The organism is Streptomyces formicae, from assembly GCF_002556545.1.
Classification (GTDB): Bacteria; Actinomycetota; Actinomycetes; order Streptomycetales; family Streptomycetaceae; genus Streptomyces; species Streptomyces formicae_A.
The window spans coordinates 4,900,474-4,958,144 of record NZ_CP022685.1 but is presented as its reverse complement, the minus strand read 5'-3'; the positions used below and the strand labels follow the sequence as shown (position 1 = coordinate 4,958,144).

At 72.0% G+C, this 57,671-nt stretch carries 46 protein-coding genes (2 of these 46 only partly in view); 26 read left to right on the top strand and 20 right to left on the bottom strand.

Annotation, left to right across the window (positions count from 1 at the left end; all coding sequences use genetic code 11):
- Positions 1 to 338 carry the end of an ANTAR domain-containing response regulator gene (locus tag KY5_RS21290; protein ID WP_098243751.1) on the top strand. Its footprint begins 403 nt before the window's first position, so the window shows 338 of its 741 coding nt (coding positions 404-741); its start codon lies beyond the left edge, outside the window; the stop codon is at positions 336 to 338.
- A 374-nt stretch (positions 339 to 712) separates the two neighbouring features.
- On the opposite strand, the gene KY5_RS21285 is transcribed toward KY5_RS21290, so the two are convergent.
- Positions 713 to 3,904, bottom strand: a complete 3,192-nt coding sequence (locus KY5_RS21285) for an AfsR/SARP family transcriptional regulator (protein ID WP_098243750.1) — start codon at positions 3,902 to 3,904, stop codon at positions 713 to 715.
- A gap of 232 nt (positions 3,905 to 4,136) precedes the next feature.
- On the opposite strand from KY5_RS21285, the gene KY5_RS21280 reads away from it, so the two are divergent.
- Complete coding sequence (locus tag KY5_RS21280; RefSeq protein WP_234362799.1) at positions 4,137 to 6,710, top strand: tetratricopeptide repeat protein; 2,574 nt, start codon at positions 4,137 to 4,139, stop codon at positions 6,708 to 6,710.
- Here KY5_RS21280 and KY5_RS21275 read toward each other — a convergent pair.
- The 3 genes from KY5_RS21275 to KY5_RS21265 all read right to left on the bottom strand — a co-directional run bounded on the left by KY5_RS21275 (position 6,661) and on the right by KY5_RS21265 (position 9,489).
- Complete coding sequence (locus tag KY5_RS21275) at positions 6,661 to 7,230, bottom strand: hypothetical protein (RefSeq protein WP_159072572.1); 570 nt, start codon at positions 7,228 to 7,230, stop codon at positions 6,661 to 6,663. The genes KY5_RS21280 and KY5_RS21275 overlap by 50 nt on opposite strands.
- On the bottom strand, positions 7,227 to 8,495 hold the full coding sequence (locus KY5_RS21270; RefSeq protein WP_234362798.1) for a hypothetical protein: 1,269 nt from the start codon (positions 8,493 to 8,495) through the stop codon (positions 7,227 to 7,229). The genes KY5_RS21275 and KY5_RS21270 overlap by 4 nt, the downstream gene beginning before the upstream one ends.
- 109 nt (positions 8,496 to 8,604) lie before the next feature.
- The gene (locus KY5_RS21265) at positions 8,605 to 9,489 is read right to left on the bottom strand and encodes a helix-turn-helix domain-containing protein (protein WP_098243747.1); all 885 of its coding nucleotides are present in this window, start codon (positions 9,487 to 9,489) and stop codon (positions 8,605 to 8,607) included.
- A 97-nt stretch (positions 9,490 to 9,586) separates the two neighbouring features.
- On the opposite strand from KY5_RS21265, the gene KY5_RS21260 reads away from it, so the two are divergent.
- On the top strand, positions 9,587 to 10,348 hold the full coding sequence (locus tag KY5_RS21260) for an NAD(P)H-dependent oxidoreductase (RefSeq protein ID WP_098243746.1): 762 nt from the start codon (positions 9,587 to 9,589) through the stop codon (positions 10,346 to 10,348).
- An 18-nt stretch (positions 10,349 to 10,366) separates the two neighbouring features.
- Here the strand turns inward: KY5_RS21260 and KY5_RS21255 are convergent, their stop codons facing one another.
- The 3 genes from KY5_RS21255 to KY5_RS21245 form a co-directional block, all read right to left on the bottom strand.
- Entirely contained in the window at positions 10,367 to 10,591 is a 225-nt protein-coding gene (locus tag KY5_RS21255; RefSeq protein WP_098243745.1) for a hypothetical protein, read from the bottom strand.
- A 91-nt stretch (positions 10,592 to 10,682) separates the two neighbouring features.
- On the bottom strand, positions 10,683 to 11,927 hold the full coding sequence (locus KY5_RS21250) for an MFS transporter (RefSeq protein ID WP_098243744.1): 1,245 nt from the start codon (positions 11,925 to 11,927) through the stop codon (positions 10,683 to 10,685).
- Between the two features lie 5 nt (positions 11,928 to 11,932).
- Positions 11,933 to 12,430 carry an SDR family NAD(P)-dependent oxidoreductase gene (locus KY5_RS21245; protein WP_098243743.1) on the bottom strand — a complete coding sequence of 166 codons (498 nt, stop codon included), beginning with the start codon at positions 12,428 to 12,430 and terminating at the stop codon, positions 11,933 to 11,935.
- 139 nt (positions 12,431 to 12,569) lie between these two features.
- Here KY5_RS21245 and KY5_RS21240 point away from each other — a divergent pair, with 139 nt between their 5' ends.
- The 6 genes from KY5_RS21240 (at position 12,570) to KY5_RS21215 (ending at position 20,093) form a co-directional block, all read left to right on the top strand.
- Complete coding sequence (locus tag KY5_RS21240) at positions 12,570 to 15,884, top strand: BTAD domain-containing putative transcriptional regulator (protein WP_199843183.1); 3,315 nt, start codon at positions 12,570 to 12,572, stop codon at positions 15,882 to 15,884.
- Between the two features lie 109 nt (positions 15,885 to 15,993).
- Entirely contained in the window at positions 15,994 to 16,359 is a 366-nt protein-coding gene (locus KY5_RS21235) for a PH domain-containing protein (RefSeq protein ID WP_098243742.1), read from the top strand.
- Positions 16,360 to 16,695: 336 nt separating this feature from the next.
- Positions 16,696 to 17,169, top strand: a complete 474-nt coding sequence (locus KY5_RS21230) for a hypothetical protein (RefSeq protein ID WP_199843182.1) — start codon at positions 16,696 to 16,698, stop codon at positions 17,167 to 17,169.
- Between the two features lie 141 nt (positions 17,170 to 17,310).
- A complete protein-coding gene (locus KY5_RS21225) occupies positions 17,311 to 18,507 on the top strand; it encodes an abortive phage infection protein (protein WP_098243741.1) in 1,197 nt (398 codons plus the stop codon).
- A 109-nt stretch (positions 18,508 to 18,616) separates the two neighbouring features.
- On the top strand, positions 18,617 to 19,567 hold the full coding sequence (locus KY5_RS21220; RefSeq protein WP_098243740.1) for an SGNH/GDSL hydrolase family protein: 951 nt from the start codon (positions 18,617 to 18,619) through the stop codon (positions 19,565 to 19,567).
- A 94-nt stretch (positions 19,568 to 19,661) separates the two neighbouring features.
- On the top strand, positions 19,662 to 20,093 hold the full coding sequence (locus tag KY5_RS21215; protein ID WP_098243739.1) for a DUF7144 family membrane protein: 432 nt from the start codon (positions 19,662 to 19,664) through the stop codon (positions 20,091 to 20,093).
- Positions 20,094 to 20,137: 44 nt separating this feature from the next.
- Here KY5_RS21215 and KY5_RS21210 read toward each other — a convergent pair whose 3' ends face one another.
- Positions 20,138 to 21,046: a LysR family transcriptional regulator gene (locus KY5_RS21210; RefSeq protein WP_199843180.1), complete on the bottom strand. Its 909-nt coding sequence runs from the start codon at positions 21,044 to 21,046 to the stop codon at positions 20,138 to 20,140.
- A gap of 165 nt (positions 21,047 to 21,211) precedes the next feature.
- On the opposite strand from KY5_RS21210, the gene KY5_RS21205 reads away from it, so the two are divergent.
- Together KY5_RS21205 and KY5_RS21200 are read left to right on the top strand one after the other, a co-directional pair.
- Entirely contained in the window at positions 21,212 to 22,501 is a 1,290-nt protein-coding gene (locus tag KY5_RS21205; protein ID WP_098243738.1) for an SGNH/GDSL hydrolase family protein, read from the top strand.
- Positions 22,501 to 23,952, top strand: a complete 1,452-nt coding sequence (locus KY5_RS21200; protein ID WP_098243737.1) for an MFS transporter — start codon at positions 22,501 to 22,503, stop codon at positions 23,950 to 23,952. Before KY5_RS21205 ends, KY5_RS21200 begins: the two co-directional genes overlap by 1 nt.
- Before the next feature lie 200 nt (positions 23,953 to 24,152).
- Here KY5_RS21200 and KY5_RS21195 read toward each other — a convergent pair whose 3' ends face one another.
- Both KY5_RS21195 and KY5_RS21190 read right to left on the bottom strand, forming a co-directional pair.
- Complete coding sequence (locus KY5_RS21195) at positions 24,153 to 24,530, bottom strand: hypothetical protein (protein ID WP_098243736.1); 378 nt, start codon at positions 24,528 to 24,530, stop codon at positions 24,153 to 24,155.
- Between the two features lie 11 nt (positions 24,531 to 24,541).
- Entirely contained in the window at positions 24,542 to 24,943 is a 402-nt protein-coding gene (locus tag KY5_RS21190; protein WP_098243735.1) for an SH3 domain-containing protein, read from the bottom strand.
- Positions 24,944 to 25,131: 188 nt separating this feature from the next.
- Here KY5_RS21190 and KY5_RS21185 point away from each other — a divergent pair, with 188 nt between their 5' ends.
- Genes KY5_RS21185 through KY5_RS21175 form a run of 3 tightly spaced genes read left to right on the top strand, consistent with a single transcriptional unit; the run spans position 25,132 to position 29,264 of the window.
- Positions 25,132 to 26,106: a hypothetical protein gene (locus KY5_RS21185; protein ID WP_199843178.1), complete on the top strand. Its 975-nt coding sequence runs from the start codon at positions 25,132 to 25,134 to the stop codon at positions 26,104 to 26,106.
- A gap of 45 nt (positions 26,107 to 26,151) precedes the next feature.
- Positions 26,152 to 27,219 (top strand): endonuclease/exonuclease/phosphatase family protein, encoded by a 1,068-nt coding sequence (locus tag KY5_RS21180; RefSeq protein WP_098243734.1) that lies wholly within the window; start codon positions 26,152 to 26,154, stop codon positions 27,217 to 27,219.
- A gap of 44 nt (positions 27,220 to 27,263) precedes the next feature.
- Positions 27,264 to 29,264, top strand: coding sequence for an FUSC family protein (locus KY5_RS21175; RefSeq protein ID WP_098243733.1), 2,001 nt, complete (start codon positions 27,264 to 27,266; stop codon positions 29,262 to 29,264).
- A gap of 166 nt (positions 29,265 to 29,430) precedes the next feature.
- Here the strand turns inward: KY5_RS21175 and snpA are convergent, their stop codons facing one another.
- Positions 29,431 to 30,087 carry a snapalysin gene (gene snpA / locus KY5_RS21170; protein ID WP_098243732.1) on the bottom strand — a complete coding sequence of 219 codons (657 nt, stop codon included), beginning with the start codon at positions 30,085 to 30,087 and terminating at the stop codon, positions 29,431 to 29,433.
- Positions 30,088 to 30,309: 222 nt separating this feature from the next.
- Between snpA and KY5_RS21165 the strand changes: the two genes are divergently transcribed.
- Together KY5_RS21165 and KY5_RS21160 are read left to right on the top strand one after the other, a co-directional pair.
- Entirely contained in the window at positions 30,310 to 31,305 is a 996-nt protein-coding gene (locus tag KY5_RS21165; protein ID WP_098243731.1) for a LysR family transcriptional regulator, read from the top strand.
- Between the two features lie 179 nt (positions 31,306 to 31,484).
- Positions 31,485 to 32,435: a hypothetical protein gene (locus tag KY5_RS21160; protein ID WP_098243730.1), complete on the top strand. Its 951-nt coding sequence runs from the start codon at positions 31,485 to 31,487 to the stop codon at positions 32,433 to 32,435.
- An 84-nt stretch (positions 32,436 to 32,519) separates the two neighbouring features.
- Here the strand turns inward: KY5_RS21160 and KY5_RS21155 are convergent, their stop codons facing one another.
- Positions 32,520 to 34,619, bottom strand: a complete 2,100-nt coding sequence (locus KY5_RS21155) for a PhoX family protein (protein WP_098243729.1) — start codon at positions 34,617 to 34,619, stop codon at positions 32,520 to 32,522.
- A 257-nt stretch (positions 34,620 to 34,876) separates the two neighbouring features.
- Here KY5_RS21155 and KY5_RS21150 point away from each other — a divergent pair, with 257 nt between their 5' ends.
- The gene (locus KY5_RS21150) at positions 34,877 to 36,706 is read left to right on the top strand and encodes a VWA domain-containing protein (protein ID WP_098243728.1); all 1,830 of its coding nucleotides are present in this window, start codon (positions 34,877 to 34,879) and stop codon (positions 36,704 to 36,706) included.
- Positions 36,707 to 36,820: 114 nt separating this feature from the next.
- Positions 36,821 to 38,443, top strand: a complete 1,623-nt coding sequence (metG, locus tag KY5_RS21145; protein ID WP_098243727.1) for a methionine--tRNA ligase — start codon at positions 36,821 to 36,823, stop codon at positions 38,441 to 38,443.
- Positions 38,444 to 38,517: 74 nt separating this feature from the next.
- Here the strand turns inward: metG and KY5_RS21140 are convergent, their stop codons facing one another.
- From KY5_RS21140 to KY5_RS21130, 3 genes are all read right to left on the bottom strand, one after another.
- The gene (locus KY5_RS21140) at positions 38,518 to 39,111 is read right to left on the bottom strand and encodes a Uma2 family endonuclease (RefSeq protein WP_234362797.1); all 594 of its coding nucleotides are present in this window, start codon (positions 39,109 to 39,111) and stop codon (positions 38,518 to 38,520) included.
- A 354-nt stretch (positions 39,112 to 39,465) separates the two neighbouring features.
- Entirely contained in the window at positions 39,466 to 40,203 is a 738-nt protein-coding gene (locus tag KY5_RS21135) for a hypothetical protein (protein ID WP_098243726.1), read from the bottom strand.
- Between the two features lie 184 nt (positions 40,204 to 40,387).
- Positions 40,388 to 40,792 (bottom strand): ATP-binding protein, encoded by a 405-nt coding sequence (locus tag KY5_RS21130; protein ID WP_098243725.1) that lies wholly within the window; start codon positions 40,790 to 40,792, stop codon positions 40,388 to 40,390.
- 245 nt (positions 40,793 to 41,037) lie between these two features.
- Between KY5_RS21130 and KY5_RS21125 the strand changes: the two genes are divergently transcribed.
- The 4 genes from KY5_RS21125 (at position 41,038) to KY5_RS21110 (ending at position 46,663) form a co-directional block, all read left to right on the top strand.
- Complete coding sequence (locus KY5_RS21125) at positions 41,038 to 41,889, top strand: helix-turn-helix domain-containing protein (RefSeq protein ID WP_098243724.1); 852 nt, start codon at positions 41,038 to 41,040, stop codon at positions 41,887 to 41,889.
- Between the two features lie 9 nt (positions 41,890 to 41,898).
- The gene (locus KY5_RS21120) at positions 41,899 to 42,087 is read left to right on the top strand and encodes a DUF397 domain-containing protein (RefSeq protein ID WP_098243723.1); all 189 of its coding nucleotides are present in this window, start codon (positions 41,899 to 41,901) and stop codon (positions 42,085 to 42,087) included.
- A 232-nt stretch (positions 42,088 to 42,319) separates the two neighbouring features.
- A complete protein-coding gene (locus KY5_RS21115; RefSeq protein WP_098243722.1) occupies positions 42,320 to 42,787 on the top strand; it encodes an ester cyclase in 468 nt (155 codons plus the stop codon).
- Positions 42,788 to 42,862: 75 nt separating this feature from the next.
- Positions 42,863 to 46,663 (top strand): hypothetical protein, encoded by a 3,801-nt coding sequence (locus KY5_RS21110; protein WP_098243721.1) that lies wholly within the window; start codon positions 42,863 to 42,865, stop codon positions 46,661 to 46,663.
- Positions 46,664 to 46,718: 55 nt separating this feature from the next.
- On the opposite strand, the gene KY5_RS21105 is transcribed toward KY5_RS21110, so the two are convergent.
- Positions 46,719 to 47,303 (bottom strand): TetR/AcrR family transcriptional regulator, encoded by a 585-nt coding sequence (locus KY5_RS21105; RefSeq protein WP_098243720.1) that lies wholly within the window; start codon positions 47,301 to 47,303, stop codon positions 46,719 to 46,721.
- A 107-nt stretch (positions 47,304 to 47,410) separates the two neighbouring features.
- Between KY5_RS21105 and KY5_RS21100 the strand changes: the two genes are divergently transcribed.
- Positions 47,411 to 48,286 carry an NAD(P)-dependent oxidoreductase gene (locus KY5_RS21100; RefSeq protein WP_098243719.1) on the top strand — a complete coding sequence of 292 codons (876 nt, stop codon included), beginning with the start codon at positions 47,411 to 47,413 and terminating at the stop codon, positions 48,284 to 48,286.
- On the opposite strand, the gene KY5_RS21095 is transcribed toward KY5_RS21100, so the two are convergent.
- A complete protein-coding gene (locus KY5_RS21095) occupies positions 48,273 to 49,715 on the bottom strand; it encodes a serine hydrolase domain-containing protein (protein WP_234362796.1) in 1,443 nt (480 codons plus the stop codon). The genes KY5_RS21100 and KY5_RS21095 overlap by 14 nt on opposite strands.
- 91 nt (positions 49,716 to 49,806) lie before the next feature.
- Between KY5_RS21095 and KY5_RS21090 the strand changes: the two genes are divergently transcribed.
- Together KY5_RS21090 and KY5_RS21085 are read left to right on the top strand one after the other, a co-directional pair.
- On the top strand, positions 49,807 to 50,517 hold the full coding sequence (locus KY5_RS21090) for a TetR/AcrR family transcriptional regulator (RefSeq protein WP_098243718.1): 711 nt from the start codon (positions 49,807 to 49,809) through the stop codon (positions 50,515 to 50,517).
- Positions 50,518 to 50,608: 91 nt separating this feature from the next.
- Positions 50,609 to 50,788 (top strand): hypothetical protein, encoded by a 180-nt coding sequence (locus tag KY5_RS21085; RefSeq protein ID WP_098243717.1) that lies wholly within the window; start codon positions 50,609 to 50,611, stop codon positions 50,786 to 50,788.
- Positions 50,789 to 50,958: 170 nt separating this feature from the next.
- Here KY5_RS21085 and aspS read toward each other — a convergent pair whose 3' ends face one another.
- Positions 50,959 to 52,737 carry an aspartate--tRNA ligase gene (aspS, locus tag KY5_RS21080; protein WP_098243716.1) on the bottom strand — a complete coding sequence of 593 codons (1,779 nt, stop codon included), beginning with the start codon at positions 52,735 to 52,737 and terminating at the stop codon, positions 50,959 to 50,961.
- Between the two features lie 165 nt (positions 52,738 to 52,902).
- Between aspS and KY5_RS21075 the strand changes: the two genes are divergently transcribed.
- The gene (locus KY5_RS21075; RefSeq protein WP_098243715.1) at positions 52,903 to 55,104 is read left to right on the top strand and encodes an ATP-binding SpoIIE family protein phosphatase; all 2,202 of its coding nucleotides are present in this window, start codon (positions 52,903 to 52,905) and stop codon (positions 55,102 to 55,104) included.
- A gap of 9 nt (positions 55,105 to 55,113) precedes the next feature.
- On the opposite strand, the gene KY5_RS21070 is transcribed toward KY5_RS21075, so the two are convergent.
- Together KY5_RS21070 and KY5_RS21065 are read right to left on the bottom strand one after the other, a co-directional pair.
- The gene (locus KY5_RS21070) at positions 55,114 to 56,145 is read right to left on the bottom strand and encodes an AI-2E family transporter (RefSeq protein ID WP_098243714.1); all 1,032 of its coding nucleotides are present in this window, start codon (positions 56,143 to 56,145) and stop codon (positions 55,114 to 55,116) included.
- 53 nt (positions 56,146 to 56,198) lie between these two features.
- A protein-coding gene (locus KY5_RS21065; protein WP_159072571.1) for a glycine-rich protein crosses the window boundary here: on the bottom strand, positions 56,199 to 57,671 show its 3' end. Its footprint extends 6,420 nt past the window's final position; only the last 1,473 of its 7,893 coding nucleotides appear in the window; the start codon falls outside the window, past its right edge — the gene reads right to left on this strand; it ends in the stop codon at positions 56,199 to 56,201.

Sequence of the window (57,671 nt, the reverse complement as noted above, 5' to 3'; positions counted from 1 at the left end):
TCGTCCTGCTGTCGTCCGACGCCGAGAGCCTCTTGGACCCCGGCATGCTGCAACTCTGCCAGTCCATGGCCGACTTCACGGCCATCACCCTGGAACGCGCGCGCGAGACCGAGCAGAGCCGGACGCTCGCCGCCCAGCTGGAGCGCGCCCTCTCCAGCCGCGTGATCATCGAACAGGCCAAGGGTGTGCTCGCCACCCGCAGGCGGCTGACCATGGATGAAGCCTTCGCCGTGCTGCGCGGGTACGCGCGCTCGCGGCGAAGGCAGTTGAACGAGGTGGCCCGGGAGGTGGTGGAGGGCCGTGCGGATCCTGAGTTGACCGGGGCGCCCGAGGGGTGAGGGTGGCCCGGGGGGGGCCGGGGGGCGTTTAGACGGGGGTCTTGTCACCCGACATCGGGCCGTGGTTCGTGACGATATAGGGCATACACACCAGGGTGATGATTGCTATCGCGATTCCAGCTCGCGATCGTGAGGCCCGGCGGCCTTTGTTGGGCTTCTTGTTGGACGACTTGTCAGCCCGGCCGTCGTCTTGCTTGCGCTTCACCTAAAATGGCTCCTAGCGGGAATAACACGTGCGAGGGTATGTGGGCATGACGGATTGGCGCCGCAAAACGGCGCCGTCTTAATCTCCCCACGAGCCCCGATGCTATCGACTTCCGCGATGACGACAAGCCGTGGCCAGAAATTGCGGAGCGCCCACGTCCAGTACGAGGTCAAGCACGTCGACGCAACCGCCCCAACTCCCGCGAAGCCCTCTCCTCCTCGGCCCGCGCCCCGAGCCTCCGGCTGATCGACAGGGACTCCTCCAGGTGCGCGACGGCCTGCGCTACACGCCCCGTGTCGAGTTCGACGCGCGCCAGGTCGTAGAGGACGTCCACCACTTCCCCCTCGGCATGGATCTCACGTAACACCGCGAGGGCGGCGACGTGTTGGGGAAGCGCCTGTTCGCCGCGGCCCGCGATCCGGTTGGCCCTGCCGATGCCGTTCAACGCGATGCCCTCGCCCTGGCGGTCTCCGACAGCGCGCAGCACCGGCAGGGCCCCGTCGAAGAGCACGAGGGCCTCGTCCGGTCTGTCGAGGGTGGTGAGGACGTTCGCCAGGTTCATCTGGAGGGTGGCGTGATCGCCCCTGCTGCCCATTCCCGCCGACAATTCGATGGCTTCTCGATACGACCTCTCCGCCGCCTCGGGGTCGCCATTCTTGCGGTAGAGCTCGGCCATGTTGTTAAGCGTGCGGTATTTCCCCCTGTCGTCACCTTCCGCCGTGAATCCGGCGAGGGCGGCGAGGAAACACTCGATCGCCTCCTTGTTCTGACCCAGGTGGAGATGGGCGATCCCCAGGAGATTGCGCGCCCTCGCCACATGCAGAGTCTTCTCCGTTTGCAGTAAGTAACTCAGGGAGTGCTGCTGGAGTGAGCGCACCAATGCGTAGCGGCCCGTCTGCCAGAGCCGGATCGACAGCTGGTGGATCGCCTCGCTCTCCAGTTCGCCGTCCTTGAGCGTCCGCGCGATGTCCAGGGCCTCGCGCGCCGCCGCGATCCCTTCCTCGTACGCCCCGCTGTGCGCGTGGACGGCCGACAGGTCGAGCAGGGCCCGCGCACGCGCCGCGCTGTCGCCCACGGACTGCCAGTGCGCGACGGCACGGCGCAGCAGCGGCTCGGCGGCGACGAGATGGCCCTCCATGTCCAGGAATCCGGCCAAGACGTGGACAACGCTCGCCAGTTGACTTTCCGTGCCGTTCTGTCGAATCCAGTCGAGCGTGTCCAGGAGATTGGCACCCTCGGTCATGAGCCAGCGCTCGGCGGCGTGCGCGTCGCTGATCTCCGGGAGCGGCAGGCGGCCGGTGGTCGTGGGCGCCGCCTCCGCGTCTCGCGGAATGCGCGAGCGGAAGGGATAGGCCAGCCGGTCGGCGTGATCGGCGACTTGGACGTAGTGATCCACCAATTGCCGTACGGCCTTGCGGAATTCGCCTTCCGGTTCGAGGGCGTCATGGTTGAACAGTGAACGCGCGTACTCCCGCAAAAGATCATGCATGGTAAATCGATGCGGGGACGGCTCGGAAATGAGGTGCTGGGAGAGGAGTTCTTCCAGAATTCGATCCGTCTCCTCGACGGGGAGTCCGGCGAGGGCCGCCACCGCGTGCGAGCCGAACTCCACCCCGAAGTGCAGGCCCATGCGGCGGAAGACCAGGCGCTGGTCCGGGGTCAGCGCGCGGCAGGACTGGTCGAAGACGTGGCGTAACGTCCGCTCTCCGTCGCGGAGTTCGGGAAGTTGGGCGCTGCCCGCCGAGAGCTGGTCGAGCAGGTCCGACGTACTCCACGAGGGCCGGGAGAGCAAACGGCTCGCGACGATCTCGATGGCGAGCGGCAGATGGCCGCACCGCAGGACGATCTCCTCGACCTCGGCCCGCCGGGTGACGCACCGCCCGTCCACGCGCCGCTCGAAGAGCAGGACCGCGTCGTCGCGCGGCAGCACGTCGAGGGAGACCGGTCGTACGCCCGGCAGTCCGGGCAGACGGCGGCGGCTGGTCACCACGACCGCCGTCGGCGAGTCACCCGGGAGCAGCGGGCTGACCTGCCCGGTGTCGGCGGCGTCGTCCAGGATCACGATCATGCGCCGGTCGCGGACCGTGGTGCGCCACAGGGAGACCAACTCGTCCAGGCCCTGCGGTAGTTCCTTGGGCGGTACGCCGATCAGCCGCAGGAGTTCGGCGAGGGCGCGGGCGGCGGGGAGCGGGTCGCGGTCGGATGCGTGGCCGCCCAGGTGCAGGAAGAGGCGGCCGTCGGGGAAGCGGTCCCTGAGCCGGTGGGCCAGGTGCACCGCCATGGCCGTCTTGCCCACGCCGCCCATGCCGTCGATGGCCTCGACGGTGACGACCGCCGCCGATGTGCCGCCGCCTTCGCAGAGGGCGGCGGTGAGGCGGCGCAGTTCGTCGTGGCGGCCGACCCAGGGGATGTCGCGGGGGACGTTGTCGGGGACGCGGGGGCCAGGGGGTGGCGGGCCGGTGGGTGGCGGGCCGGTGGGGCTGGTGCCGGGTTCCGGGCCGGGTCCTTTGCCGTGGTGCTGGTTCCGGTCGTGGCTCTGGGACTGGGACTGGGGCTGGGGCTGGTTCTGGTTCTGGTTCTGGTTCTGGTTCTGGTTGTCCAGGAGTGCCGCCGCCGGGGTTCCGGAGAGGATTCCCTGGTGGACCCCGCGCAGTCGGCGGCCCGCGTCGAGCCCGATGTCGCGGACGACGCGCTGCCGGGTGCGCTGGAGCAGCCGCGTCGCCTCCGCCGTACGGCTGCTGCCGTACAGCGCGATGGCCAGTTGCTCGGTGAGCGCCTCGTCGACGGGGTGCTCGTCGACGAGCGGCAGCAGTACGGGTACGGCGTCGGCGAACCTGCCCGCCCGCATGAGGATGTCGGCGCGGAGCATGGCGGCGGCGAGTCCGCTCTCGGCGACGGTGGCGCGCAGCCGGGCGGCCCAGGAGCCGGTGATCCCTGCCAGGGGTTCGCCGCGCCAGAGGCCCGCCGCGTCGTCGAGCAGGCGCAGGGCCCCGGCGTCGTCCCTGCTGTCCTTCAGGGAGCGGGCCTGGTCGACGCAGCTCGTGTAGCGGCGCAGGTCGACCCGGTCGGGGTCGACCCGCATCACGTACGCGTTGGTACTGCTGACGACGGCGGGCGCCGAACCGCCCGCGACGCGCAGGGCCTTGCGGATGCGGGAGACGTGGGCGTGCAGGGCCTCGCGCGCCTTGAACGGGGGGTCCTCGTCCCAGATCCGGTGGATCAGGGTGTCCATGCCGACGGTGCGGCTCGCGTCCCAGGCCAGGGCGGCGAAGGCGAGGCGGGTCTTGGTGGAACCGATGTCACCGCGCCGGCCTTCGGCCTCCACCTCGACCGGGCCCGAAAGTCGGATCTCGAATTCCACCAGCGTCCTCCCGCCGGGGTCCGGCCCTCTCCTGGCCGGGGGTCCGAGAGTGACATGGACCTGTCGTTCAGACCATATGCGTATCGCTTAAGTCTGAAAGTGAACGCTGCCGCAATGATTCTGTTCATTTCCCCGAGGGAGTGGGGAGTGAGTCCCCAGCGCACTGAAGAAGCGGCATTCCTCGTGCATATGCTGCCGACATGACCGGATAGTCGAGAAGGGGGCCACATTCGTGCCAGTCCCACAATCCGGCAGGGCGGAAGCGCTGTTGTCGGCCATGGTCGCGGGCCATTCCGACCGGGAGTCGCCCGCCTGGCGCGCATTGGACCGCATCGTGCGGGAGGCGGCGGGGGTGGACGCGGCGGTGGAAGCGGCGGTGGGGCGGTTGTGGCCGCCGCCTCCGTCGCCGGAGGGGGAGGCGGCATCGGCTCTGCCGGGGTTACCGGAACTCGCTGCGTTACTCGTCGAGTTGGGCGACCGTGACCGCCAGATCGGTGATGCCCTCTCGGACTGGCTGCGACGCGACGCGCCTGCCGCCGCCTCCTCCAACGTCATCGGTGGATCCGCCGTGCTCCACGGCCCGACCGTGCAGGCCCACCTCATCCACGGCGGGGTCCACATCCACCAGCAGTCCGCGCCACCCGGCCCTCAGCGGTTACCCGTCCCCCGTCAACTCCCGCCCTTTCGAGAGCAGTTCGTGGACCGCGAGAGCGACATCCGCGTCCTGGACCGCATGCGCGAACGGCGGCCCGCGCACGCGGCTCCGCTTCTGGTGGTCAGCGGGTTCGCCGGGGTCGGGAAGACCAGCCTCGTGTCGCGCTGGCTGCACCGGAACGCGAGCAGCTACCCGGACGGGCACCTCTACGCCGACCTCGGCGGTTCCTCGGGGGCAGACTCGGGTTCGGGTTCGGGTGCGGGTTCGGGTGCGGAGGGGAGCGGTCCGCTCACTCCCGCCACCGTCCTGGAGGGCTTCCTGTTCTCGCTCGGGGCGCAGTCGGTCCCTTCGAGCGTCGCGGGACGCGTCTCCCTGTGGCGCACGCTGACGTCGGGCCTGCGCCTCGCCGTGCTCCTGGACAACGCGTTCACGGCCGCGCAGGTACGTCCGCTGCGGCTCGGCACGCCGACCGGGCTCACCGTGGTGACCAGCAGGAGCGACCTCACGGGGCTGCGGGTCGACGGGGCGTCCGTGCACCGGCTCGACGCGCTGCCCGCCGATTCGGCGGTGGAGCTCCTGGCGCTCGGCGGGGGCGGCGGGCGCGTCGCGCGGGACCCGGTCGCCGCGCGCGAAGTGGTCACGCTGTGCGGCCGGTTGCCGCTCGCGGTCTGCCTGGCCTCCGCCCAACTCGCCGCCCGCCCGCACCACTCCGTGTCGGACCTCGCGGAGAGCCTGGCCCAGGGGCAGGGCTCCCTGGACATCCTGCGCGTCGACGGGGAGGCCGTGATGCGGACGGCGCTCGACATGTCGTACGACCTGCTGCCCCCGGAAGCGGCGACGCTCTACCGCCGGATGGGGCTGCTGCCGACGGACCGTTACGACAGGTACTTGCTGACGGCGATCGCCCACGCGCCGGGCGGGGGCGGGGGCGGGGCCGGGACCGGCGCGGATGCGGCGCCGGAAAGGCCCACACCCGACGCGGGTGAGCCGCACGACGACGCCGATACGGCGGGCGGGGCCGCCCCCACCTCAGTGGACCTCCCCATCAGCGCCCTCATCGAGGCGCACCTCCTCGAAGAGACCGGGCCCGGTACCTATCGATTCCACGACCTCGTGCGTCCGCACGCCCGGCGCGTCGGGGAGGCGGAGGAGAGTTCCGCGCAGCGTGCGGACACCGTGCGGCGGTACGTCGAGTGGTGTCTGGTCACCGCCGCCGCGGCCGAGCGCATCCTCACGCCCAGTCACCCGCTGCCGGGGCACGACGCGGACGTCACGGGCGTCATGCCGACCCCGCTCGGCGGGTCCGATGAGGCGCTCGCCTGGCTCGGTGCCCACCGCGACGGGCTGATGGGCGCCGTGCGCCACTGTTTCCGCGCCGGGATGTACACCTCCTGCTGGCGGCTCGTGGACCTCGCCTGGCCGCTCTTCCTGCGGCTCAGGCCCACCGCCCTGTGGATCGAGGCGCACCGCATGGGCCTCGACTCGGCGCGTCGGAGCGGCTCCCGGCAGGGCGAGGGGCGCATGTTGACTTCCGGTGCGATCGGGCTGCGCTACGCCGGGCAGTACGAAGAGGCCGCCGACTGGTACCGGCAGGCGCTGGAGAACGCCACGGCGGACGGCGACGTACGGCAGCAGGCGCAGGCCATCAACGGGCTCGGGCACCTCAGTCTGCTCACCCGGCGTCTCGGCGACGCCCGCGCGCACTTCGAACACGCCCTGCGGCTGCGGGAGTCCATCGGCTATGCGCGCGGCGCCGCGCTCACCCGCACGCGTCTCGGCGAAACCGCTCTAGCGGCAGGGCTCTTGGGGCCTGCCGCCGCCCATCTCCGTCGCGCGCACGCGGAGTTGACGGCTCTCGGCGAGGGATACGAGGCCGCTCGCGCGCTCGCCCTCCTCGGCCACGTGCTGGCCGAGGAGGGCGATCACGAGGGCGGCACCCGGCTGCTCGCCGAGGCCCTCTCCGACTTCCGCGCGGGCGGCGCACGCTCGGAGCACTGGGAGGGCCGCTGCCTGGAGTGGCTCGGCCAGGCAGCGGAGTCCCGGGGCGACACCGCCGAGGCCCGCCGCCACTACGCGTCCGCGCGGGACTTCTTCAGTCGCCTCAACCCGAGCGACGCGGAACGGCTCGACGCACGGCTGCGCCACCTGTGAGCCCGAGCGCGCCCGGCGAGCCTCCCCGGGCCAGCCACGCGTGCGCGAGCGAGGCCACGGCGTGCGGGGGCAGGGACTCGGGCGCGGACAGCAGGGCGGGCGACCCGCCGTCCCGTACGGCAACGGCACAGCCGGGGCCGGAACCGGAGCCGTACGAGACGGGGGCCACCGCCACCAGACAGCCCGCGTGGCGCGCGAGCAGCCCCGCCGCCCTGCGCCCCGCCGCCGTGCGCCGTAGCGGCTCCCGGGTCACCAGGACATCGGCGTACGCCGCCACGCGCGCACCGTCGCGGGTGTCCGGGTCCGCCCACAGGTGGACGTCCTCGCGGGCGCCCCTCGGCGGGTGACCGTCGCATCCGGGCGGCCGCGCGGACAGGCGTACGACCAACAGTCCGTTCCCCGCCCCGGAACACCAGCTCACCGAGGCGAGGAGGGCCGCCGCACCCGCGCGGGCGGACGGCGCCCCGAACCGCACCGTGGCCCACGCCGCGTCCGGCGCCCGCCCGTGGCACCCGTTCACCGGACCGCCCCCGTGTCCGCCCACGTGTCCGCCCACGCGCTCGCCCCCGTCTCCCACCGCTCCAGCGGCCCTGGCAGCGGCAGCGGCGGCACGACGGGCGGGCTCGCCGGTTCGCCGAGGCCGAGGAGCCGGTAGAGGACCGACCGCATCCGCCGGTGGAAATCACCCGGGGCCGAGGACAGCAGCGTGGCCACCTCGTCGTACTGGCCTGGGGTGAACTGGCTTACGGCGTAGTCCAGTTGCTCGGCCAGCGGGTGCGCGGGCAGGAGCGCGGGAGCCGTGGCCGCCAGGCGCGCGGCCGGGGAGTACGCCGAGATCTCCCTGCGCGGTCCCGGCGTGAGCAGCAGCGCGGCATCGGTGAGGGTGCCGTACGCCGTCAGCGAGCCGTGGTCGCCGATGATCACGTCGGAGGCGATCAGGACCGCCTGCCAGTCGGCCTCCGGCGGGACCAGCGCGATGCCGTGGCCCCGGCAGCCCGCGAGCCAGCCGCGCACCTGCCACGCGCCGTGCCCGGCGAAGACGTTCGGGTGGACGAGCAGCGCCACCCGGTCGGCGGCGCCGGGGAGTTGGTGCAGCAGGTGCGGCAGCAGGGCGTCGATCCTGCCGAACGTGGAGGTCGGCCCCCAGGTGGAGGCGACGGTCACCAGGCGCTCCCCCGGCGCGACGCCCAGCGCCCCTCGGTACTGCTCGCGCCGGGCCATGCCCGCCGTGATCCGGTCGACGCAGGGATCGCCCACCACGTGCGCCACGGGCAGCGCCTCGGGGCAGGAGCGGGCCAGTTCCGCGATGTCGCGTTCGTGCGCGTAGGTGATGGCGGCGGGGCCCACCCGGCCTTCGTGCAGCAGGTGTTGAGGGCTCAGCATCCCGGGCGACCTGGCCTCTCCGGGCGCCAGCAGGCTGGTGTCGGTGAGCAGCTTGATGTGGCCCGCGCCGTGCGAGACGCGCACCACGGGCGTGCGCAGTTCGTGCACGCCCCGGGATCCGGCGGCGAGCGCCAGGTCGAAGTCGGTGCGCAGCGCGTCCTCCCAGGGCATGGCGACGATGCCGAGCTCCTGGAGGTACTCCTTGACCCCGTTCCCGAAGACGTGCGGCGCGGTGGTGAAGACGACCTGGATACGGAGGTCGGCCGCCAGGAGACCGAAGACCTCGCGCAGGCGCTGGGCGAACGTGACGGTGTGGACGACCACCAGGACCCGCTTGCAGTCCTGTACGGTCAGCCACCTGCCCTGTTCGATCAGCGCTGTTCTCGTGGTGATGACAGACACAGCGTTCCCCCATCCTCTGTCGGCTGCGTGCGGCAGTCGGCAGGGGGGATGCCCGCCCCGAACGGCACTTTCCTTGCGAGCGCCTTGCAGGTGCCTTGCAGCTTCCTTGTCAGAGTGCGGACGCCGCGATCCTCGCAAGGCCCCGCGCCGCCTCCGTCCCCTCCCCCGCCCCGAACACGTGCACCACGAGCCCCGTCTCGCCCGGCGCCGCCGGTACGTGCAGGGTTTCGAAGTCCAGGGTCAGCGTCCCGGCCGCCGCGTGCCACAGGCGCTTGCGGCCCGCCGCGCACATCACCACCTCGCCGCTGTCCCAGATCTCGCGGAACTCGGCGCTGAGCGCGGTGAGTTCGGCGATGAGGTCCAGGAGCGGGGTGTCCCCGGGGTAGCGGCCCGCGGCGACGCGCAGCTGTCCCACCGATTCCGCCGCGCGGTCCCGCCAGTCGGGGTGGACGTCCTTGGCCGCGGGGTCGAGGAAGAGGAAACGGGCGTTGTTGCGGTCGCGGCGCGCCGGATCCGCGAGGCCGCCGAGGAGTTCGGCGCCGAGGCTGTTCCAGGCGACCACGTCGAGGCGGTGGTCCGTGGCGAAGGCGGGGAGACCTTCGGCGACGCCGTCCAGGATCCGCCGCAGCAGCGGGCTGACGCGGGCCGTCGGCACGGGCGTGTGCTCCGCCGCCGTCAGGGTCGCGAGGTGGCGGCGTTCCGCCGTGTCCAGGCCGAGGGCGCGGGCCAGGGCGTCGAGCACCTCGGGGGACGGCTGGGTGGCGCGGCCCTGCTCCAGGCGTACGTAGTAGTCGACGCTGATCCCGGCGAGCTGGGCCAGTTCCTCGCGGCGCAGGCCGCGCACCCTGCGGCGGGGGCCGCCCGGCAGCCCGACGCTCTCCGGCGCGACGCGGCCGCGCCGGGCGCGCAGGAAGTCACCGATGTCGTTCGCGCGCGGCGCGCGCCCCGTGCTCTGTGTGTGCCCCGTGCTCTGTGTGTGCTCCGCCCCGTCCATACGGTCAAGTATGGGTGGGACCGCCGGTACCAGGAACGGGGTTCCTCCGTCGGACAGGGGGCTGGCTGCCCCCTCGCGCCGGGGAGAACGTAGAGCCATGAAGATCCTCGTCGTCAGCGCCCACCCCGAGCCGCGCTCGCTCAACGCGTCCCTCGCCCGCTTCGCCGTCGGCCACCTGCGCGCGGCCGGTCACGAAGTGCGCGAGTCCGACCTCTACGCGATGAAGTGGAAGGCGACGGTCGACGCCGACGACTTCCCCGCCGACGGGGGCAGGCTGCACGTGATGGACGCCTCCGAGCGTGCCACCCTCGCCGCCGGGCTCACCCCCGACGTCGCCGCCGAGCAGGAGAAGGTGCTCTGGTCGGACGCGGTGATCCTGCAGTTCCCGGTGTGGTGGTTCGCGGCGCCCGCGATCCTGAAGGGCTGGATCGACCGGGTGTTCACGGCCGGGTTCGGCTACGGTCCCACGCTGCCCCCGCCCTACAGCGGGCAGCAGTTCGCCGGTCGGCGCGCGCTGGTGTCGGTGACGCTGGGGGCTCGCGAGACGTCCTTCTCGGACCGGGGCATCCACGGGGAGCTCACGGACGTGCTCTACCCGATCCAGCACGGCCTGTTCTGGTTCACCGGCATCGCGCCGCTCGAACCCTTCGCGGTGTACGGCGCGGACGCCCTGCCCGATGACCGCTTCGAGGAGGCCCGCCGGGCGTACGCGGCACGCCTCGACGGACTCTTCACGGACGAGCCCGTCCCGTTCCGCACGCTGGTCGGCGGCGACTACGACCACGACATGCGGCTCCTGCCCGGCGTGGAGGAACCCGGCACGAGCGGTCTCGGTCTGCACGTCCGCCCTGCCGGGTGACCTCCGCGTACGCGCGGTTCAGCCGCTCCCGCCGTCGCCGCTGACGTCCCCGCTCGACTCCCCGGACCGGTAACCGCCGCCACGGCGGCCCCTCTTGGAGGCCGCCGTGACCAGATCCGCCGTCGCGAGCGTCACTTTCGCGGCTCCCCTGACCCAGCGGGGTCCGCCCCGCGCGGCCCAGATCACCGCTCCCAGGCCGGCCGCCGCGACCAGCGCCGCCAGGTAGAGCAGCACGATCATCATCGGCCTCCCCCTTCTCCGTATCCAGATCCTTCTAGGTACCCGGACGCCGGCACCCCGCCGTCCCGGCATCTACGTGAGAGAGGCGATTTTCTCAGAGCCGGTTCCGGGCCGGGAAACCGTGTCCGCGGGCCGCGACGACCACGAGCAGCACCGGGACCAGGAGGAGCAGGATCGTCCAGGGGAAGGACGAGGAGCCGACCAGGCCGAGGAGTACGCCGCCGAAGACGCCGCCGCCCGCCATGGCCACGTTCCACAGGGTGACCAGCATGGCCTGGGCCGCGTCCGCCGCGCCGCCCTTGTCGCCCGCGTCGCCCGCCGCGGTCTGGAGCAGGGTGGGGGCGCCGCCCCAGCCGAGGCCCCACAGGATCACGGCGGCGTAGACGAGTGCGGGGCTCCCGGAGAAGACCGCGAGCAGGGCCGCCGCGGCGCCGACCAGGAGCACCGCGCCGAGGGTGAGCGCGCGCAGCCTGCGGTGGATCAGGGTGCCGACGATCCAGATGCTGGCCAGGGAGGCCGCGCCGAAGACGAGCAGGACGAGGTCGGTGGAGCCGCCCATGCCGAGGCCGTCGAGGAACGTCGCGATGTACGTGTAGAGGACGGTGTGCGCGAGGACGAAGACGAGCGTGACGAAGAGGACGGGCGTCACACCGGGCACGCGCAGGGTGCGCAGCATCGGTGCCGCCTCGCCGCGCGGCTGGCCCGGGTGGTCCGGGACGAGTGCGGCGATCCACGCGAGGAGGCCGACGGTGAGGCCCGTCATGGCCAGGAACGCGACCTGCCAGCTGAGCACCTTGCCGAGGAACGTTCCCGCGGGGACGCCGAGGGAGAGCGCGACGGGGATGCCCGCCATGGCGATGGCGATCGCCTTGCCCTGGAGGTGGGCGGGGGCCATGCGGCGCGCGTATCCGGCGAGCAGCGCCCAGGCGAGTCCGGCGGCGACACCGGCGACGAAGCGGGCGACCATGGTCAGGGTGTAGTCCCCGGAGAGCGCGGTGACGGTGTTGGCCGCGGCGAAGCCCGCCATCGCCGTCAGGAGCAGCCGCTTGCGCCGCCAGGCCGAGGTGGCCGCGGTCAGCGGTATCGCGGTGAGCGCGGTGCCGATGGCGTAGACGGTGACGGTCTGCCCGGTCGCGGACTCGCTGACGCCGAGGTCGGCGCTCATCGCGGGGAGCAGGCCCGCGGGAAGCGTCTCGGTCAGGCTGGTGATGAAGACGGCGGTGGCCAGGGCGAGCAGGGCCAGGAGGGGGAGCTTCTGGGGCGGGGTGGTGGAGGAGTTAGGGGTGGCGGGGGAGTTCGGGGTGGCGGGGGTGCCGGGATCGGCTGCTGCGGTACGCATCGGGGTCAGATCCTTTCCGTGCGCGTGAGGGACGTGAGGGAGTCGGGGTGGGTGCGTGAGGTCTCCGCCGCCAGGCGGAGCGCGGTGCGGGCCGCCTCGTCCGCCGAGCCGCGACAACGGACCAGCGGGGCGAGGGAGTTGACCGCCGGATCGGCGGAGGAGGCGGTGAGCACCACGGAGCCGCCCTCGCGAAGGAGCCGGAGCAGGCCGGGCGGTGCGGCCGGGGGAAGTCCGTTCTCCGCGTGTACGAAGAGGTGGTCGATGCCGCCGAGCCGTCCGGCGACGGCGGGGCCGAGGGCGGCGACGGCGGCCGGGTCGGCGGTCTCGCAGCCGATGACGTGGGCGGCGGGACCGACCTCGGCGGCGGCCTCCGCGAGGTCGGACGCGGGGCCGCCGGTCACAAGGACCTCGGCGCCGCCCTCGACGAGCCGCTTGGCGATGGCGAGCCCGAGCCCGTCCGCGCCGCCGACGACCACGGCCTTCCTGCCTGCGTACTTGGGCATGTGCGGCTCCTTTGTCGGTCGGTTCCTGCTGACGGGGACGACTCTGCTCGCGGGCGCTTCGGGAGCTCTGACGGTCCGCTGACAGTCGGCTGACGGTCGGCCGTCCGGGGGCGCGGACGCGGTGTGTACGGTGATCGCCATGCGGTTCGGGGTGCTGGGTCCACTGACGGTGTGGGACGGCGAGGGGGAGCCGGTGAGGGTTCCCGAGGCGAAGGTCAGGGCGCTGCTCGCCGATCTTCTGGTGCACGAGGGGCGGCCGGTCTCGGCGGACCGGCTCATCGACGACCTCTGGGGCGACGCGCCGCCCGGCAACCCGGCCAACGCCCTCCAGTCCAAGGTGTCCCAGCTGCGCAGGGCGATCGGCAGGGACCGGGTGGTGCGTCAGGCTCCGGGCTACCGGTTGCGGGTCGACGCGGGGGCGGGGACGGGGACGGAGGCAGGGGCGGAGTCAGGGTCCGGGCCCACGCCCGGGGCCGGGTCCGGGTCCCGGGACGAGGTGGACGTGTTCCGCTTCCGCGCCTTGGTGGCGCGGGCGCGGGACGAGGAGGACCCTCGGCGCCGTGCCGACCTGCTCACCGAGGCGCTCGACCTGTGGCGCGGCCCCGCGTACGCGGACCTGGCCGACGAGGAGTTCGTCCGCACGTCGGCGGACCGCCTCGCGGAACAGCGCCTCGCCGTCCTGGAGGAACAGGCGGAGGCACGCCTCGCCGCGGGCGACCACACGCTGCTCACCGGTGAACTCGCGTCCCTGGTGTCCCAGCACCCCTTGCGCGAACGCCTGCGAGCGGTGCAGATCCGCGCCCTGTACCTGGCGGGCCGCCAGAGCGAGGCGCTGGCGTCGTACGCGTCCCTGCGCGGCCAACTCGCCGAGGAGCTGGGCCTGGACCCGGGCCCGGAGCTGACGGCACTCCATGAGGCGATATTGCGGCAGGATCCGGGACTGGTCGGTCCGGTGGCGTCCGTCGGCCCGGTGGCGTCCGTCGCCCCGCCCACCCCCGGTACGGCGGGCAGGGGCGCAGAGCCCACCCCGGCTCCCACCCCGGCTCCCATCCCGGCCCCCACTCAGCCCCGCACCAACCTGCCCACCGCCCTGACCCCCCTCATCGGCCGCGACCGGCCCACCCACGAAGTGGCCCAACTCCTCACCACCGCACGCCTGGTGACGTTGACCGGACCCGGTGGCGTCGGCAAGACGCGGTTGGGGTGGGAGGCGGCAGGGCGGGTGGGCGGTGCGGAGGTGGCGGACGGGGTCTGGCTCGTGGAGTTCGCCGGGGTGCCCGGCGGGAGCGGGGTCGACGCGCTCGCGCAGGTCGTCGCCGGGGTGCTCGGGCTGCGGGACGACGTCCCCTCCGGGACGCCCGGGCCCGCCACCGGCTCCGTACCCCGCCTCGCCCACGCCCTGCGCGAGCGGCGCCTGTTGCTCGTCCTCGACAACTGTGAGCAGGTCGTCGAGGAGGCGTCCCGTCTCGTCGGCTCCCTGCTCCGCGCCGCGCCCGGCGTACGGATCCTCGCCACCAGTCAGGAACCCCTCGGCCTCACCGGCGAGTCCGTGTTCCTCGTCGAGCCCCTGCGGCCCGCCGACGCGGTCAGCCTGTTCACCGCCCGCGTCGCCGCCTCCGCCCCGGGCTTCATGCCCGCCGCCGACGACGCCGACGATGCCGCCGCCGTCGCGGAGATCTGCCGAAGGCTGGACGGCATCCCCCTCGCCCTCGAACTCGCCGCCACCCGCGTACGCGCCCTGGGCGTAAGGGAGTTGGCCGAGCGCCTCGGCGACCGGTTCCGGCTGCTCAGCTCCGGGCAGCGCGGCGCCCCGGCCCGTCAGCAGACCCTCCGGGCGATGATCGACTGGAGCTGGGAGCTGCTCAGCGCCCCGGAGCGGATCATCCTGCGCCGTCTCGCCGTGCACCACGACGGCTGCACGCTCGACGCGGCGGAGGCGGTGTGCGCGGGGGACGGCGTGGCCCGCGACGATGTCCTCGACCTGGTGACCCGGCTCGTCGACCGCTCCCTGGTCGTGATGGCCCCCGGCCGCTCGGGGGCCGCCCCGCGCTACCGGCTCCTGGAGTCCGTCGCCGCGTACGCCCGTGACCGGCTGCGGGAGATGGAGGACCTCGCCGGCGTACGGGAGCGGCACCTCCGCTACTACCTGGACCTCTCCGAGCGCGCCGAACCCCGGCTCCGCGACGGCGAACAGCGGGTCTGGCTCCGGCGCCTCGACGCCGAGGCCGCCAATCTCCGCGCGGCGCTCGCCTCCGGCCGGGGTGGCGAGGAAGGGGTACGGCTCGGAGTCGCGCTCACGTGGTGGTGGCTGCTGCGGGGGCGCCTCTCGGAGGCCCTCCGTGAGCTCACCGCCGTACTGGACCAGCACCCTGACCGCACCGAACTCCGTGCCCTGCGGGACGCGTTCGCGCTGCTCACCGGCGAACGGCCGGGCGAGGGCCCTGTCGTGGCCGCCGCGCACGAGGTCCCCCGCACCCCTGACGGGGCCCGGACCCTCTGGCTCTGCGCCTACGGGCTCTTCAGCGCCGGGGAACCCGCCGTCAGCGAGGACGTCAACGACCGCGCCCTCCGAATCGCCGAGGCCGTCAGCGACCGGTGGAGCACGGCGGCCGCCCTCTCCCTGCGCGCCATGCACGCGCTGATCCGCGGCGACCTGGACACCCTCGGGCGCGACGGGCTGCGCAGCGCGGAGATCTTCCGTGACCTCGGCGACAGGTGGGGCGAGTTGCAGACCGTCGCGCCGCTCGCCGCGCTCGCCGAGATCAAGGGCGATTACGAGGAGGCCGCGCGGCGTCAGGACGAGGGGCTGGGCATCGCCCGTGAACTGGGCCTCGCCGCCGAGGTGTCGGCGCGGCTCTCCGGGCTCGGGCGGCTCGCCCTGCTCACCCGCGAGTGGGACGAGGCACGCGAACTGCACGAGCGGGCGCGGGTGTTGGCGGTGGAGCAGGGTTATCGGTACGGGGAGATCCACGCGGAGATGGGACTCGCCCTGGGGGCCCGCCGCGCCGGTGACCTCACCGCCGCCGAGTCCCATCTGCTCCGCATCCGCGACCGGCACGCCGACGTGTCCTCACCGGCCGGTGATCATCTGCTCCACGCCGAACTGGGTTTCATCGCGGAGCTGCGGGCGGACGGCGCCCTGGCCGAGAGGGAACACCGCACCGCCCTGAAGATCGCCCACGCCCTCGCCGAACCGCGCGCCATCGCGCTCTCCCTGGAGGGCCTGGCGGGCGCGGCGTCGCTGGCCGGGGGCCCGGCGGGGGCCGAGCGTGCGGCGCGGCTGCTGGGCGCCGCCGATGCGGCCCGTCGCAGCGTGTGCGCGCCGCTGCCGCCTGCCGAGCGTGTCGACGTCGACCGGATCGCGGGGGCGGCGGGGGCCGTCCTGGGTGAGACGGCCTTCACGGAGGCGTTCGCGCGGGGCGCGCAGGACGCGCGGGCCGCGTCGGCTCCGTAGGGCTCCTGCGTCGCGCCCCTTACGGGGCGCGTGCCCCGGTTACGCTGGGGAGATCCCGTGACTCAGCCGGGACACGGGGCGTGGGAATTCATCTACTGGGGGACCTGACATGGCACTTTTCGGGAACGCGCACACCGTCGATCCGATGAAGGCGCAGAGCGAGTACGCACGGCTGCTCGGCCACGGTGAGCAGGTGCACGCCGCGTACACGCTCATACGCGACACGATGCTGTTCACCGACCGGCGCCTGATCATGATCGACAAGCAGGGCATCACCGGCAAGAAGGTCGAGTACCACTCGATCCCCTACCGCAGCATCACGCACTTCGCGGTGGAGACGGCCGGGCACTTCGACCTCGACGCCGAGTTGAAGATCTGGATATCCAGCAACCCGACGCCGATGCAGAAGACGTTCACCAAGGGTGTCGACATCTACGAGGTGCAGGCGATCCTGACGCAGTTCGTCGCGCGGTAGGCGCTGCGCTGGGGGGCGGTGTTCGTCTGCGGCCCCGCCGTGGCTGATCGCGCAGTTCCCCGCGCCCCTTACGGGGCCCCCACCCGCAGGACGGACCGGTGCGGGTCTCTGTTTTTAGGGGCGCGGGGAACTGCGCGACAAGCCACGACGCACTCGCACCCTCAGGACGGCACGAGCCCCGGGCTCTTTAGGGGCGCGGGGAACTGCGCGACAAGCCACGACGCACCCGCACCCGCACCCGCGGAAGAACGCGGAAGAACACCGCCCCAGCGTGCGCGCACCGGCCCGCTGGACTTCACTGGATGGGGACCACGTGGAGCGAGCAATGGAGGCGGCATGGCCGGGAACGGGAGCAGGGGCAGGACGCGCGGGATCACCGCCGCAGTGATCGCGGGCGCCCTCGCCCTGGGAGCGACAGCCTGCTCCGACGGGGAGAGCCCCTCCGACGCCGCCAGCAAGGCCGCCTCCGCCGTCGCCTCGGCCACCGCCCGCGCGGGCGAGAAGATCGGCGAGATCAAGGGCGGCATCGACGCCAGGGGCGACGTACGGCTCGGTGAGCCCTCCACCGACGGGGACGGCCGCAGCACCGTACGGGTCACCGCCGAGAACACCACCGACGCGTCGAAGACCTTCGCCGTCCAGGTCTCCTTCAAGAATCCGGACGGCAAGCTTCTGGACACGGTCGTGGTCACGCTCGCCGACGTCCCCGCGGGCGAGTCCGATGACGGCACGGCCCGCAGCACGCACAAGCTCGACGGCGCCGACAAGGGCGACGTGAAGGCGAACGTCACCACCGCCCTGCGCTACTGACCTAAGTCGCGCCGCGCAGAAGGCCGTTGCGACCTCCGTCGCCCCCGCATAGACCAAAGAACGACGTCCCCCGCACCCCCCTGCGGCAACGCTGGGACCCGTGCGGCGGCGAAGGGCCGCGGCCGGTTCACGGGAGGCGATGTGCGCACCGAGGGAATCAGCAGGGGACGTTTCCTGGCGGGGGCCGGTGCGGTCGGCGCCGTCGCGGTGACCGGCGGCCTGCTCGGCACGGACCGGGCAGTCGCCACCGGCCCCGCACCCGCCACCGGCCCCGCGCCCGTCGCCGCCCGCACCCGGGCCCCCGCCGCCCCGGGGGAGCGGCGGGGGCTCGCCCAGCGGGGCGTCTGCTACGAGGTCGGCGACGGCGAGTCGCACGCCACGCGCTGGACGGCCGCCCGCATGCGCCGCGACATGCGGGCCGTCCGCCGGGACCTGCGCGCGAACGCCGTGTCCGTCTTCGGCGACGGCGTGGAGCGCCTCGCGGCCACCGCCGACGAGGCCGCCGAACGCGGTCTGCGCGTCTGGCTCCAGCCCCGCCTCGGCGACGTCCCCGAGCGGGACATCCTCGATCATCTCGCGGAGACGGGACGGCACGCGGAGCGGCTGCGCGCCCACGGCGCGGACGTGCACCTCAGCGTGGGCTGCGAGTTCGTGCTGTTCGTGCCGGGCATCGTGCCCGGCGCCAACGCCGTGGAGCGGGTGGAGAACATCCTGAAGGGGAACTTCGACCCGGAGGAGATGGCGAGGAAGCTGCACGCCTTCATCGGCAAGGCGGCGAAGACAGGCCGCTCCGTCTTCCACGGCCCGCTCACCTACGGCGCCGCGCACGACGAGGACGTCGACTGGTCGCTCTTCGACATCGTCAGCGTCAACTACTACGGGTACCACAGGACCAAGGCCGCGTACGTCAAGGACCTGAGCCCGCACCTGCGTTGGGGCAAGCCGGTGGCGATCACCGAGTGCGGCTGCTGCACGTACGAGGGGGCGCCGCAGGACGGCGGCATGGGGTGGCACGACTCCGTCGACTACACCAAGGATCCCCCGGAGCTCGCCCCCGGGATCAAGCGGAGCGAGCGCACCCAGGCCGCGTACCTCCTCGACGTCTTCGACGTCTTCGAGTCGATGAACCTGTACGCGGCCCTCGTCTACAACTTCGTGGACCCCGCCTCCCCGCACCGCTCCGACGAGCCGCGCTACGACATCGACGCCTCCAGCTACAGCCTCGTCAAGACGGTCAGGGAGCGCCCCGAGGACCCGGAGTCACCCTGGCACTGGGAGCCGAAGGAGTCCTTCGACGCGCTGTCGCGGCACTTCGAGCGCGCGGCGCGGCGCGGCTGAGCCCTCGCCCCACCTGCGCCGCCGTACTTGGCACGCGGATGCCTTCCATCGCCGTCCCGCATGTGCTTGCCTGAGGGCCATTTCGGCTGTCTGGGGCGGGAGTTGCCGCATGCGGAAGCGGAATCTTTGGAGCGCGGGGGTCCTCGCCGGGCTGCTGTTGCTCGGCGCCTGCGGGGACCCCGGGTCCGGGGACGCGGCACCGGCCGACCTGCCCGACGCCACGGGCAGCGCGGCGCCTCCCGAACCGTCCGTGCCGCCCTCCGGCTCGACTCGGCCGCGTGCCGACAGGGGCGCACCGGACGCCCCGGACGCCCCGGACAAGCCCGCCCCCAAGGTCCTCTACCTCGGCGACTCCCTCGCCATGGAGAACCAGGACGTCCTCGGCGCGCAGCTGAAGGACCGCCTCGGCGCGCGGTACCGCAGCGCGCCGTACTCGGGGACGACCCTGTGCGACTACCTCGACGGTACGGGTGAGGACTCCCTGGTCCCCGACAAGGACAAGGCCGCCGCCCTGGTGCGGGCGCAGCGGCCCGACTACGTCGTCCTCCAGTTCTGGGGCAACGCGTGGGGCTACACGCCCTGCATGAAGGGGATCACGTACGACAAGCGGCGCGCGGAGTACTTCGCGCGGTACGCGGCCGACGCGCGGCGGCTGGCCGCGCAGATCCGGGGCGCGGGCGGTGAGCGGACCCGTGTCGTGTGGGTGCTCCAGGGCCCCGACGCGATCACCCCCGACCGCGTGCGGCGCGTGAACGCGATCTACGAGGCGCAGGCCCGTGCCTCGGGCGACCTCGTCGCCGACGCGGGCAAGGCGGTGGCCCCGGCGTCGGACCGCTACACGTGGGTGGAGAAGCTGCCGTGCACGGCGTACGAGCGTGAGCATTCCGCGTACTGCACGGAGCGGGGCACCGGTCGTACGGCTCTCCACCTCGACGACGACTTCCTGCACTTCTGTCTGGCGCCGACCACGGCCAGGTCCCGGCCCTGCCCGGTCCGCTCGCCGGGCATCCGGCGGATGGCCTCGGTGGTCACCGAGAGGGTCGCCACGGATCTCCGGTAGCCGTCACGTCACCCGTTCGGCGCACGCCCGCTCGCCCCGCCCCGGCGGCCGTTCGACGCTGTGGGTTCCCGAGCACACGGAAGGGGCGGCGCCCATGAGCAGCGCGACTGCACCCCACAGGCCCGAGCGCGACCACGAGAGGGACTCCGCTTCCTGGGCGTCCGGCGGCACGATGTTCGCCGGTGTCCTGATGATGGTGAACGGCATCCTCGGCGTCCTCGAAGGCATCGCGGGCATCGCCAAGGACGACGTCTACGAGCGCATCGGCGACTACGTCTACAAGTTCAACCTCACCACGTGGGGCTGGATCCACCTCGTGCTCGGCATCCTCGTGGCCGCCGTCGGCTGGGGCATCCTCAAGGGCGCGAGCTGGGCCAGGGCGAGCGGCGTCGCACTCGCGGCACTGGCCATCGTGGCGCAGTTCCTGTGGCTGCCGTACACGCCGGTCTGGGCGCTCATCTCGATCGCGATCGGCGTCTTCGTGATCTGGGCACTCTGCAACGACCGCTCCGACACCGTTCAGTGACCCGGCCGGTCCACCGGTACGCCCAGTGACGAGGTGGATGCCGACTAGAAGGCCGCGGGGCCGCCGTTCGCCTCGACCGCGTCGCCGACCGCCCGGACGAACGCCTCCGCGCGCGCGTTCGTCCCCGCCGTGCGGTGGATCAGCGCGACCTCGGCGCAGGGCACGTCGTCCAGGGGGACGAAGGTGACGCCGGGGCGCGCGTAGTACTTCTCCACGGAGGCGACGACCGGGGAGATGCCCTGGCCCGCCGCGACGAGGGTCATCAGCTCCTGGAAGGACGCGACGGCCTGCCCCCGGCGGATCTCGCGGCCGCTCGGCGTGCGCGGCGGGACGTGGAAGTCCCACCAGTACGCGGGTGCGCCGTTCACGACGCCGAAGAACGTCTCGCCCGCCAGCTCCTCCAGGGAGACGGAGACGCGACCGGCGAGCGGGTGGCCGAGCGGCATCGCGAGCAGGCGCGGCTCGTTGATCACCACGGGCCCCACCGCGAGGTCCGGCTCCTCCACCGGCAGGCACGTGAAGAGCAGGTCGACCTCGCCCGAGCGCAGCGCGCCCAGCGGATCCTGGAACTGCGTCTCCCGCATCCGCACCTCGACGCCGGGGCGGCGCTCCCGGAACAGCGCCAGGATCGGGCCGGTCAGCGTGCCCGCGCCCGCGCCGAGGAAGCCGACGTTCAGCTCGCCCCCGACGCCCCGCGCGGAGTCCTTGGCGCGGGCCACCGCCGCCTCCATCTCCTGGTGCAGCGGCGCCAGTTCCTCGTACAGCTGACGGCCGAGCGGCGACATCCGCACCACCCGGCTGGTGCGTTCGAAGAGCGGGGCGCCGATCTTGCGCTCCAGCTTCTTCACCGTCTGGCTGACGCGGGCCTGCGAGAGCAGGAGGCGCTCCGCGGTGCGGCCGAAATGCAGCTCCTCGGCCAGGGTCAAGAAGGTCTCCAGCTCTTGCCGCTCCACCACATACCCCCTGTGACCTGCATCGATAAGCCTGAGCGCGTCGATCGTTTCACGGATCGCCGTTGATGGGGGATCGCGATCGGCGGATCTTTGAGGAGTCAGGACGGCGCCCGCCGAACGGACACCCTCTCTCTTCACTCCCTCTTCAACCAGCAGGAGCTCACGATGATTTCGCGTGCCCGCACGTCCCTCGCCCTCACCGCCACCGCCACCGCCCTCGCCCTGACCGCGGGGCTCGCCGTGACCGGCGCCCGGGCAGCCTCCCCCGACCGCCACGAGACCGGCGAGGCGGCCGCCTGGACCGCCGCCTGGGCCGCGTCGCCGCAGCGCCCCAGCACCGGGTTCAAGGCCAACTGGTCGGAGGCGGGCTTCGACCGGCAGACCCTGCGCCAGGTCGTCCGCGTCACCGAGGGCGGGGAGAGAGCCCGCATCCGGCTCTCCAACGCGTACGGCACCTCGCCGCTGCGCGTCGCGTCCGCCACCGTCGCCCGTACGACGAAGGGGGCGTCGGTGGAGAAGGGCTCGGTCAGGCGGCTCACCTTCGACGGGAAGCGGGGGGTCTCGATACCGGCAGGGGGTCAACTCTCCAGCGACGAAGCCGACGTGAAGCTCAAGCCCTTCGAGTCCGTCACCGTCACCCTGCACCTCGCGGGCACGACAGGACCCGCCACCTTCCACGCGCAGTCCTTCGCCACCACCTACCGCGCCGAAGGCGACCACACCGCCGACACCGGGGCCCGCGCCTTCGACGAGTCCACCGAGTCCTGGTACTACCTCTCCGGCGTCGACGTCAGCGGCGGGTCCGACAGGGCCGCGCGGCGCGACGGGGTCGTCCTCTTCGGCGACTCCATCACCGACGGCTTCGCCTCCTCCACCGACCTCAACCGCCGCTGGTCCGACGCGCTCGCCGAACGCCTCGCCAAGGCGGGCACGCCGCGGCCCGTCCTCAACTCCGGCATCGGCGGCAACATGGTCCTCAACGACTCGGCCTGGTACGGCGAGAAGAGCGCCAACCGGTTCTCGCGCGACGCCCTCGACCTGCCGGGCACGGGCACCGTCGTCGTCCTCGAAGGACTCAACGACATCGGCTACAGCGAGACCGACAAGCCCACCTACAAGCCCGCGCCCGTCGTCTCCGCCCGCGAACTCATCGACGGCCACAAGAGGTTGATCCGCGAGGCCCGCGCCAAGGGCGTCAGGGTCGTCGGCGCCACGCTCCTGCCGCTCGGCGGCTCCGACCACTACGGTCCGCACGCGGCGGCCGTGAGCGACGAGTTCAACGAGTGGGTGCGGACTTCTGGCGCGTACGACGCGTACGTCGACTTCGACAAGGCCCTCGCCGACCCGGCGGACCCGGAGCGGATCGCCCCGGCGTACGACAGCGGCGACCACCTGCACCCGAACGACGCCGGCTACCGGGCCATGGCCCGCGCGGTGGACCTGGGGACGCTGTGATGACCAGCGCCGTCGAGAGCGCCGCGCGGCCCGCAAGGGCCACGGCGGGCATGACACCGCGCCAGAAGCTCGTCCTGACCCTCCTCCTCGGCTCCCAGTTCATGATCGCCGTGGACTTCTCCATCCTGAACGTCGCGCTCCCCGTCGTCGGCGAGGGGCTCGGCTTCCCCCTCGCCCGCCTCCAGTGGATCGCCACCGCCTTCGCACTCGCCGCGGCCGGTTTCACGCTCCTCTTCGGCCGCATCGCCGACCTGTTCGGGCGCAAGCGGCTCTTCATCGGCGGGATGGCCCTCCTCGGCCTCTCCTCGGCCCTCGGCGGACTCGCCACGACGCCCGAAGTCCTTCTCGTGGCACGGGTGTTGCAGGGTCTGGCCACCGCGGCCGTCACCCCGGCCGGGCTCGCCCTGCTCACCACGGCGTTCCGCGAAGGGCCGCTGCGGGAGCGGGCGCTCGGGCTCAACGGGGCGCTCATGTCCGCCGGTTTCACCACCGGCGCCGTCCTGGGCGGGCTCCTCACCGACCTGCTCTCCTGGCGGTGGGCGTTCTTCATCAACGTGCCGGTCGCCGCGGCGGTGGTCGCCCTCGCCCCCGCGCTCCTCACCGACTCGCGGATCGTGTGCAAGCACCGCCTCGACGTACCCGGCGCGATCACCGTCACCGGCGGCCTGCTCGCTCTCGTCCACGGCCTGACCAGGGCGGGCGAGAGCGGCGTGACCGACCCCCTCGCGTTCGGCCCGCTCCTCGCGGGTCTCGCCCTCCTCGTCGCCTTCTGGTTCGTGGAACAGCGCTCGGCCGCGCCGCTCGTGCCCGTCCGCATCATGCGGCGCCGCACGGTCGTCTGGGGCAACACGGCGGGCCTGATCGCCTTCGCCACCGAGACCTCGCTGGTCTTCCTCCTGACGCTCTACCTCCAGGAGGTGCTCGGCTACTCCCCGCTCGCCACCGGGCTCGCCTTCGGCGTCCTCGGCCTCGGTACGGTCGTGGGCGGCATGCTCGGCGGGCGCGCGATCGGCAGGTACGGCAGCAGGGCCGCGATCCTCACCGGCGGCGCGGTGCAGGCCGCCGCGACGCTCTCCCTGGTCGCGCTCGGCACGTCGGGCGGCTGGCTGTACCTGCTCCTCGCGGCCACGTTCGTCGGCGGCGTCGGCAACATGCTGCTCATCGTCGGCTTCATGGTCACGGCGACGTCGGGCCTCCCGGACTCCGAACAGGGCTTGGCGGCGGGGCTCGCGACGATGACCCAGCAGGTGGGCATCACGCTCGGGATCCCTGTCATGAGCGCGGTCGCTGCGGCGCGGGCGGGGTCGGGCACGACACCTGACGCGGTGCTGTCCGGCGTGACGGTCGCGGTGCTCGTCAACTCCTTGCTGGTCCTTGCGGGTTCGCTGCTTGCGGGCCGCGCGCTGGGAGCCCCGCAAGGGGCGCGGGGAACTGCGCGAGCAACCCGGTAAGAGCCGCACCCGCGAAGGGGCCTGACCCGGCAGACGCGACCGCGCGTCCGTGGGGGCGGGCCCCGTAAGGGGCGCGAGGAACTGCGCGAGCAACCCGATCAAAGCCGCACCCGCGAAGGGACCTGACCCCGGCAGACGCGACCGCGCGCCCGTGGGGGCTGGCCGCGCAGTTCCCCGCGCCCCTGACGGGGCTCTCCGGACTACTCGGTCGTGTAGTAGCGGTAGAACGTCACGACGAACACCGCCCCTGCCACCAAGAGCGACATGATCACCGACCGCAGAACGCTCGCGTCGGTGAGGCTGTACAGGAAACCGAACGCGATCCCCGCGAACGCCGTCCAGGACAGAGCGCGCACTTCGCGGGGAAGCGTGTGTGCCACCCGGTGCAGGCCGAAGAAGGCCGCGGCGAAGACGAGCCCCGCGACCACGCCGAACAGGACGTTGCCGGTGGTGATCGGGCCGGCGTCGCGTCGGATGCCGGCGGCCCAGACGCCGTAGACGATGCCCAGGAGCACGGGGCCCGCCCAGTGGGCGGACACGGCCCGGTGGCCGGTCGTAGCCGGTGAGGCGTGTGCCATGACGGTTCCTCTCAGTTGTGGTCGCTGCCACCGCACGCTTCGTGGCAGTCACGCCACTGCGGGCAGGGGTCGTGGGAGGAGCAGCTCGGCACGTGGCGGCCGCCCGTGTCCACGTAGGCCGCGCTCACCCAGCCGCGGACGCCGACCAGCCAGTACCAGGACGGATCGCCATTGACCCGCGTGCCCCACGTGGCGCACGCGACGCGGTCCTGGCTGCCGTACGGAAGCGTGGCGACGATCGACGCCGACGTGTTCGGCTGGTCCCTGACGTTCAGATCGGGCCCGGAGACGACCGTGCCCCAGATGACGTCCCCGCCGTCGTGCGCGGGGGCGACAGCCGTGGCCGCGGCGGCGTTTCCCAAGGTCAGCAGGGCCGCGGCGGCTGCCGCCGACAGACTCAGAGCGATGCGCATGATCCGCCTCCTCGCCCCCACATCCAGGAAACACCCGTTCGGGCGAGCGCTCCACCGGAGGCTTCTCCGGAGGCTCTCCGGAAGCTTTCCGGACCGGAGTGGCGGTCGCCGCCGTCGGCGGACGCCGTTGCCCCCATATGCAGTCGCCCCGGTCGCGCCCCGCGTGACCGGGGGCTTGCCTGGGAAGCGTGCCGAAAAGCGTCCGAAGCCCCCGGTCCGCCGTATCCGCCGTATCCGCCGCGTCCGCCCTGTCCACCGTCCTGCTCGTCATCGCCTGTCTCCTCGTCCCCCTCGGCACGCTCTCCACCTGGGCGAAGTACGAGATCGCGGACACGGACAACTACGTCGCCACGATGGCGCCGCTCGCCTCCGACACCGCCGTACGGGACGCCGTCACGGACGCGGTCACGGACGGCGTCACCGACTCGGTGATGCGGGAGGTCGACATCGGGCCGCTGCGGGGCACCGTCGAGTCCTTCGTCAAGGACGCCGTGTCGTCGTTCACCGGGACCGCCGCCTTCCAGACCGCGTGGAACGCCGCCAACCGTGCCGCCCACGACGCCGTGATGCGGGCCCTGAACGACGACACCGAGAGCGAGGTCACCATCGACCTCGCGCCCATCACCGAGCAGGTCAAGAAGCAACTGGAGGACGACGGCGTGCCGTTCGCGGGCCGGATCCCCGTGCGGCACACCGAGGTCACGATCATGCGGTCCCAGGACCTCGGCCGCCTGCGGACCGTCTTCCACACGCTTCAGGTCGCGGGGGTGTGGGTGCCGATCGCCGCCGCCGTCCTCGCCGTCGCCGGTGTCCTGCTCGCCCCGCGCCGTCGCCGCGCCCTCATCACCCTCGCGATCGGCGCGGCCCTCGCCGCCGCCGCACTCCTGATCGCCGTGGCCATCAGCCGCGCGCTCACCCTCGACGACCTGCCGCCCGACCTCTCCCACGACGCGGCGGAATCGGTGTACGACGCCCTGACGCGGACCCTCCGTACGACGTCATGGATCGTCGTGGGGGCGGGGGCTCTGCTGGCCCTGGGACTTTGGCTGCCCGGACGGCTCCGGGGAAGGCCCCGCAAGGGGCGCGGGGAACTGCGCGAGCAACCCGGTGAGAGCCGCACCCACACGACCGGGCAACCACCCTCGGCCGAACCCCGTCTCTGAGGGAGTATTCGGGAAGCACGCACCCGACGACGAGAGGCCGACCCCTTGGACACCACGACGGCCGTCCGCGACACCGAGGACGAGGCCGACAGGGAGGCCCCGCGCCGAGTGCACCGGACCGCCGCCTGGGCCGCAGGCCTGCTCCTCGCGGCGGTCAGCACCGTCATCGGATTCCGCGTCGCCGACTCGGACGGCTTCACCCCCGTCCCCCAGGTCCTCGCCTTCCTGCCCTGGCTCCTCGTGCCCGCGGGGGCCGGGCTCCTGATGGCCGTGCTCGCGCGGTGGCGCGTCGGCATGCTGTGGGGCGTCGCCGCGCTCGGGCTCGTCGCCTGGTACATGGAGCCGTACGGGAAGGCCGACGACGTGAAGGGCGACGCCGTCGCCGAGCTGCGCGTGCTGACGTCCAACGTGGAATTCGGGCAGGGGACCCCCGGGTTGATCCGCGCCGTGCGCGAGGAACGGCCCGATCTCCTCTTCGTCGAGGAGTGCGACCACGCCTGCGCCGCGCTGCTCCGCAAGGAGCTTCCGCACGCCGACTACCCCTACCGCGCGGCCGTCGACGCGAACGGCGCCGAGGGCTCCGTCATCCTCGCCAACGTGCCGCTGAAGAGCGCGGACGGCATCGACGCCACCCTCGGCATGCCCGGTGCCGTCGCCGACGTGAAGGGGCACCCGGTGCGGATCCAGCTCGCGCACCCCATGCCGCCGGTGCCCCGCGAGGTCGGCCTGTGGCGCTCCGAGCTCCGGAAGATCCAGGAGTACGCCGCCACGGGCGACGGCGCGTCCACCATCATCGCCGGGGACTTCAACGCCACCCAGGACCACGCCGCCTTCCGCGACGTCCTGGACGCGGGCCTGCGCGACGCCGCCCGCATCGCGGGTTCCTCGCGCGCGCCCAGCTGGCCCGCCGCCGCGCCCGCCCCGCTCGGCGCGCAGATCGACCACGTCCTCGCCACCCCGGACTTCGCCGCCCGCGACGCCCGCTTCCTGGAGATCGGCGACACGGACCACCGCGCCCTGGCCGTCACGCTCACCCTCCACAAGGAGAAGAAGCCCGGCCACGAAGAGAACAAGCCCGGCCACCAGCAGAACAAACCCGCAACAGAGCGTTGATCCCCCGGCCAGAGCAAGTTACATAAAGCGCCGATAATGGGCACATGCCCCGTCCGCCCCGCCCCGCACGTCCGGTCTCCCTGAGGCCCCTCACCCCACCGGACTGGCTGGTCAGGTCCCTCAAACCGCAGTCCGCCCCCATCCCCTGGGCCGCCGTGGCCCGCGCCTCCGTCGCGATGGCGCTGCCGCTCGCCATCGGCATCCTCGCCGGCAGACCGGCGTACGGCGCGCTCGCGTCGATGGGCGCCCTGTCCGGAGTCATCGGCGACACCGCCGACGCCTACCGCATGCGGATCTTCAACATCGCGGTGCCGCAGCTCTTCGGCGCCCTCGGCGTCACCGTCGGCTCGCTCGTCTTCGGGCACGGCTGGCTCGCGGTCGGCGTGGTCACCTTCGTCGCGCTCGTCTCCGGGATGATGTCGACGATCGGCGCGGTCGCCTCCGTCTCCGGACTGCTCCTGCTGCTCAACTGCGTGGTCGGCGCGGGACTCCCGATGCCGGGACAGTGGTGGCTCGCCCCGCTCCTGATGACCGGCGGCGGCCTCCTCGTCCTTGCCCTCGCCCTGCTCGCCTGGCCGCTGCGGGGCGGGGTGCCGGAGCGGGCCGCGGTCGCCGCCTCGTACCGCTCCGTGGCCGCGCTCCTCGACGCCGCGGGCACGGACGCGTACGACGACGCGCGCACCACCGTGACGGCCTCCCTCAACCAGAGCTACGACCTGGTCCTCGCCCGCCGGGCCCGCGACCACGGCCGCAACGCCGAACTGGTCCGCCTGGTCGCCCAGTTGAACGCCCTCACGCCGATCGTGGAGGCGGCCCCCGCCGCCGACCAGGCCGTCCGGCACGCCGGGGCGTGCCTGCCGCCCGAGGTGCCCGCGGCGGTCCGCGCCCTGGCGGCCACGGTGGAGCGGGGCGCAGCCGCGCACCCCCCGGGCGAAGGCCCCGCCGAGCAGACGGCCGACCGGCTCTCCGAACCGCCCGACCACGCGGCCCGCGCCCTCGACCACGCCGTGCGGCACGCCGCGGAGACCCTGAACGACCCCGACCCGCTCGGCGCCATCGAGACCGACGACCGCCTGGGCCGCCCCGCCGCACTCCGCGTCCGGGCCCGCCGCGCCGCCCGCAACGTCATCCTGTCCGGGGCGTCCTGGCGCTACGGCCTGCGGCTCGCGCTCTGCATCGGCATCGCCCAGTCCCTGGTGTCGCTGATCGACGTACCGAGGTCGTACTGGGTGGCGCTCACCATCACGTTCGTCCTCAAGCCCGACTTCGGCTCGGTCTTCTCCCGCGCCGTCCTGCGCGCGCTCGGCACGGCGGCCGGTCTCGTCGTCGCCGCGGCCGTCCTCGCGGAGGTGCCGCACGGCTGGTGGGACGTGCCCGTGATGATGCTGCTCGCGCCGCTCATCCCCGCGCTCACCACCCGCGGCTACGGCTACCAGACGGCAGCGATCACCCCGGTGATCCTGCTGCTCTCCGACATCCTCAACCACCAGGGGCTCGGCCTTGTCCTGCCCCGCCTGGTCGACAGCCTGATGGGCTGCGCGATCGCGCTGGTCGCGGGCTACCTGCTGTGGCCGGAGAGCTGGGGCACGCGGATCGGCGACCGGCTCGCCGACGCGGTGGCCGACACCGCGTCGTACGTGGAGTGCGCGTTCGGCACCGCGCGGGACCCGGCGGCCCGCGCCCGCATGCGCCGCGGCCTCTACCGCGACCTGTCCGTCATCCGCTCCGAGTTCCAGCGCGCCCTGACCGAGCCGCCGCCCACCGGAACACGGGCCGCCGCCTGGTGGCCCCTGGTCGTCGCGGTCGAACGCATCCTGGACACCACGACCGCGGCAAGGGTCCGCATCCGGCACGGAGCGGAGGCCCCCGACCCCGACGAGGTGGCCGAAGTCTCCCGCGAACTCACGGAGCTGGCCCAGGGCCTACGCGCGTCCGACACCCTGGAGGAAGTCCGCACATCCTTCACCGTGGGCCCCAAGGACAGCGTCCTGGAACCCCTGCGCCAGGAGGTAGCAGCGGCGAGGGCGATCGCGTCGACCCCATAACGGAGAGAGCGCCCCGTAAGGGGCGCGGGGAACTGCGCAGGGCCCCGCAAGGGGCCTTCAGGGGCGCGGGGAACTGCGCAAGGGCCCGCCAGGGCCCGTAAGGGGCGCGGGGAACTGCGCGACCAGCCAAAGCCGACCCGCAGCTCCCCACCACACCCGAGCCGACTCAGCCCTTATTGACCTTGTGCAGAGCCTTCGCAAGCCCATTGGCCCACAACTGATCCACCTGCGCCCGCTCCGTCGCATCCGGCTGCGGGTTGGTGCAGGAAGGCCCGGGCCCACCACCCGACATCAGCTGACTGCAAGGACCGTCATACGTGTCCGGCAGCCCCAGCACGTGCCCGGTCTCGTGCGTCGTCACCCGAGTCGAGTCGTACTGCTGGTTCTGCGCGTAGTCCAGGAAGATGTACCCGCCTCCGTGCCCGTCCGTGCTCGCGTACGAGCCGCGCGGGTCATCGCCCTCGCGGTACTCGAAGCTCGCGCCCGAACTGCCTTCCTGCAGCTTCACGTTGGAGACCGCGGCGTTCCAGATGGACGTCGAGTTGGCTATCTGCTGCGCGAAGGTGGGGGCTCCGGACGCGTCGTAGGTGACGGTCACGGACTTCGCGCCGGGGTTGGCCGCGCGCTTCTCGGCGACGGCCTTCACCACGGCCTCGAAGAACGCCTTGTTCGCCTTGGCCTCCGCGGGCGACCCCGCGTAGTCGGCGTACGAGGCCCGGGCCGATGCCGTGGAGGTCGTCGTCGCGGCGGTGGCCGAGGTCGCGCCGAGACCGGCGACGGTGAGGCCGAGGACGGCCGCGACAGACAGGTATCGCTTGCTCATGTGTGGGGGGCTCCCTAATTCGTTCGACGACCGGTTGGGGCGGTCGATGAAAGGTGAACGGTTCGGTGCCTGTGAGTGTCGGGGAGCATGAGGCCCCTGGGGATGATGGCAACTCGCGATAGCACGGAGCTATCACCCGGTCCCGGCCTGCCCAGAACGGCTGGTTCTCATGGGGTTTGGGCGTCTGGTGCGGCGGGCGCGGCGCCTCTACTCTCATCGACCATGGAGCTCGAGGTCAGGCACCTCCGCGTACTGTGCGCCATCGCCGACACCGGCAGCCTGCACAAGGCGGCGCGCCAACTCGGCATGAGCCAGCCGTCCCTCACCACCCAGCTGCGGCGCATCGAGCACGCGCTCGGCGGCCAGCTCTTCACCAGGGAGCGCACCGGATGCCGGCCGACGCAGCTCGGCCGCGTCGTCCTCAGCCGCGCCCGCCCCCTCGTCACCGAGATGCGCGCCCTGGTCAGCGAGACCAAGGCGGCCGCGGCCCGCGCCGTCGAGGGCCCCCAGCTGCGCATCGGCTCCACGGCGAGCCGTGCCATACCGGGCTGGCTGCGCAAGCTGCGCGGCCGACTGCCCGGCACCGAGATCTCGCTCCAGATGGACGTGTCGGCCAACGCCCTGCTGCGCATGGTGGCGGCGGGACAGCTCGACGTCGCCTTCGTGCACGAGGTGGAGGGCTGTCCGCTGCGGCTGCCGGAGACGCTACGAAGACGCGTGCTCCTGGACCGCGAACCCCAGTTCATCTCGCTCGCCGCGGACCATCCCGCGGCGGACAGACCCGTCGTACGACTCTCGGAACTCGCCGACGACCGCTGGATGGTCGACCCGACGGTGGACGGCGAATGGGACGGACTGCGCCGCGTCCTGACGGCGGCCGGGCTCAACCCCCCTGTCCTGCACGGCGATTACCACACGGCGGCGTCCCTCGTCGCCACCGGCGAGGTCGTCGCGCTCTGCCAGCCGACCTCGCGGGCCAGGCCCGACATGTCCGTACGCCCCCTGCACGGCGATCCCCTCGGCGTCCGCCTCCTGGTGGCCGCGCGCACCGAGGAGGAGCTGGACGCGGTGTACGGCGAACTGGACGCCGCGTACTGGGAGGCGGCGGGTCAGTCCCCCGCCTATACGGAGTGGCTGCTCCGGGCCGGAGAGACGCGGGGGATGCCCGGGGAGACCCGGGGAACGCCCGGCGGGACGTTGGTCCCGGCCAGCAGGTGACCTTCGCCGAAACCTCCCCTGACCTGCACTTTTAGCCGTTTTACGGTACTGGGTCACGGCTTGCGGACACTTGTTACATTCCCTACGGATGACGCACACACGGCGCCCGTAGCTTCATATCTGTCGCCACCGCAAAGGGGCACAACTCGGACAGATCATCAGCGAGGGAAGTCACCACCATGCGCGCCACCCGTCGTACCTTCCGCACCGCCGCCATCGCCACCGGCGCCATCGCCGCACTCGCCGTCCCGGCCACGGCGGCGTTCGCCTCGGACGCCACCCCGCCCAACCCGCAGGGCCAGGTCACGCCGGGCGACCAGACCGGCAAGGACCAGTCCGACAAGGACCGGACGGACCAGGACAAGACCAACCCGGACGAGAACACCAAGAAGGACGAGACGGGCAAGGACGAGACGGGCCAGGACAAGTCCAAGGACAAGGACACGTCCAAGGACAAGGACAACGAGACGCCCAAGCCCGGCAGCTGGGAGTCCAAGGGCACCACCGCCCTCGGCAAGGGCTGGACCGCCAAGGTCGACGTCAACGCCTCCGCCCGCACCGCCAAGGCCGCCCTCTCCCTGAACGGCACCCCCAAGGGCAGCCTCACGGCCTACGCCAAGTCCGCCACCACCACGATCGACGGCAACACCTTCACCCTCTCGCCCGAGGGCACCATCACCATGAAGGCCAAGCCCACCCCGCCGAAGCCGGTCGACAAGCGCGTCTTCGTCCGCGACGCCAAGCTGGCCGACGGCTCCCTCGCCAAGATCTACAAGCTCGGCCCGAACCACTACCAGGCCGACATCTACGCCCACGGCGCCAAGCTGGACACCCTCGACGCCAACGGCAGGTCCGCGTCCGGCCAGAACAACGGCCTGCACGTCACCCTGAACCCCGACGGCACCATCAAGTCCTGGGTCGAGGGCAGGACCCACCACAACGGCACCACGCCGCAGCCCAAGAAGGACTCGCACCAGGTCGTCCCCAAGGGCGGCGTGAAGGCGGGCGCCGAGGGCGTCGGGACGGGCTCGTCCGACGACGCCCCGCTGATCGCGGCGGGCAGCGGCATGGCGGCCGTCGGCGCGGCCGGTCTCGGCTTCGCGCTGTACCGCCGCAAGCAGAACGGCTGATCAGGGTCCGGCTCGACGGCGAAGGGGCACTCCGCGCGCTCGCGGAGTGCCCCTTCGCCGTATATGCATGTGCCGTACGTACGGTCAGACGCCGATGTCGCACCCGTCCTCGCGCCACACCGAGACGACGGAAGGACGCACGATCTTGCCGGGACCGTCCGGCCACGTGCTCGCGGGCTTCTCCACCGAGGCGCCGTCGACCTCGCCCGGGTGCTGCACGGCGACGAGCACGCGCCGGTCCTGGACGAGCGGACCGCAGGTCTCCGCGCCGGTCGGCATGGTCAGGAACTGCTTGAGCTCACCGCGCCGCTCACCGCGCGTGGCGACCCCGAACAGGCCGTCGTGCGAGCCGAGTTGGTTGCCGTCGGTGGAGAGCCACAGGTTGCCGTGCGGGTCGAAGGCGACGTTGTCGGGGCAGGAGATCGGGGAGACCCGGTCCTTGGGGAAGCCCGCGAAGTACGTCGAGGGGTCCTCCGGGTCACCGGCGACGAGGAACAGCGACCAGGCGAACGTGGTCGCCTCGGCGCGGCCCAGGCGCTCGGTCAGTTCGAGGACCTGCCCGTGCTTGTTGAGGTTGCGCGGGTTGGCCTCGTCCGCACCGGCCTTGCCCGCCTTGCCCCGGTCGGAGTTGTTGGTGAGCGCGACGTACACCTTGCCGGTGTGCGGCGAGGGCTCGATGTCCTCGGGCCGGTCCATCTTGGTCGCCCCGACCTTGTCACCGGCGAAGCGCGTGAAGACGTACACCTCTTCGGCGGTCATGCCCTCGACGTGCGAGACGGCCTTGCCGCCGGGGCCCGCGGTGGCCAGCGGAATCCACGTCCCGCTCCCGTCGAACTCGCCGTCGGCGGGCAGCTTGCCCGAGCCGTCGATGTCGGCGGCGGGGGAGTCACCGGTGAGCTTGGCGACGTACAGCGTGCCTTCGTCGAGCAGCGTCAGATTGTGCTCGTGCGCGGCCCGCGACGTCCCCTTGGCGACGCGCTTGCTGCTGACGAACTTGTAGAAGTAGTCGAACTTCTCGTCGTCGCCCATGTAGACCACCGGGCGGCCGTCGTGCGTCAGGCGCGGCTGCGCGGCCTCGTGCTTGAAGCGGCCGAGCGCGGTGCGCTTGCGCGGGGTGGATTCCGGGTCGTACGGGTCGAGCTCGACGACCCAGCCGAACCGGTTGGCCTCGTTGGGCTCCTTGGCGAGGTCGAAGCGATCGTCGAACCGCTCCCACTTCCGCTCGGACGCGGCGCCGACGACGCCGTACCGCTTGAGCCGCGCGGCCGCCTTCGGGTCCGTCACCTTCTCGGCGTTGGCGAAGTACTGGTTGAAGTTCTCCTCGCCGTGCAGCGTGGTGCCCCAAGGGGTGTTGCCGCCCGAGCAGTTGTTGAGGGTGCCGAGGACGGTGGTGCCGCGCGGGTCGGCCTTCGTACGGACGAGCTCGCTGCCGCGTACGGGCCCGGAGAGCCGGAAGGGGCTGGTGGCGGTGAGCCGCCGGTTGAGCTGGTGCCGGGAGACGGCGCGCAGCTTCCCGCTCCCGCGCTCCCCCTCCACGACCACGACCGAGAGGCCGTGCGCGGCCCACGCGATCTCGACCTGCTCGCGGGTCGGGTTCGCGGGGTCGTAGCCCTTGAACATCAGGATCTCGTCCGTGTACTCGTGATTGGCGACGAGGACCTGCCGCCCGTGCTCACGGCGCAGCGGAAGCAGGCTCAGGAAGTCGTTGTTGTACCCGAACTGTCCGGCCTGCGCCTTGGCGCTCTGCCGGTCCGCGTCGAAGGCGGGGGCGCCGCGCAGGATGGGCTCGCCCCAGCGGATGACGACGTTCTGCTCGTATCCGGCGGGGACGGTGACGGTGTCCGCGGTGTTGGGCGCGACGGGCGAGAAGCGGAGGCCGCGGGCGGCCTTGCCCTTGCCGTGCTTGCTCCCGCCCCGCCCGGTGGGCGCGGCGGCCGCTGCCTCGCTGACCCCGGGCCCGGCTATGACCGTGCCGCCCGCCGCGGCGGCGACCGTCACGACGGCGGCGGCGCGCATCATCGAACGACGGCTGAGCGCACCGGCGATGACGTCGCCGACGTACTCGTTCTCGCTGGTGTTCGGGACTTCCTGGAAGCAGGCGTCGCCGCAACGGAACCGGCAGGTCAGGGCGGAACGGCCGCCGCTCCCCTGGTGAGAGGTGATGATCGGCAGCAGTGTGCGCACGGGTCCTCCGTCGTGTGGCGTGGCCGGTTTTCGCCGTGACGGTATGGGCGGTATTCGGCAGGACGAGGACCGGAGGGTGAACGGAGGGTGAATCCGTGGCGCACGGCAGGGAGTTGCCGGGAGGCTGCGGGGGCGGGGTGGCTCGGGCGGGTGACGGTGGGCGACCCTGCCCAAGATCGCCCCGGGCGGCGGCTAACCTTACGTGTCCGCCCTGGCCAGGGATTTTCGGGAATCAACTCACGCGAAGGGTTGCGCACATGGGCATTCTGAACCGCCTGCGGAACGCGTTCGGACGGTCACGCAAGGAGAGCGTTCCGGAGGCACGGGAGCCCGAGGTTGCGGCGGCGCCTGAGCAGACGGTGGCGGTGAGCGTCCCGGCCCCCTCGGCCGAGCCGACGCCCGAGCCGCCCACCAGGGCGTCGGTCCCTTCCCCGTCCCCCGAGCCGTCGTCCTCCTCGATGGACGACTTGGTGGCGGCGGCCTTCGACAACATCACGGTCCCGCCCCCGTCCCCCGAGCCGACGCCGGAACCGTCCCCCAAGGCGACGACCCCCTCGATCCCGGCACCTGCCACGCCGGACCGGGACGCTGCGCCGGACGTTGCGCCTGCGCCGGACACTGCACCCGAGCCGGACGCCGCGACGCCCGCCGAGCCCGCAGCCGAGGAGGCGGAGCCCGCCACGGACACCAGTGCCGCGTCGGCCACGGCCCAGGAGCCGGATGCCGCCGCTGCGCCCTCCGAGCCGGACGTTGCGACGCCCACTGAGCCCGCAGCCGAGGAGGCGGAGCCCGCCACGGACACCAGTGCCGCGTCGGCCACGGCCCAGGAGCCGGATGCCGCCGCTGCGCCCTCCGAGCCGGACGTTGCGACGCCCACTGAGCCCGCAGCCGAGGAGGCGGAGCCCGCCACGGACGCCGCTGCGGCTGCACCCACCTCGCCGAGCGCCGAAGACGAGGCCGCCGCCCCCGCTGCGCCCACGTCGCCGACCGCCGAGGACGACGCCGCCCAGCCCTCCGCCCAAGCGGCGCCCGCCCCGGCCGAGCCGGACGCCGCCGCTGTGGGCAATCGTCCCGCTGGGCGGGACGGGTGGGCACAGCCCACGTCGCCGAGCTCCGAGAACGAGGGCACCCAGTCGTCCGACCAGGACACCGCCCCCGCGCCGCAGGCCGAAGCCCCCCAGACCGCACAGCCGGAACCGGGGGTTGTGCCCACCCGTCCCGCCGTGCGGGACGATTGCCCACAACAGGAACCGGCCCCCCAGCCGGAGGCTGACACCACCCCGCCGCAGGCGGAACCCAAGGCCACCGAACCCGAACCCGAACCCGAGCCTGAGGCAGACGCGGAGCCCAAGCCGGAGGCAAACGCCACCGAACCCGAGCTGGAGGCAAACGCCACCCAGCCCGAGCCGGAGGCAAACGCCACCCCCGCCACCCCCCTCACCAAGATCAAGTCCAAAGCCCCGGGGCTAGCCACCGCCTACAAGGCAGCCGCAGCCGCCCTCAAGAAGAACGACCTCACCGGCACCCGCGCCCCCGTCTACCTCGTCCTGGACCGCTCGGGCTCCATGCGCCCGTACTACAAGGACGGCTCCGCCCAGAGCCTCGCAGAGCAGGTGCTCGCCCTCGCCGCCCACACCGACCCCGACGCCACCGTCCACGTCGTCTTCTTCTCGACGGAGATCGACGGCACCGGCACCCTCACGCTCCCAGAGCACGAGGGCCGTATCGACGAGCTGCACGCCGCCGCGGGCCGCATGGGCCGCACCAGCTACCACCGGGCGATCGAAGAGATCGTGGCCCACTACGAGAAGTCGGAGCACAAGGAGAACGGCACCCCCGCCCTCGTCGTGTTCCAGACGGACGGCCCCCCGGACGCGAAGGGCGTGGCGACCCAGGCCCTGAAGGACGCGGCCGCCCACCCCCTCTTCTTCCAGTTCGTCGCGTTCGGCGAGCACGAGGCGAAGGGCTTCGACTACCTCCGCAAGCTGAAGGCGGACAACGCCGCCTTCTTCCACGCGGGCCCGACCCCGCGCGAGCTCACGGACAAGGAGCTGTACGAGGGCCTGCTGGCGGCCTGGCGCCCGTAACCCCGCCGTACGGCGACGCACGACACGACCCTCAGGGGGCGGCCCCGGAACCCCCGGGTCCGCCCCCTGATATCGATGTGAGTCGATCTCGATCGGGCCGTTAGGATTTCGACCATGGCGGCCACTGGATCCGAGAAGCAGGGAGCGGGCGAGAACGCGAAGGCGTTCTACGTCTCGACCCCCATCTACTACGTAAACGACGCTCCTCACCTGGGCCACGCCTACACGACCGTTGCAGGGGACGTGCTCACGCGCTGGCACCGTCAGCGCGGCGAGAAGGTGTGGTACCTCACCGGCACGGACGAGCACGGTCAGAAGATCATGCGCACGGCCGAGGCGAACGACGTCACCCCCCAGGAGTGGTGCGACAAGCTCGTCACCGAGGCCTGGAAGCCCCTCTGGGAGCACCTGAACATCGCGAACGACGACTTCATCCGTACGACGGAGAAGCGTCACACCGACCGCGTGCAGGAGTTCGTCCAGGATCTCTACGACAAGGGCGAGATCTACAAGGGCGGCTACGAGGGTCCGTACTGCGTGGGCTGCGAGGAGTACAAGCTCCCCGGCGACCTCATCGAGGCCGAGGACGGCACGAAGCTGTGCCCGATCCACAAGAAGCCGGTGGAGCTCCTCAAGGAGGAGAACTACTTCTTCAAGCTCAGTGAGTACGGCGACAAGCTCCTCGCCCTGTACGAGGAGAACCCGGGCTTCATCCAGCCGGAGTCGGCGCGCAACGAAGTGGTGAACTTCGTCCGCCAGGGCCTCCAGGACCTCTCGATCTCCCGCTCGACGTTCGACTGGGGCGTCCCCGTCCCCTGGGACGACAAGCACGTCATCTACGTCTGGGTCGACGCCCTCCTGAACTACGCGACGGCCGTCGGCTACGGCGCCAACCAGGAGAAGTTCGACGCGACCTTCCCCGCCGACGTCCACCTGGTCGGCAAGGACATCCTCCGCTTCCACGCCGTGATCTGGCCCGCGATGCTGCTCGCGCAGGGCCTGCCGGTGCCGGGTCGCGTCGCGGCGAACGGCTGGCTGATGGTCGGCGGCGAGAAGATGTCGAAGTCGAACCTGACGGGCATCAAGCCGCAGGACCTGACGTCCCACTTCGGCGTGGACGCGTACCGCTGGTACTTCCTGCGCGCGATCGCGTTCGGCAGCGACGGCTCGTTCTCGTGGGAGGACTTCTCCGCCCGCTACACCTCCGAGCTCGCGAACGACTACGGCAACCTCGCCTCGCGCGTGGCGGCGATGGTCGGCAAGTACTTCGGCGGGGCGCTGCCCGAAGCCACGGCCTCCGGCGACGCGGAGAAGGCGATCCAGGACGGCCTGACGAAGGCCGTCGCCGACGCCGACCGCGCGATCGGCGAGGACCTGGACTTCCAGTCCGGCATCCTCTCCATCTTCGCCTTCGTCAAGCAGGTCAACGGCTACATCACGGAGCAGGAGCCGTGGAAGGTGGCCAAGGACGAGTCCCCGGAGGGCAAGGCCCGCCTGGCGACGATCCTCTACACGGCGGCGGAGTCGCTCCGCGCGGTGGCGGTCCTGCTCAACCCGGTGATGCCGGAAACCTCCCAGAAACTCTGGGACTCCCTCGGCGCGGAACCCACCCTCGGCACCCTCGCCACCCAGCCGGTCCAGGACGCGGCGACGTGGGGCCAGCTCCCCGTGGGCGCGACGGTGACGAAGGGCGCGGTGCTCTTCCCCCGCTTGGAAGAGCCGAAGAAGGACGCGTAAGCGCTGACACGCACGTACGCCCGAGGGGCCGGGAACCACACAGGTTCTCGGCCCCTCGGGCGTACGCCCCGCCGTCACACCGAAGCGGCATCCCCTTGCCCGTACGGATGCCAGCCGGTCGTCTGCACCGTGAACCCCATCGGGTCCGGCAGGGTGATGGGCTGGCCGAAGATCCCCTTGCCCGTCTCGACGTAATGCCTGCCGTCGAGCTCCAGCAGGTGCCACGTGGCATCGTTCGGATCGACGATCAGGTACACCGGAATGCCGACGCCCGCATACCGCTCCCGTTTGTCGTCCCAGTCCCGCTTGATCGCCGTACGCGTCGTGGAGACGGTCTCGACCACGGCGAGCAGGATCTGCGCGGGCCAGTCGGACTCCGCGTCATCGCCCGGCCGGTCCTCGCTGCGGATGATCACGGCATCCGCACGCGGCCGGTAGTCGTCGGCCACCAGCAGCCCTCGCTCCGACCAGGCCTCGAAGGGGTCGGGGGTGTGCCGCACGAGGCTCCGTCCGGGCAGGTCGTGCAGGTGTCCGGGGTTGGCCTGCATGACGAGCTCACCGTCGAGCAGCTCGACGTGCAGACCATCAGGCACCTCAAGCTCGTGCCACATCTCGATGATCTGGTTCTTCTTCATCACGTCGGCCTCCGCCTGACTCAGGTACGCCATCCACACTACGAGATCCGAGCGTGGAGGCGGCAGCCGTCTCGCTGTCCGTCGTGCCCAGTTCAAGGGGCCTCCCGCGACGCTCGGACAGCGGTGGCCAGAAGGGTGTCTACTTCGCGACTGGAACGGCGCAGCAGGATCGTCGATCTGGCGCTGGTACACCGTGCTGCGGACATGGTCGGCGTGCCGCGACACATACTCGCCGAGCTTGGACAGCACCGCAGCGGCCAGGCTGTACACCGACGACAGCCTCGTACGGGCAGGCCCGGTTGACCGCCGACCGGGCCGGTACCTGGGCGGAGGTTCCCGGCGACCGCACCTGCGGGCCGGTTGTTCCCGATGGCTCCCGAGGTGTCTCTACTGAGGTCGCATCAGGTGGAGGTCCTCGCCCCACGCGTCCAGCACCGCGTCGTGTCCGGCCCGCCGGGCCGCTGCTTCGACCTGGGCGAAGAGGCGACGTTGTACGGGCACGTCGCCCGTTGCCGAGATGTGGTTCAAGGCGTCGAGGAGCAGCTCGGTGTCCCAACCGGGGAGCGGGAACCGCGCGAGTTCCCACTCCAGGTACTTGTTGTACGGGCGGGGACGCCGGTGCAGAGCGAAGAGCGACTCCAGCAAGAACCTGACGCTGTCGGCGGCGTCGAGTCGGGCCGCGAGGGCATGACCGTCGCGGTCGTTCTTCAGCGAGCGGTAGAGGGAGTTGGCGTAGGCATCGAGCCACGCGCCTGCCTCGTCGAAGGCTTCGTCGGCGGCAAGCCATGCCTTGTCGGCCACGATCTGGGCGATGACTCCGTCGAGCCGGTCGAGGACGACCCGAGCCCTGGCAAGGGCGTACCGCTCGAAGCCGGGCATCCCGGCGGCGCGGAACGCGTCGAGGGAGAGGACGACGAGGTCGAGTTCCGGGGTGCGGTGCCCCGTGAACCGGGTGAGTTCCGTCGTCGCCCCGTCAGCGAGCACGACGTACAGGTCGTGGTCGGAATGCTCCGTGGTCATGCCTTCGTGGGCCTGGGAGCCTTTGAGGACAAGGCCGACGACAGCCGGATCGGCCGCGGCGAGTTCGACGAACGCGTCGTAGGCGAGGTGTTCCTGAGCGGTCATTGCGTGATCTCCGGTGATTCGGCGACGGGTATGCCAGGCGGACGCCCCAGCTCGCGCGAGGCGCCCGCACCGTCTGCGGCGGCACTCGGTCACCGCCACCCGGAAGATCAACGCACGTGTGGACACTAGCGCTCGGACTGGGAGCGGCGCATGCCATTGACCTGAGACCGGCGTGATCAACGAGCTAGGCGACGCCCAGTTCGCACCAGACGTACTTCCCGGAGTCCGTGGCCACGGGCTCCCAGCCCCAGCCGTCCGCACAGGCCCGTACGAGGTCGAGGCCCCGGCCCTGCTCGGCCCCCACGGCGGCGAGGCGCGGGGGCGGGGCCGGTGGCGTCGGGTCGGCGTCCCACGCCCCGATGCGGAGGACTCCGTCGGCGTAGCGGACGCGGAGGGCGGCGGGGCCCTTGGTGTGGCGTACGGCGTTGGACACCAGCTCTGTCGCCAACAGCTCGGCGAGGTCGGTGAGTTGGGGCAGGCAGTGGAGGGTGAGCATGAGGCGGAGGGACCGGCGGCAGATCGTGACGGCGCGGAGGTCGTGGGGGATGTACAGGGTGTACTCCCAGGGTTCGCTTTCGCTTCCAGGCATGCGAGAACTCCTGTTGACAGGTGGGGAGTTACCGGACGCGGCGGGGTTTGGGCGGTGGCAGTGGCACCCTCGTCATGGCATGACGGGGTGGTGCGCTTCCGGGGTCCCGGGTCTCGCAGCGTGTGCGACGCGTCACTGACGGTAGGGTAGAAATTACTACCCCTGCAAGGTGGTCGCGTAATCTGACACCCGAAGGGGTGGCTCAACCACACCTGGCACCAAGGTCGTTGAGGAGATCAGGCCGGATGACGATGCGGAACGAGCCCACCGCCCGCCAGGTTCGCCTGGGCACGGAGCTGCGCCGACTACGCGAAGCCGCAGGCATGTCGGCCAAGGAAGTCGCGGGGCTGATCGGTTCCAGTTCGGCCCACATGAGCCAAATCGAGTCAGGCAGCTCCGGCATCAGTGAGGACCGGCTTCGCCGGCTGGCGGCGCATTGCGCCTGTGGGGACGATGGGCTGATCAACGCGTTGGCGACGATCGCCACCGATCGCACACGCGGGTGGTGGGAGGAGTACCGAGGCGTATTGCCTTCGCCATTCCTGGACCTATCCGAACTGGATCACCACGCGACGTTCCGACGCGACGTGGCGGTCATCCACATTCCGGGGCTCCTTCAGACCGAGCCCTACGCCCGCGAACTGTTCTCGTACATGGCACCGGAGCTCCCGGAAACGGAACTCCAGCTGATGGTGAACCACCGCATGAGGCGCCGGGTAGTCATCGAGAGGCCGAACCCCATCGCGTACGAGGCCGTCATCCATGAGGCAGCGCTACGCATCAAGGTGGGCGACCGAACCGCGTCGGTGAAGCAACTCGCCCGCGTACTCGCACTGTCCGAGGCAGAACACGTGACCGTACGGGTCATCCCGTTCAGCTTGAACAGCTTCGCAGGTGCTGGCAGCACGATGGTGTACGTCGGCGGGCCGGTAGCGCGTCTGGACACTGTCGTACGTGACGCCCCGCACGGAAACGCCTTCATCGATGCCCCAGCCCAACTGGACCACTTTCGAACGCTCTTCCGTAAGGTGGAGGCAGTGTCACTCGATCCAACGGAGTCGCGTGACTTCATTCACCGGATGTCCAAGGAACTATGAGGTGACGTCATGACCACCCCCGTCAACTGGCAGAAGTCATCTTTCTCCGGCGGTGGTGTCGGCAACGACTGCGTGGAACTGGCCAGCACCGGAACCCACATCCACCTCCGCGAAAGCGACACCCCCGCAGAGGAACTGCACACCACCCCCACCACCCTGGCCCACCTCCTCCGCACCCTCAAAGCGCGCCCGCACTAGGCCCTCTCCGACGGATCGTCAGCGCAAAGCGAACTTGGCGACGTACACGTCGAACGGCTCGATGCCGACCCCGGCCAGGAGTTCGTGACAGGCGCCTCCCCGCACCTGGACAACGGATCCATACCTGGGGCCAGAACCGGAAGCACCCGCCCCACGGACATGTCACATCTCCCGCCCCCGCGCCGTCGTACGGCTACAACGCCACCCGGCGCAGTCGCAGAGGAGAAACCCCATGTCGGCCGCAAACGCACCGCGCAACACCGCGCTGCTCCACCGTTTCCACGCCGCCGTGAACAGCCGTGACCTGGGCGCCATCTCGCAGGCCATCGACGAGTTCTTCGCACCGGACCTGCTCTTCCACGCACCGGTGCCGAACGGGCTCACCGGACCCGAGGCCATGAAGCAGGTGTGGCGGACGCTCCTGCGTGCCTATCCCGACATTCACGTCACCGTCGAGGAGACGGTCGCGGAGGGGGACAAGGTCGTCGCCAGGAACACGGTCACCGGGACCCACCTGGGCGAGTACCAGGGACTTCAACCCACCGGCCGGACCGTCACGTACAACGAGATGTTCATCCTCCGCTTCACCGACGAAGGCCGGGTCGCCGAGGTCAGCGGCGTCGTCGACGTCCTCACCCAGCTACGCCAGCTCGGCGCCGCCGACGGCCTCTTCGCCCACGCGCCGGACCACCAGGAGTGATCCTCACCGCCACCCCCGTCGACCACGCCCCCTACCCTGGTCCCCACGAACGTCCTGTTCGGGGTGGGAGGGCATGTGAGCGGCGGCACGGGGGACGTGGAGAACTCGGTCTCCGGCGGGCAGCAGGGCATCGTCGTACAGGGGCGGGACTTCCACGGCCCGGTCACCATCTACGGCGGCGCCTCCGCCGGGCGGCCGCAGCCCGCGCGCTCCGCGTACTGGGAGCACGTACGGAACATCGCGCCCGATCAACTCCGTGACAGAGACGATGAGTTGGCGGAGCTCGCCGATTTCTGCCGGGGCGCGGGCGACCACGCCTTCACCTGGTGGCGTGCGGGCCCCTGGGCCGGAAAGAGCGCCCTGCTCGCCTGGTTCGCGCTGCACCCGCCCGAGGGCGTCCGCGTCGTCCCCTTCTTCATCACCGCCCGCCTGGCCGCCCAGAACGACCGAAGCGCCTTCGTGCACGTCGTACTCGAACAGCTCTCCGAGCTCATCGGTGAACCCGTGCCCCCGCAGCTCACGGAGGCCACCCGGGAGGCGCACCTGCTGCGGCTCTTCGGACGGGCCGCCCAGGAGTGCGGGGAGCGCGGCGAGCGGCTCGTCCTGCTCGTGGACGGGCTCGACGAGGACCGCGGCGCCACGGACGGACCCGACGCCCACAGCGTCGCGGGCCTCGTGGCCCAGGTCCCGCACGACCACGACGCACTGCGGGTCGTCGTCGCGGGGCGGCCGCATCCGCCCCTCCCCGGGGACGTACCGGAGAGCCATCCGCTGAACAGGGCGTGCACCGTAAGGGAGTTGGCGCCTTCCTCCTGGGCCGGGACCGTGCGCTACGCGGCCGAGCGGGAGCTGCGGCGGCTCTTCCACGCGGGCGGCGACCACCTCGACGCGCTCGGCCTGCTCACCGCGGCGGGCGGCGGTCTGAGCCTCGACGACCTCGCGCACCTGACCAGGGCCGCGCCCTACCGGCTCCAGGACGTCCTGCGCACCGCGTCCGGCCGCACCTTCGAGATCCGCGAGGGCGCCTACCTCCTCGCCCACCAGGAACTGCACCTCCAGGCACGGAGGTTGATCGGCGAGGCGGTACTCGCCGAGTACCGGGAGCGGCTGCACGCGTGGGCCGCCGAGTACCAGGAGCGCGGCTGGCCCGCGCGGACCCCGCCGTATCTCCTGCACGGCTACTTCGCGATGCTGCGCGAGCACGCCGACATCCCCCGCGTCGTCGCCCTCGCCACGGACCCGTCCCGGCACGAGCGGTTGTACGGCGACACGGGCGGCGACGTCGCCACGCTCGCGGAGATCCGCGCGGGCGAGGAGGCGATCGTGGAGGCGGGCGGGCATCCGCTGCCGGATCTGCTGCGGCTCGCTGTGCAGCGGCACGTGTTGCGGCTGCGCAACGACGCCGTGCCGCGCGAACTGCCGGTGGCCTGGGCGACCTTGGGATACGCGGACCGCGCGGAGGCCCTGGCGCTCAGCATCCCGGGCCTGGGGCAACGGGTCCGCGCCCTCGTCGGGGTCGGCGAGGCACTGCGTCGGCGTGGGGACGGCGAGCGTGCCGTCGCGGTGCTGCGGAACGCGGAGGCCGCGGTCCGCCCCAAGGACCACTCGCTCGACGAACCCTGGCACCTCAAGACGCTGGTGACGACGTGGCTCGCCTGGGGCGAACTGGAGCGGGCGACGGCTCTCGCGGCCGCCATCAGCTCACCCGCCGTGCTGGAGAGCGTCGTCCCGCTCGTCACGACCGCACTCGCGGAGCACGGGTGGTACGACCGGGCCGAGGCGTTCGCCGAAGGGACCGAGAACCTCTATGTACGCGTGTTGGGGCTGCTCACGGCGGCCGCCGCCACGGCGAAGGGCGGCGAGCAGCAGCGGGCCGACGCGTTCTTCCGCAAGGCGGAGGAGGCCGTGAGCCAGCGCGCGCCCTACCGCTCCGTCGGCCTGCTGCGGCGGATCGCCGGGGCCTACGCGGAGCTGGGCGCCCACGAGCGCGGCGTCGCGTTCGCCGAGGGGCTCGCGGGCATGGGCACGGCGGACTCCCCGTCGGCCGCCGGCCGGCGCATCACGCACGCCGCGCACACGGAGATCGCCCTGGTCCTCGCCGGTCGCGGGGACGCCGAGCGCGCTCTGCCGCTGGTCCTGCCGGAGCTGCGCACGGGGATCGCCAGAGCGTCCGGCACCCGGTCCACCCCATCGGTCACCACGCACGCACTCGCCGTCGCCATGGATCGCGCGGCCGTCACGGACGACATCCGGATGCAGTACGACACGTGCCGGGTCCTGATCGCCACCGGTCGCCACGCCGAGGCCGAGGCCATGGCCCACGCCTTCCCCCACGGCTCCGACCGCGCACCGCTCGCCCTGGCCTTCGCACGGGCCGGGGAGAGCGACCGCGCGCTGCGGATCGCCGAGGGCATCGACACCGGCCACGCGGGCAGCCACGCCGTGACCCGGGCCTTCTGCAGGACCCTGATAAAGCAGGGGCGTTACGAGGACGCCGCGCGGGCGGCCCGGCACCTCACCGTCCGGCGCGAGGTCCTCGGTCCCGTCTCCCTGGCACTGGCCGCCGCCGGTCAGCACGCCCAGGCGCTCGACCTGGCCGAGCCCGCGCACGGAGCCGCTCCCGAGCCGGTGGACCTGGCCTGGAAGTGCAGGGTCCTGCTGGCCGTGGGGCAGCCGGGCCCCGCGAAGACGCTGGCGGCCACCATCCGGGACTGGACCTGGCGTGCGGTGGGTCTGGCCGCGGTCGCGCGGGACCTCGCGGCGGGCGGCCGCGCCGACGAGGCGGAAGCCGTGCTCGCCCAGGCCGAGTCGGGCTACCGCGACGCCGCCCCCCTGCTCTCCGAGCTCCGCGCCCGGGCTGCCGTGGCCACCGCCCTCGCCGGGGCGGGCCACGACGACCGGGCACTCACGCTCCTCGACGGCATCGAGCAGCGACTGCCCCTGTTCCCCGGCCCGCTCCGGAGTCCCCGGATCACCGTGCAGCATGACGCCGTGGCCCGGGCGCTCACGGCTGCCGGACAGTTCGAGCGCGTCCTCGCGATGGCGACGGTCGCGTCGGAGGCCAGTGCGGACGTCTGGCTGGTGAACGTCATCCGGGAGCTGGCGGACACGGGACAGCCCCGCCTCGCCCGGGCGCTGCTCCCCGGTCTCGCCAAGGAGCAGAACCGCGACCGGAGCCGCAGCGATCTCGCCAAACTCCATGTCGCACGAGGGGAGTTCGAGCTCGCGCTCTCCTTGGCACGGGCCTCCTCCACCACCACGGACCTCGGTCTGGAGATGCTGGCCGAGATCGTCGAAGGGCTCGTGCGGGACGGCCGGCGGGAGCAGGCCGAGGAGCTCTACCGCGAACTCCTGGCGACACCGGCCCCCACCCCCTCGCCGAGCTGCGACACGTTCACGGCGATCGCCCGTGCCGCGTACGCCCTCGGCGACCACGAGACCGTGACCGCCATGTTCGACCGTGCCGAGCGGAGCGGCCAACTCGACTACGACGCGCGGAAATCGGCTCGCTTCACCCGCGCCCTCGTCGCCACCGGGCACACCGACCGCGCCGAGACCTTCGTACGCGGTCGTACGGGTCCACTCGACGACGGCGGAAGCTCGCTCTCCGGTCTGGTCGAGGCCCTGGCCGAATCGGGCGACGTCAGCCGCGCGGAGGCCCTGGCCCGGTCCGCGCCCTCGTCCTCCCTCACCACCGCGACCGCGTGCGCGGCGCTCGCCCTGGCGCTCCCCCGGGACCGCGCCACCAAGCCCGCCGCCCTGGCCGTCCACCACGGCGACTGGATCAAGGCCCTCCCCGCCCTCCTCCACGCCGACCCCACCGCCCTCGACATCCTCACCGCCCCGGACCTCTGGCCCCGCCTGACGTCCTACTGAGGAACGGGGCGGCCCCGGCTCACCCCTCCGTACGGAGGGACGGGACAGCCCCGGCTCACCCCTCGTACGACCGCACGAGCCGCGCCATCTGCCGCCCGGCCGCCCGCAAGGGCTCCTCGCTCCGCGCCACCTGAGCCGTCACCTCCGCGCCCTCCAGCGCGCTGATGACCGTCGTCGCCACCTCCCGCGCGTCCCCGGCCCCGAAGCCGGAACCGATGAGCCGCTCCTCCACGATCCGCTCCCACCCCCGCAACGCCTCCGCGCAGACCCGCTGGATCTCCGAATCCGTCCCCAGCGTCTCCAGCGCGGCGGCGGTCACCGGGCACCCGTCGGTCCACCCCGACTCCCGCAGCGCCACGGCGAGTTCACCGGCACAGCGCTCGATGGCGGCGCCGGGGTCCCCGTCACCCGCGAGCCCCTCCCGCAGCATCACCGCGAACTCCTCCGCGCTGTACGCGATCGCGGCGACCGCGACGGACTCCTTCCCGCCGGGGAAGAAGTGGTAGACGGAGCCGAGCGTGGCCTCCGCCTCCTTGGCGATCTGCTTGATGCCGGTGCCCACGTACCCCTGCCGCTGGATGAGGCGTGCGGAGACGGCGACGATCCGGTCGCGGGTGCTGGGAGCGCTCTTGTCGGCCATGGGGCCAGCCTACCCGGAATTAGTTAGAGCGTTCGTTCTAGAAGCGTGCTACGTTCTCTCCACGCACTAGATAGAGCGATCGTTTTAGTAGCCATACGGAGTCACACATGCCGCACGCATCACAGTCCGTCACCATCATCGGCCTGGGCCCCATGGGCCAGGCCATGGCCGCCGCCTACCTCGACCGGGGCTACGACGTCACTCTCTGGAACCGCACCCCCTCCCGCGCCGACGCCCTCGTGGCACGCGGCGCCACCCTCGCCCCCACCGCCGAACAGGCCCTGTCCGCCGCTGAGTTGGTGATTCTCAGCCTCACCGACTTCGACGCGATGTACGCGATCCTCGAACCCGCCAAGGACGCCGTCGCGGGCCGCACCCTGGTGAACCTCAGCTCGGACACCCCGGAGAAGGCGCGGGCGGGCGCGCGGTGGGTGGCCGAACTCGGCGGCACCCACCTCACCGGTGGCGTCCTGTGCCCGCCGCCGCTGATCGGCACCCCGGACACGTCGACCTTCTACAGCGGACCGCGCGAGGCGTACGACGCGCACCGGGCCACCCTTGAGGTCATCACCGGCAAGAGCGACTACCGGGGCGACGACCAGGGGCTCGCGGCGCTGATGTACCAGCTCAACATGTTCATCTTCTGGCCCGCGATGGTCGCCTACTGGCAGGCCGTCGCCGTGGCGGGCGCGCACGGCATCCAGGCCCGGGAGATCGCCCCGTACGTTACCGAGAACTTCGCGGGCATGGGCCACTTCATCGACTTCTACGCGTCCCGCGTCGACGCGGGCAACCACGCGGGCGACGTCGACCGCGCCTCGATGGGCCTGGCCAGCATGGAGCACGTCGTCCACACGGCGTCGGACGCGGGCGTGGACACGGCCTTCCCCGCTGCCGTCCACGACGTCTTCCGCCGCGTGGTCGAGGCGGGGCACGGCGCGGACAGCTTCTCCTGGGCGGTGGAACTCCTCAAGAAGCGGTGATCACCTTCGGCGCCACCCGCATCCCGACGTAGCAGCACTCCGTGCCGTCGGACAGGGTCGCGAAGACCACCGGCATGTAGCCCTCGCTGAAGGAGGGGCCCGCGCCGGTGCCCGCGTACACGGACTGGGTCACGGGGTGGAGGTCCACTTCGAGCGCGGGCGAGAAGTCCTTCATGCCGTCCACGAACTCGTAGACGAGGTGGGGCGACCCGTCCCGCTCGGAGACCGTGATGACGACGCCCGCGCGCTCGTAACGCCCCACGTGGCGCGAGAAGTCCACGACGGGCGGCCGCGCGGGCGGCTCGAAGGCGTCCGGCATCCGCACGTCGGCGAGCGCGGCGAGCAGCTCGCGGAAGAGCGCCCCGTACAGCTCGCGCGCCCCGCCGCCGTTGGTGAGCAGGACGACGGCCACGCCCGCGTGGGGGACCACGCGCAGATAGCCGTACTGACCGATCGCCGCGCCGTCGTGGCCGTAGCCCGTGACGCCGTCCCAGTCGTAGAGGGTCCAGCCGAGGCCCCAACCGTCCGAGCTGACCGTCCACTTGTCGGGCACGTCGACCACGCGGCGGCGCATCTCCTCGACGGCACCCGTGGACAGGATCCGGGTGCCGTCGGCCGCCGTGCCGCCGTCGAGGTGCATCTGGGCAAGGCGCGCCACGTCACCCGCGGAGACGATGACCCGGCCGTACGGACCGGCGGATCGCGGCATCAAGTCCCAGGCGGGGGCCGGTTCGGGGTACTGGCCGGGCTCGCCGAGGTGGCTCATCGCGACGCGGTACGAGAGGGCTTCCTCGGGGAGCGTCATGGAGCGCTCCAGGCCGAGCGGCTCGAAGAGGCGGTCCTTGAGTGCCCGGTCCCACGTCGTGCCCGTCAGCACCTCGACGATCCGGCCGAGGACGTTGTAGCCGAGGCTGCTGTAGGAGATCGCGGTGCCGGGCGCGCAGTCCATGGCCACGCCCTCCGCCGCCTCGACGTACCGCGCCAGACAGTCGTCACCGCGCCCGGCGTCATAGGTGAAGTCGCAGGTCAACCCGCTGGTGTGGGAGAGGAGTTGCCGGGTGGTGATGGTCCGCGTGGCCTCCGCGTCGGCCGTCTCGAACTCGGGGAGCAGCTCCTTCACCGGTGCGTCCAGGTCCAGTTGGCCCTCGTCGGCGAGGCGCATGATCAGCGTCGCCGTGTAGATCTTGGCGATCGAACCGGACTGGAACACCGAGTCCGTGGTCACCTCCACACCCGTCCCGGCATGCAGCACGCCGCTCGCCAGCTCGTGGATCTCCCCGTCGACCAGGACCGCGAGCGCGGCGCCCGGGACGTGGTGACGGGCACGCAGCGCGTCGAAACGGGCCTGCCAGTGCGCGAGGTCGAACTTCTTCTCCGGCATGGGATCCTCCACGATCAGCGGTGCGTACGTCGTGCTCTTCTTGCGCACACTGTACGCATGGGGATCGCCGTGCGCAAGATGCGAACGGTGTGCGCTACCGTGGGGCGGGGGACAGTCGCCCATCACCAGGAGGTCCGCCATGCCCGCCGGTCAGAAGCCCGATGCCCCCGAGATCGCCTCGGTCTGGACCCGCCCGCGCCGCCAGCGCGAGCAGTTGAGCCGCGAGCAGATCGTCGCCGAGGCCGTCCAACTGCTCGACGCGGACGGCCTGGAGGCGCTGAGCATGCGCAAGCTCGGCACCCGCCTCGACGCGGGCGCCACCTCCCTCTACCGGCACGTCGCCAACAAGGACGAGCTCATCGAGCTGGTCGTCGACGAGGTCTACGGCGAGCTCGACGTGCCCTCGGCCGACGACGCCACGGGCTGGCGCGCGGCCTCCGTCCACAGCGCGTACAGCCTGCGCGCGATGATCCTGCGGCACCCGTGGGTCGCCTCGGTGCTCGGCCAGGTCGGCCTGATCCACCTCGGCCCGAACGTGACGAGGATGTCCGAGCGGATGACCGCCGTGTACGCGACGGCGGGCTTCCCCGCCGACGAGACCGAGCAGGCCATGAGCACCGTCATCTCGTACATCATCGGGATGGCCACCAGCGAGGCCGCGTACCTGTCGCTGATCGCGCGCAGCGGCAAGACCGAGCGGGAGTTCGCGGAGAGCCTGCGGGGCGCGGGTGCGGGCGAGGGCGAGGCGGACCGGCGGGCGCGGGATCCCGAGAAGACCCGGGACGAGACCTTCGACTACGGCCTTCAGCGGGTCCTCGACGGTCTGACCGTACGGCTTTCAGCCAGTTGAAACCCGAAAATGGATCACGGTGAGCTAAGTCATGCGGAGAGGCAGCGCAAATTGACGGCGCCTTCACACTCTCCTACGTAAGCTTCACCACATGGCCACGACTCCCTCTCCCGACCGGCGGCGCACCGCCGACGAGGTCAACGAGGAGATCCGTGCGCTCTGGCTGGGCGCCGGCGGCCGCCTCCGCCCCGACGAACGCCTGGTGTACGAACGCCTGGTCACGGAATGGGCCGAGGCAGAGGCCAAGTCCTCCTCGACACACGCAGCTTGAGCAGCACGACCCTATAAGGGGCGCGGGGAACTGCGCAGGGGGCGCGGGGAACTCCGCAAGGGGCGCGGGGAACTGCGCGCCCAGCCCCCACGCACCCGCAGCCAAAAAGGAACCCGGACAGCAAGAGGCCCCCCGGAACACCAAGTTCCGGGGGGCCTCACCCACATCCGCTACTGCGCCGCAGGCTTCTGCGCCACAGGCTTGCGCAGCGAAATGTTCAGCTCACGCAGCCGCGCCTCATCAAGCTCCGTCGGCGCCCCCATCATCAGGTCCTGCGCGTTCCCGTTGAGCGGGAAGGAGATCGTCTCGCGGATGTTCGGCTCGTCCGCGAGGAGCATGACGATGCGGTCGACGCCGGGCGCGATGCCACCGTGCGGCGGGGCGCCGAGGCGGAACGCCTTCAACATGCCCGCGAACTCGTGCTCGACGGTCTCCGCGTCGTAGCCCGCGATCTCGAAGGCCTTGAGCATGACGTCGGGCTCGTGGTTGCGGATCGCGCCGGAGGACAGCTCGATGCCGTTGCAGACGATGTCGTACTGCCAGGCGAGGATGTCCAGCGGGTCCTTCTCCTCCAGGTCCTTCATGCCGCCCTGGGGCATCGAGAAGGGGTTGTGGGAGAAGTCGATGCGACCCGTCTCCTCGTCCTTCTCGTACATCGGGAAGTCGACGATCCAGCAGAAGCGGAAGACGCCCTCCTCGAAGTGCCCGGCGCGCTTGGCGGCCTCGACGCGCACGGCCGACATGATCTTGGAGACCTCGTCGAACTCGCCCGCGCCGAAGAAGACGGCGTGGCCCGGGGCCAGCGAGAGGCGCTTGGTGAGCTCCTCCACGTTCGCCTCGGTCAGGAACTTGGCGATCGGGCCCGTCAGCGAACCGTCCTCGGCGACGCGCACCCAGGCCAGGCCCTTCGCGCCCTGCTCGACCGCGTAGTCACCGAGGCCGTCGAAGAACTTGCGGGACTGCGACGCCGTGTCCGGCACCGGAAGGGCGCGCACGTGCTTGCCCGCGAACGCCTTGAACTCGGAGCCCTCGAAGACGTCCGTGATGTCGGTCAGTTCGAGCTTGGCGCGCAGGTCGGGCTTGTCGTTGCCGTACTTCAGCATCGACTCGCGGAACGGGATGCGCGGGAACGGCGAGGTGACCTCGCGGCCGCCGCCGTACTCCGTGAAGAGCTCGGTCATGAGCTTCTCGATGGGCTGGAAGACGTCTTCCTGCTCCACGAAGCTCATCTCGACGTCGAGCTGGTAGAACTCGCCCGGCGAGCGGTCGGCGCGCGCGTCCTCGTCGCGGAAGCACGGTGCGATCTGGAAGTAGCGGTCGAAGCCCGAGATCATGAGCAGCTGCTTGAACTGCTGCGGGGCCTGCGGCAGCGCGTAGAACTTGCCGGGGTTCAGGCGGGAGGGGACGACGAAGTCGCGGGCGCCCTCGGGGGACGTCGCGGTCAGGATCGGCGTCGCCATCTCGTTGAAGCCGAGCGCGACCATCTTCGAGCGGATCGAGGCGATGACCGAGGACCGCAGCATGATGTTGCGGTGCATGCGCTCGCGGCGCAGGTCCAGGAAGCGGTACTCCAGGCGCCGCTCCTCGTTCACGCCGTCCTCGGCGTTGATCGTGAAGGGGAGGGGGCCCGCGGCGCCGAGCACCTCGACCTCGCTCGCCTCGATCTCGACCTCGCCGGTCGGCAGCTCCGGGTTCACGTTGTCCGTGCCGCGCGAGACGACCTTGCCGTCGACCCGGACGACCGTCTCCTTGGACAGCTTGTCCAGGACCTCGGCGGCCTTGGTGCCCGGACGGGCCACGAGCTGCGTGATGCCGTAGTGATCGCGGAGATCGATGAACAGAATGCCGCCCAGGTCTCGGCGATTGTGCAGCCAGCCGCTCAGCCGGACGTCGGTGCCGACGTCAGAGGCGCGGAGCTCGCCGCAGGTGTGGGACCTGTACCGATGCATCGTCGTTCATCCAGTCTTCGCGAATAGGGGAGAGAGCAGACCTCCCCAAGGCTACCGTCCGGTCGAAGATCGGTTTCCGGATATCCGCGGGCGCCACCCTCCCGGGGCCCCGGGAACGACGGGGCTCGGTGGCGCCTTCCCTGTACATCTTCCTAAAGTGGGTCAATGCGCACCGACGATCCCCTCCTACAGGTGGGGGACGACTCCCTGCCTCCCGTACGGGACGTCCTGGCCGCCATCGCGACCGGACTGTGGCGCTGGGACAACGCGTCCGGGACCGTCACGCTCGACGCCGAGGCCGCCCGGCTGCTCGGCCTGCCCCCGCACGCCCAGACGCTCACCGAGGCGGCCGTGCGCTCCCGCTTCCACCCGGTCGACTGGAACGAGATCTACGGCACCGTCCAGCTCGCCGTCGCCGAGGGCACCCTCGCCGAGGCCCGCCTGCGGATCATGGACGACACGGGGCGCCGGGTCCTGCGCACCGTCCGCAGCCGCTCCAAGCCCGTGCTGCACGACGCTACCGAGGCGTACGAACTGATCGGCACCCTCCAGGAAGTCACCGAGCCCGCCCCCGGCACCGCCGCCCGCACGCCCGTCACCGGCGACTGGCGCCGCTCCCGCGAGGCGTTCCTGCTCGACGCGGGGCGCGCGCTCGCCGAGGCGCGGTCCACGGAGGAGGTCCTCAGGGTCGCCGCCGGGCTCTCCATGCCGGGGTTCTCGCCGGACGGCCTCGCGGTCTTCGGCGTCGCGGGCGAGCGCCTGACGATCATCGGGCACCACGGCCACCAGCCCGGCGACGACGGCCCCTTCTCCGCGATGCCGCTGGACACCGACTACCCGGCCGCCGAGGTGGTCCGCACGGGACGCGCCGTGTACCTCTCCACGCCGGAGGACTACCGCAGGCGCTATCCGGCCGCCTGGCCGCTGGCCAGCCGCTTCGAGCGGCAGTCCTGGGCGTTCCTGCCGCTGACCGTCGCGGGCCGCACGATGGGCGCGTGGATGGCCGCGTTCACGTACCCCGTCTCGTTCACGCCCGACGAGCGCTCCGTCCTGACGACGGTCGCGCGGATGCTGGCGCAGGCCCTCTCGCGGGCCGGGGTCGCGGAGTCCGAGCGGGAGCTGACGGAGGGCCTCCAGCGCTCCATGCTGCCGACGCTCGGGCCGAAGATCCCCGGCATGAGCGTGGCCGCCCGCTATGTGCCGACCGGCGGCGGCCTCCAGGTGGGCGGCGACTGGTACGACATGATCCCGCTGCCCAACGGCCGCATCGCCTTCGTCATCGGCGATGTGCAGGGCCACGACGTGCGCGCCGCGGGCCTGATGGGCCAGCTGCGGATCGCCCTGCGCGCGTACGCCTCCGAGGGCCACCGCCCGGACGCGGTGCTCTCCCGCGCCACCCGCTTCCTCTCCGGGATCACGGAGTCCCTCACCTACGGGTCCAGCGGCAGCGGCACGGCGGCGGCCACCGAGTACGACCCGCGCTTCGCGACCTGCCTGTACGTCGAGGCGGACCCCGCCACGGGCGTCCTGGAGATGGCCCGCGCGGGCCACCCGGAGCCCGCGATACGCATGAGTGACGGAACGGTCCTGCTCCGCCCCACCGCGGGCGGCCTGCCGCTGGGCATCGACCCCGACGCCGACTATCCGACGACCCGCCTCGTCCTGGAGTCCGGCGAGACGATGCTGATCTGCACCGACGGCCTCATCGAGACCGGCGGCCACGACCTCGACAGCGGCTGGGCGCGGATCAGGGCGATCCTGGAGGAGTACGAGTACGACGCCGAGGGCGCGACCGGCGACGGCGAGGGTCTGGAGCGGCTCGCCGACGCCCTCGTGCAGGCCGTGCACGGTCCCTCCTCGCACCACACCACGGGACCGCTCGCCGACCGGCGCGAGGACGACATAGCGGTGCTCCTGCTGAGCAGGACGGGCCGGACCGAGCAGCACACGGACGCGCGCCGCACGGTCCTGACCGTCGCCCAGGCCGAACCGGAGCGCGTCGCGGGCGCCCGCCGCCACCTGCGGGACCTGCTGCACGACTGGGCGGACGCCGACCAGGTCGACTCGGCCGTCCTGATGGTCTCGGAGATGCTCACCAACGTCCTCGTGCACACCGACGGCGACGCGCTCCTGGTCGCCGAGGTCACGGGCGAACCGGGCGCCCGCCGCCTGCGCGCCGAGGTCGCGGACGGCAGCGACGACCTGCCCCACAAGCGCCGCCCCGGCGAACTGGCCTCGTCCGGGCGGGGCTTGGTCCTGATGGAGCTCCTGGCCGGAGCGTGGGGCGTGGACCCACGGGGCGACGGCAAGAGCATCTGGTTCGAACTGTACGAGGACGCGGGCGCGTCCGACGCGGAGGGCCTCTGAGGGGGCCCCTTACGGGGCGTAGCGCTCGCGCAGTTCGGAGAAGATCCCGAACGCCGCCGCCGTCAACGGCACCGCGAGAAGCATGCCGAGGATCCCCGCCACCGACGCCCCCGCCGTGATCGCCAGCATCACCAGCGCCGGATGCATCTGCACCGTACGGCTCTGGATCATCGGCTGGAGGATGTGGCCTTCGAGCACCTGCACGGCGAGGACCACGCCGAGCGCCCAGAGCGCGATGGCGAAGCCCCGGTCGGCGAGGGCGACCAGGATGGCGACCGCGCCGGAGAGGAACGCCCCGAGGTAGGGGATGTACGCGCCGACGAAGACGAGCGCGCCGAGCCCCCACGCGCCCGGCACCCGCAGCACGAGCAGCCCCACGGTGATGCAGATGGCGTCGATGAACGCGATGATCGTGGTCCCCCGCATGAAGCCCTCGATGGCCTCGAAGGCGCGGCGCGCCATCGCCTCGATGGTGTCGGCGCTGCCACCGGGGGCGAGCGAGCGCAGCGCGCCCATGGCGCGCTCCGAGTCGCGCAGGAAGAAGAAGACGAGGAGCAGCGCGAGGACGGCCATCGCCATCATCTCGCCGACGGTGCTGAGCCCGCTGATCACCCCGGACGCGGCGGTCCCGCCGAACTTGCCGAAGAGCTCCTTGGCGTTGGACGCCATGTCGTCGAGCGAGGTGCCCGCAGCGCCGAAGTACTTCGACAGGTCGGTGGCGGCCTGCTTCAGGGAGGCGATGATCTGGTCGCCGCTGTCGATCAGCGCCTTGACCACGACGTAGGTGGCCCCGCCGACGACGGCGACGACGGCCGCGCAGGTGAGCCCCGCGGCGAGCGAACGCTGCACCTTCATGCGGACGAGCCGCCGGTAGAGCGGACCGAGGAGCGCGGTCCCGAGCAGCGCGAGCAGCACCGGCGTGACGGCCGTCTTCAGGGTGACGCAGAGCCAGATCCCCACGGCGGCCACGCCGGTGACGAGGAGGGCGACCACGCACCAGGCGGCGGTGCGGCGCGCGGGCTCGGGCAGAAGGGTGCTCACCCTCCTACCCGAGCACGGCCCCGCGGAACCCGCACGTTATGTACGGCCGCCCGCTACACCCGTCCCCTGCGCCGCGTCCGCACCATCAGCATCAGGGCAAGACCCGAGAGCACGACCAGCGCGGCCGCCCCGCCGTACAGCAGCGCGCGGCTGCCGGTGGGCGGCAGGACGGGGCCCGGCCTGACGACGACGCCGGTGACGCCGCAGTCCGGATCGCCGGAGCCCGCGCGGCAGTTGCCGCCGGGCCCGGTCGAGACGATCCGGTTGGTGAGGGTCCTGTCGCCGAGCCGCTCGGCCTTCCTGACCTCGAAGGAGTACGTCACCGATACGGCCCGCCCGGCCGCCACGTCGCCCCTCCAGCGCAGCACGGGCGCCGCGTAGGAGACGCTGCCGCCGGTGGCGCGGGCATCCCGCAGGTAGGCGGCGTCGTCGATGACCCGGGACAGGTCGTCGGTGAACCCGGCGCCCTTCGCGTCGCCCTCGCCCCGGTTGGCGACGATGACGGTGTACGTCACGACGTCGCCGGGCCTGGGCTCGTGCGGCCCCTGGTAGGACTTGGCGTACGTCAGCGCGGCGGCCGCGTCGCCCTTGATCGTCGTACGCGCCAGGCATTCACGACGCGAGTCGTCGTCCACGGGGCAGTTGCTGGGCTGTCCCGGCGTGAAGGCGTAGGACGTCATCGTCGCGTCGCCGCTCAGCGGCTTGCGGACCGTGACCGAGTAGGTCACCACGGCCTGTTCGCCCGGGGCGAGCCGCGCCGCGCTCCAGCGGACGTCGGCGCGGTCGGCGCGGGCCGCGAGGAGCGCGCGCCCGCTCGGTGCGCCCGTGACCCTCACCTCGCCCACGTCGGCCGCGGCGTCGCCGTTGTACGTGGCGTCGTCCAGGACCTCGTCGAGGCCGACCGTGGCGGCGGGCCGCTCGTACGGCGCGCTGCCCGGGTTGGTGATCCGCACCGTGTACGTCACCTTCTCGCCCGGCCTCGCCACGGCCTTGTCGACCGTGTGCGCGATCCGCAGCCGTCTGACGACGCCGTCGTCCCCGGTGGTGCCGGTGGCGCACTCGGGGCCCGAACGCGCGGGCCGGGGCGGGCAGTTGGACCCGGGCTTCGGTGAGGTGACCCGGTTGGTGAGCCGCTGGTCACCCCCCGGAGGGCTGCCGACGGTCACCGAGTACGTGATCGTCACGACCTCTCCGGCCGGGACGTCACCGGTCCAGGTCAGCTTCTTCGCGCCCACGTCGAAGACCGGCTCGGGACCGGTGTCGGCGGCCGCGTCACCGTTCCAGCGCGCGTCGTCCAGGACGTCGGCGAGGTCGTCGGTGAACGTGTAGCCCTTGCTGTCGGCCCGTCCCGCGTTGCGCACCTCGACCGTGTACGTCACCTTCTCGCCCGCCTGCGGACGGCCCGGCGACACGGACTTCTTCAGCGTCGTGTCGGACACTCCGGTGCTGGTCGTGCACGCGGCGGCGGCGACGGCCTTGCGGCAGGTGGACCCCGGGGTCTCGCTGCTCACCTCGTTGACCAGGCG

What these genes read in the sequence shown, in the direction of transcription:
- KY5_RS21150 (WP_098243728.1), top strand. Translation starts at nt 34,877, where the DNA reads ATGGGCATTCTGAACCGCCTGCGGAACGCGTTCGGACGGTCACGCAAG.
- KY5_RS21075 (WP_098243715.1), top strand. Translation starts at nt 52,903, where the DNA reads ATGCGCACCGACGATCCCCTCCTACAGGTGGGGGACGACTCCCTGCCT.
- KY5_RS21220 (WP_098243740.1), top strand. Translation starts at nt 18,617, where the DNA reads ATGCGGAAGCGGAATCTTTGGAGCGCGGGGGTCCTCGCCGGGCTGCTG.
- KY5_RS21090 (WP_098243718.1), top strand. Translation starts at nt 49,807, where the DNA reads ATGCCCGCCGGTCAGAAGCCCGATGCCCCCGAGATCGCCTCGGTCTGG.
- KY5_RS21115 (WP_098243722.1), top strand. Translation starts at nt 42,320, where the DNA reads ATGTCGGCCGCAAACGCACCGCGCAACACCGCGCTGCTCCACCGTTTC.
- KY5_RS21240 (WP_199843183.1), top strand. Translation starts at nt 12,570, where the DNA reads ATGCGGTTCGGGGTGCTGGGTCCACTGACGGTGTGGGACGGCGAGGGG.
- KY5_RS21260 (WP_098243746.1), top strand. Translation starts at nt 9,587, where the DNA reads ATGAAGATCCTCGTCGTCAGCGCCCACCCCGAGCCGCGCTCGCTCAAC.
- KY5_RS21175 (WP_098243733.1), top strand. Translation starts at nt 27,264, where the DNA reads ATGCCCCGTCCGCCCCGCCCCGCACGTCCGGTCTCCCTGAGGCCCCTC.
- KY5_RS21130 (WP_098243725.1), bottom strand. Translation starts at nt 40,792, where the DNA reads ATGCCTGGAAGCGAAAGCGAACCCTGGGAGTACACCCTGTACATCCCC.
- KY5_RS21135 (WP_098243726.1), bottom strand. Translation starts at nt 40,203, where the DNA reads ATGACCGCTCAGGAACACCTCGCCTACGACGCGTTCGTCGAACTCGCC.
- KY5_RS21125 (WP_098243724.1), top strand. Translation starts at nt 41,038, where the DNA reads ATGACGATGCGGAACGAGCCCACCGCCCGCCAGGTTCGCCTGGGCACG.
- KY5_RS21215 (WP_098243739.1), top strand. Translation starts at nt 19,662, where the DNA reads ATGAGCAGCGCGACTGCACCCCACAGGCCCGAGCGCGACCACGAGAGG.
- KY5_RS21120 (WP_098243723.1), top strand. Translation starts at nt 41,899, where the DNA reads ATGACCACCCCCGTCAACTGGCAGAAGTCATCTTTCTCCGGCGGTGGT.
- metG (WP_098243727.1), top strand. Translation starts at nt 36,821, where the DNA reads ATGGCGGCCACTGGATCCGAGAAGCAGGGAGCGGGCGAGAACGCGAAG.
- KY5_RS21235 (WP_098243742.1), top strand. Translation starts at nt 15,994, where the DNA reads ATGGCACTTTTCGGGAACGCGCACACCGTCGATCCGATGAAGGCGCAG.
- aspS (WP_098243716.1), bottom strand. Translation starts at nt 52,737, where the DNA reads ATGCATCGGTACAGGTCCCACACCTGCGGCGAGCTCCGCGCCTCTGAC.
- KY5_RS21190 (WP_098243735.1), bottom strand. Translation starts at nt 24,943, where the DNA reads ATGCGCATCGCTCTGAGTCTGTCGGCGGCAGCCGCCGCGGCCCTGCTG.
- KY5_RS21230 (WP_199843182.1), top strand. Translation starts at nt 16,696, where the DNA reads ATGGCCGGGAACGGGAGCAGGGGCAGGACGCGCGGGATCACCGCCGCA.
- KY5_RS21165 (WP_098243731.1), top strand. Translation starts at nt 30,310, where the DNA reads ATGGAGCTCGAGGTCAGGCACCTCCGCGTACTGTGCGCCATCGCCGAC.
- KY5_RS21250 (WP_098243744.1), bottom strand. Translation starts at nt 11,927, where the DNA reads ATGCGTACCGCAGCAGCCGATCCCGGCACCCCCGCCACCCCGAACTCC.
- KY5_RS21245 (WP_098243743.1), bottom strand. Translation starts at nt 12,430, where the DNA reads ATGCCCAAGTACGCAGGCAGGAAGGCCGTGGTCGTCGGCGGCGCGGAC.
- KY5_RS21085 (WP_098243717.1), top strand. Translation starts at nt 50,609, where the DNA reads ATGGCCACGACTCCCTCTCCCGACCGGCGGCGCACCGCCGACGAGGTC.
- snpA (WP_098243732.1), bottom strand. Translation starts at nt 30,087, where the DNA reads ATGAGCAAGCGATACCTGTCTGTCGCGGCCGTCCTCGGCCTCACCGTC.
- KY5_RS21205 (WP_098243738.1), top strand. Translation starts at nt 21,212, where the DNA reads ATGATTTCGCGTGCCCGCACGTCCCTCGCCCTCACCGCCACCGCCACC.
- KY5_RS21255 (WP_098243745.1), bottom strand. Translation starts at nt 10,591, where the DNA reads ATGATGATCGTGCTGCTCTACCTGGCGGCGCTGGTCGCGGCGGCCGGC.
- KY5_RS21140 (WP_234362797.1), bottom strand. Translation starts at nt 39,111, where the DNA reads ATGGCGTACCTGAGTCAGGCGGAGGCCGACGTGATGAAGAAGAACCAG.
- KY5_RS21105 (WP_098243720.1), bottom strand. Translation starts at nt 47,303, where the DNA reads ATGGCCGACAAGAGCGCTCCCAGCACCCGCGACCGGATCGTCGCCGTC.
- KY5_RS21195 (WP_098243736.1), bottom strand. Translation starts at nt 24,530, where the DNA reads ATGGCACACGCCTCACCGGCTACGACCGGCCACCGGGCCGTGTCCGCC.
- KY5_RS21160 (WP_098243730.1), top strand. Translation starts at nt 31,485, where the DNA reads ATGCGCGCCACCCGTCGTACCTTCCGCACCGCCGCCATCGCCACCGGC.
- KY5_RS21265 (WP_098243747.1), bottom strand. Translation starts at nt 9,489, where the DNA reads ATGGACGGGGCGGAGCACACACAGAGCACGGGGCACACACAGAGCACG.
- KY5_RS21100 (WP_098243719.1), top strand. Translation starts at nt 47,411, where the DNA reads ATGCCGCACGCATCACAGTCCGTCACCATCATCGGCCTGGGCCCCATG.
- KY5_RS21200 (WP_098243737.1), top strand. Translation starts at nt 22,501, where the DNA reads ATGACCAGCGCCGTCGAGAGCGCCGCGCGGCCCGCAAGGGCCACGGCG.